A 56,540-nucleotide genomic window follows, 5' to 3' on the forward strand; every position below is an offset into this window, starting at 1 on the left:
CATCTGCGGCACCTTGAAGCGCGAGCCGTCGTCCTGCAGCCGGCCGTCGAGCGCGAAGCGCACGACCTTGCCGGGCAGGAGGCCCAGGCCCTTCGTGTCGCCTTCCGCGCTCCAGTCGAACAGCATCTGCTCGCCGACGCACACGCCGAGCAGCGGCTTCGTGCGCGACGCCTCGATCACGGCCTCCTGCAGGCCCGATTCGCCGAGGCAGCGCATGCAGTCGGGCATCGCGCCCTGGCCGGGCAGCACGACGCGGTCGGCCGCGCGAATCGCGGCCGGCGTGTCGACGATCGCCACGTCGGCGGCCGGTTCGGCCTTCTTGAGCGCCTGCGCGACCGAGCGCAGGTTGCCCATCCCATAATCCACAATCGCAATCGAAGTTTTCATCTCAGTGCAGGCAGTAGCGCCCTCAGTCCATTGACGATGAATTCCACCGCCAGCGCCGACAGCATCAAACCCATCAGCCGCGTGGCGATGTTGATGCCGGTGCGGCCGATCCAGTTCGCGATCGGCTCGGCAAGCCGCATCGCGAAGAAACACAGCAGAGCCAGAGCCGCGCCGATCGCGACGAGCCCGGCTCGCTCATACCAGTGATGCGAGTTCGCCGCATAGATGATCACCGTGCTGATCGAGCCGGGGCCCGTGAGCAGCGGGATCGCCAGCGGCACGACCGCGATGTTGTCCTTCAGCTCGGCCTCGTGGCGCTCTTCCGGCGTCGATCGCGTGTTGCCGATCTGCGCGTTCAGCATGTTGATCGCCATCAGCAGCATGATGATCCCGCCGCCCACTTCGAGCGAGCCGACCGAAATGCCGAAGAAGTCGATGATCTGCTGCCCGAGCAGCGTCGTCACCGTGATCACGCAGAACACCGACACCGACGCGATCCGGATCGTGCGGCGCCGCTCGACGTCCGTCTGCTGCGCCGTCAGGCTCAGGAAGAACGGCACCGCGCCGACCGGATTGATCAGCGCGAGCAGCGAAATGAACGATTTGAGCAGATCCATCGCAAGCCGGCGCGCCGCGCCGAAGCCGTGAGGTTGTCCTTAGCGTCCGTCCGTTCGGAAGTTCAGAGGCTGCCTTTGGTCGACGGAATCTGCCCCGCCGCGCGCTCGTCGAGCTCCACCGCCGCACGCAGCGCGCGGCCGAAGGCCTTGAACACCGTCTCGAGCTGATGGTGCGCGTTGATCCCGCGCAGGTTGTCGATGTGCAGCGTGACGCCCGCGTGGTTCACGAACCCGCGGAAGAATTCGATCGACAGGTCGACGTCGAACGTGCCGATCCGCGCGCGCGTGAACGGCACGTGGAATTCGAGGCCCGGCCGGCCCGAGAAGTCGATCACGACGCGCGACAGCGCCTCGTCGAGCGGCACGTACGAATGGCCGTAGCGGCGAATGCCCTTGCGATCGCCGATCGCCTTCGCGACGGCCTGGCCAAGCGTGATGCCGACGTCCTCGACCGTATGGTGATCGTCGATATGCGTGTCGCCATGCGCTTCGACCTCGAGATCGACCAGACCGTGTCGCGCGATCTGGTCGAGCATATGATCGAGAAACGGCACGCCGGTGGCCAGCTTCTGCCGGCCCGTACCGTCGAGATCGAGCTTCACACGGATCTGCGTTTCGCTGGTATTGCGAACGACTTCCGCCACACGCATGGCAATTCCTTGATTGAGTCTGATGTAAATGGGGATTGATCGTCGCGCGCCGCCGCGCCCTGGGCTCAACCGGGCAGCGCGAGTTTCAAGGCGGCCAGCAGGCGGGCGTTTTCGTCGGGAGAACCGACGGTCAGCCGCACGCATTCGGCCAGTAATGGATGCATTTTACTCACGTTTTTGACCAGCACCCGCTCGGTGAGCAGCGCATCGAACACGGCAGCCGCGTCCGGCACGCGCACCAGCAGGAAATTGCCGGCGCTCGGGAACACCGTCGCGCCCGGCAGCGCGGCCACCGCCTGCGCAAGGCGCGCGCGCTCCGCGCGCAATTCGGCCGCCTGCGCATCGAGCACGTCGAGGTGGTCGAGCAGGAAATCGGCGGTCGCCTGGGTCAGCACGTTGATGTTGTACGGCGGGCGCACCTTGTCGAATTCGTTCAGCCACGCGGGCGAGCCGACGAGATAGCCGAGGCGGATACCCGCGAGGCCGAGCTTCGACACCGTGCGCATCACGACGACGTTGTCGAACTCGCCGACGCGCGGCAGCCACGAACGCTCGGCGAACGGCTGGTACGCCTCGTCGATCACGATCAGGCTGTGCCGCGCGGCCGCGACGATCCGTTCGACGTCGGCGTCGTCGTACAGCGTGCCGGTCGGGTTGTTCGGATACGCGAGATAGACGATCGCCGGCCGGTGCTCGGCGATCGCCGCGAGCATCGCGTCGACGTCGAGCGTCAGGTCGGCCTTCAGCGGCACGCCGACGAATTCGAGCTGCGCGAGCTTCGCGGAGAGCTCGTACATCACGAAGCCCGGCACCGGCGCGAGCACCTTCGCACCCGGCTGCGCACACGCGACCGAGATCATGCTGATGATTTCGTCGGAACCGTTGCCGAGCAGCACGTCGCAGCCGGCCGGCACGTGCATCGCGTGGCGCAGCTTGTCGAGCAGCGCGGCCGGGCGCGGCGCCGGGTAGCGGTTCAGCGCGACCTGCGCGAGCCGCTCGCCGAGCGCCGCGGCGAGCGGCTCCGGCAGCGGATACGGGTTCTCCATCGCGTCGAGCTTCACGAAGCCGCTCGCGTCGGGAACCGGATAGCTCGTCATCGCGAGCACGTCGCGGCGGATGATGTCTTGTGGCGTCGTCATGGTCTCAAGCCGGCGTGCGTCGCGCCGGCGTCAAATTGGTCGGCAAGGCGGCGGCTGCCGCCCTGCACTCGTCTCCGGCCCCGCTCCGGGTACCGCCGATGCCGGCGCGCCTCGGCGCCCGCCCGGCCCCGCGCACCCTGCGCGGTCAGCCCTTCATCCGGAACTCGGCGCTCCTCGCGTGCGCCTGCAGCCCTTCGCCGTAGGCAAGCTCGGACGCGATCTCGCCGAGCGTCTGCGCGCCTTCCGCGCTGACCTCGATCAGGCTCGAGCGCTTGATGAAGTCGTACACGCCGAGCGGCGACGAGAAGCGCGCGGTGCGCGACGTGGGCAGCACGTGGTTCGGGCCCGCGCAGTAGTCGCCGAGGCTCTCGCTCGTGTAGCGGCCGAGGAAGATCGCGCCCGCATGGCGGATCTGCTGGCCCCATTGCTGCGGCTCCAGCGCCGAGATTTCGAGGTGTTCCGGCGCGATGTCGTTCGCGATCCGGCACGCCTCGGCCATGTCGCGCACCTTGATCAGCGCGCCGCGGCCTTCGAGCGACGCACGGATCACGTCCTGGCGCGGCATCGTCGGCAGCAGCTCGTCGATCGCCCTCTCGACGCGATCGAGGAACGCGCCGTCCGGGCACAGCAGGATCGACTGCGCGAGTTCGTCGTGCTCGGCCTGCGAGAACAGGTCCATCGCGACCCAGTTCGGATCGGTCGTGCCGTCGCACAGCACGAGGATTTCCGACGGCCCGGCGATCATGTCGATGCCGACCGTGCCGAACACGCGGCGCTTCGCCGACGCGACGTACGCGTTGCCGGGGCCGCAGATCTTGTCGACGGCCGGCACCGTCGCCGTGCCGTACGCGAGCGCGCCGACCGCCTGCGCGCCGCCGATCGTGAACACGCGATCGACGCCGCCGAGCAGCGCCGCGGCGAGCACGAGCTCGTTCTTCACGCCGTCCGGCGTCGGCACGACCATCACGATCTCGCCGACCCCCGCGACGCGCGCGGGAATCGCGTTCATCAGCACCGACGACGGATACGCGGCCTTGCCGCCCGGCACGTACAGGCCGACGCGGTCGAGCGGCATGACCTTCTGGCCGAGCACCGTGCCGTCGCTTTCCGTGTACTGCCAGCTATGCGTGCCGCACTCGATCTTCTGCTTCTCGTGGTACGCGCGCACCCGCGCCGCGGCCGCTTCCAGCGCCGCACGCGCCTTCGGCGCGAGGCCGTCGAGCGCCGTCTGCAGCGCGTCCTGCGGCAGTTCGAGCGCGGCGACGCTGTCCGCGCTCAGCCGGTCGAAGCGGTTCGTGTACTCGAGCACCGCGGCGTCGCCGCGCGACTTCACGTCGGCGAGGATCTGCGCGACCGATTGCTCGATCGCTTCGTCTTCGCTCGCCTCGAACGCGAGCACGGCGCGCAGCGCGGCGCCGAAGCCTTCGTTCGTCGAATCGAGCTTGCGGATGGTGATGGACATGGGAGTTCCGTTACGGTGATGCGCTCAACCGCCATTCTGCGACGCGCGTTCGAACGCGTCGAGAATCGGCTTGAGCGCCGCGCGCTTCAACTTCAGCGCAGCCTGGTTCACGACGAGGCGCGACGAGATCGCCATGATCTCCTCGACCTCGACCAGATTGTTCGCCTTCAGCGTGCCGCCCGAGCTGACGAGGTCGACGATCGCGTCGGCCAGCCCGACCAGCGGCGCCAGCTCCATCGAGCCGTACAGCTTGATCAGGTCGACGTGCACGCCCTTCGCGGCAAAGTGTTCGCGCGCCGTTTCGACGTATTTCGTCGCGACCCGCAGGCGCGCGCCCTGGCGCACCGCGTTCGCGTAGTCGAAACCGGCGGACACGGCCACCGACATCCGGCAGCGCGCAATGTTCAGATCGATCGGCTGGTACAGGCCCGAGCCGCCGTGCTCGACCAGCACGTCCTTGCCGGCCACGCCGAAATCGGCCGCGCCGTATTCGACATAGGTCGGCACGTCGCTCGCGCGCACGATGATCACGCGCAGGTTCGGATCGGTCGTCGGCAGGATCAGCTTGCGCGACGTTTCCGGATCCTCGGCCACCTGTATGCCGGCGGCAGCCAGCAGCGGCAGGGTTTCCTCGAAAATCCGGCCCTTCGACAGGGCGAGGGTCAGCGGCGCGGTCATGCTTGGCTCCCGGAAAGGCGGCGCACGTTCGCGCCGACGGCGGTCAGTTTGGCTTCCATGCGGTCGTAACCGCGGTCCAGGTGATAGATGCGGTCGACGAGCGTTTCGCCGTCGGCGCGCAGCCCGGCGATCACGAGGCTCGCCGACGCACGCAGGTCGGTCGCCATCACGTTCGCGCCCGACAGCTTGTCGACACCCGTCACGAGCGCCGTGTTGCCGTCGATCGTGATGTTCGCGCCGAGCCGGTTCAGCTCCTGCACGTGCATGAAGCGGTTCTCGAAAATGGTTTCGACGACCTGCGCGGTGCCCGTCGCGACCGTATTGAGGGCCATGAACTGCGCCTGCATGTCGGTCGGGAACGCCGGGTATTCCGACGTGCGGATCGTCACCGCCGACGGGCGGCGGTCCATCTTCACGCGCAGCCAGCTGTCGCCTTCCTCGATCGACACGCCGGCTTCGCGCAGCTTGTCGATCACCGCGTCGAGAATGTGCGGGCGCACGCCCGTCAGCCTCACGTCGCCGCCGGCCGCCGCGACCGCGCACAGGAACGTGCCGGCCTCGATACGGTCGGGGATCACCGAATGACGCGCGCCGTGCAGCCGCTCGACGCCCTGGATCACGAGGCGGTCGGTGCCGATGCCGTCGATTTTCGCGCCCATCGCGACCAGCAAGTGTGCGAGATCGCTCACTTCCGGCTCGCGCGCGGCGTTTTCGATCACCGTCTCGCCGTCGGCGAGCGTCGCGGCCATCAGCAGGTTTTCGGTCCCCGTCACCGTGATCATGTCGGTCACGATGCGCGCGCCCTTCAGGCGCTTCGCGCGCGCTTCGATGAAGCCGTGCTCGATGCTGATCTCGGCGCCCATCGCCTGCAAGCCCTTGATGTGCTGGTCGACCGGCCGCGCGCCGATCGCGCAGCCGCCCGGCAGCGACACCTTCGCCTCGCCGAAGCGCGCGAGCAGCGGCCCGAGCACGAGGATCGATGCGCGCATCGTCTTCACGAGCTCGTACGGCGCGACGAGGTTGTCGACGCGCGACGCGTCGAGCTGCACGCGGCAGCCGTCGGTCTCGCTCTTCACGCCCATCTGGTTCAGCACCTTCAGCGTGGTGCGCACGTCCTTCAGGTTCGGCACGTTGTCGAGCTCGACCGGCTCGGCGCTGAGCAGCCCCGCGCACAGGATCGGCAGCGCGGCGTTCTTCGCGCCCGACACGACGATCTCGCCGGACAGGCGACGACCGCCTTCGATCACGAGCTTGTCCATCCCCTGTCCCTGCGATTCCCCGTTGGCGGCCGGGTGTGCCGTGGCGACGCTCTGGACGGCGTCGCGCTCGTTGACGGTGACTTGCACTCAGTGATTTCCGGTTATGCGTTCTGCCATTCGGCGGGCGTCAGCGTCTTCATGCTGAGCGCGTGAATTTCCTGCTTCATGCGATCGCCGAGCGCCGCATAGACGAGCTGGTGCCGCTGGATCGGCCGCTTGCCTTCGAAGGCCGCCGACACGATCGTCGCGAAGAAATGCTGGCCGTCGCCTTCGACTTCCAGATGCGTGCAGGCGAGACCGCCGGCGATGTATTGCTTGACCTGTTCGGGAGTCGGCAACATGGTGTAAGGCTCCTGTCGGCGCGCGCCGCCCGGGGGCGGCCGCGGCCTGTCGATATCAATGACGCAGTTTGTAGCCGGTCGCGAGCAGCCGCATCGCAATCAGCGCGAGCAGCACGAAGAAACCGGTGACGATCGCGAGGCTCGCGAACGGGTTGATGTCGGACGCGCCGAAGAACCCGAAACGGAAGCCGTCGATCATGTAGAAAAACGGGTTGAGACGCGACACTTCGCGCCACACGGGCGGCAGCGAGTGCGTCGAATAGAACACGCCGGACAGAAACGTCAGCGGCATGATCAGGAAGTTCTGGAACGCGGCGAGCTGGTCGAACTTCTCGGCCCAGATCCCGGCGATCAGGCCGAGCGTGCCGAGGATCGCCGAGCCGAGCAGCGCAAACGCAATGATGAACAGCGGCGCCGCGAAGTGCATCGGGATAAACCAGATCGTCACGACGAACACGCCGGCGCCGACCGCGAGCCCGCGCACGACGGACGCGAGCACGTACGCGCCGAAGATGTCGCGGGACGACAGCGGCGGCAGCAGCATGAACACGAGGTTGCCGGTGATCTTCGACTGGATCAGCGACGACGAGCTGTTCGCGAACGCGTTCTGCAGCACGCTCATCATCACGAGGCCCGGCACGAGAAAGCTCACGTATTCGACGCCCGGATACACCTCGACGCGGCCCGACAGCGCGTGGCCGAAGATCGTCAGGTACAGCAGCGCCGTGACGATCGGCGCGAGCACCGTCTGGAACGACACCTTCCAGAAACGCAGCAGTTCCTTGTAGAACAGCGTTCGAAACCCGCTTCCCGGCACGCGCCGGGCCGTCCCCTCGGACGGCAGCGCACGCAGTTCGCGTGGGGAGTGTTGATTCATGCCAGCCCCTCGATCACCTCGGCCCCGTTCATCACCTGGACGAACACATCCTCGAGGTCGGCCTTGCGGACCTCGATCTCGTCGAACGTGCAGCCCGCCGCGCGGCATTGCGCGAGGATCCGTTCGACCTCGTCATAGCTCGCGAGGCGCAGCAGGTGCTCGCCCGGCGCGCGCGCGGCCGGGTCGGTTTCCAGCCCGCGCAGCTCGGCCGGCAGCGCGCCCGTCGCGAGCCGCAGGTACAGCTGCAGGCCCGCGAAGCGGCGCAGCAGCGCGTCGGTGCGATCGAGCGCGACGACTTCGCCCCGGCGCAGCATCGCGATGCGGTCGCACAGCGACTCGGCTTCCTCGAGGTAATGGGTGGTCAGCACGATCGTGTGACCCTCGCGGTTCAGGCGCGAGATGAATTTCCACAGCGTCTGGCGCAATTCGACGTCGACGCCGGCGGTCGGCTCGTCGAGCACGATCACGGGCGGCCGGTGCACGAGCGCCTGCGCGACCAGCACGCGGCGCTTCATCCCGCCCGACAGCGCGCGCATGTTCGCGTCGGCTTTCTCGGTCAGATCGAGATTGGCCATCACTTCATCGATCCAGTCGTCGTTGTGGCGCAGCCCGAAATAGCCGGACTGGATCCGCAACGTCTCGCGGACGGTGAAGAACGGGTCGAAAACGAGTTCCTGCGGGACGACGCCAAGTGCGCGGCGCGCGTTGCGGAAGTCCTGGACGACGTCGTGACCGCGCACCGAGATACTGCCTTCGTCGGCCCGGGCGAGCCCGGCGAGGATACTGATGAGCGTGGTCTTGCCTGCGCCGTTGGGGCCGAGCAGACCGAAAAACTCGCCTTCCTCGACCGACAGGCTGACGCCCTTGAGCGCCTGAAGCGACTTGTAGCGCTTCTTGACGTGACGGATTTCTATGGCTGACATGACTGTGCGCGACGCAAGGGCCGCGACGCCTATTCTGTGCTTGCTGCGAAAGAAAATGGGGGCCGGACGCCGATTGGCTGCCCCGCAAAACGCTTGATTATAGGGCAAACCGGCTGGTGGAGCCGGCGCCGGCGGCGCGCGGCCTGAAGCGTGCGCGCGCCGGCTGGCGCGGCAGGCTTCGGTCGGACAGGGTCAATGTCGCCCGGTGCCTTCGATGAGCGCGTCGACGCCGTAGGCGCGCGCGAGGCTGGCGAGCTTCGGAGGGAGATTGAGGATGTCGAGGGCTGCGCCGCGCGCTTTGGCGGCACGTTGCCATGCAAGCAGCACGGCGAGCGCGGACGAGTCGAACTGCGTCAGCGCCGCGCAATCGACGGCGGTCGCGCCGGCGCCGATGCGCGCAAGACCGTCCGCGAGCGCGGACTTCGCGCTCGCGACGGTCAGCGAGGAGGCGGCTTCGAAGCCGCTCACGACGCCTGCTTGCCCGCGGCAAGTTCCTGGTTACGCTGCGTCAGGAACTTGATCAGGCCGTCCACGCCGCTTTGCTGGATCTTCTCGTTGAACTGCTGCTGGTACGTCTGGATCAGCCACGCGCCGAGCACGTTCAGGTCATACACCTTCCAGCCGTTCGCCGTCTTGTACAGGCGGTAGTCGATCTGGACCGGCTGGCCGTTGTTCATCGCGACCGTCTTGACCACGACGTCGGTATCGGCCGAATCGGCGCGGAACGGCGGGTACTGGATCTGCTGGTCCGGCTTCAGCTGCGCGAGCGCGCCCGAATACGTGCGGATCAGCAGCAGCTTGAACTGCTCCTGAACCTGCTGCTGCTGCTCGGCCGTCGCCGTGCGCCAGTTGCGGCCCATCGCCAGTTGCGTGGTGCGGCGGAAATCGGTGTACGGCAGGATGTCCTTGTTGACGATCGTGATGATGCGGTTGGTATCGCCCTGCTTGATCGTCTGCTGCTTGACTTCGTCGAGCACCTGCTGCGTCGCCGTCTTGATCAGCGCCTGCGGGTTCGACTGGTCGACTTGCGCGTGAGCTGCGCTGCCGAACGAGAACAGCGCCGCGAAAACGGGGATCAGGAACAGTTTTTTCATCATAGTGGCCTGCATGAATGAGTCGATGCGAAGGTTGGAGCAGGTAGCTTACGCGCAAGTTCGCATACGCTACCGACTGAATCGTTTCCGGCTGTAACGAATGTAAATCCGTCAGTGCAGCCGGATGCTCGGGAACCGGAACCCGCCCGGCGACGGCGGCGCCACCTGCATGGCCGGCACGTTCGTCTCGCTGGCCGGGTTCGGCGATTCGGCCGTGCCGGAGGCCGGCGCAGCAACCGCCGCGCCCGATGCACCCGCCGGCGCCGGCGCCGGCGCCGCGCCGCCCACTGCTGCTGCGCCCGCCGTACCGGCCGCGCCGGCTGCCGCCGGTGCCGCGCCGTCTTCCGGCAGGTCGTACTTCGGCAGCGCGTCGTTGCTCGACGTCGCGGCGGCCTCGCCGCGCGCGTTGCTGATCAGCATCTGGCGGCGCTGCAGGTACGCGTTGCGCACGAACGAATACTTGTCGAGCGCCGCGGCATCGAGCACGTCGCCCGCGCCGAGCAGGTTCGAACGCGTGTTGACGAGGTTCACGCCGAACAGGCCCCAGCTCAGGCCATCCGGCTTCACGTAGGTGAGCGGGTTGCCGACGTAGTCGACGCCGAGGCCGGCCGTGTCGCGCAGCGTGCTCGGGCCGAGCAGCGGCAGCACGAGATACGGGCCCGACGGCATGCCGTAGCGACCCATCGTGATCCCGAAGTCGGCCGTGTGCTTCGGCAGCTTCGCGATCGTCGCGACGTCGAACAGGCCGCCGACGCCGAACACCGTGTTGATCACGACGCGCATGATGTCGCCGACACCGTCCGCGATCCGCAGCTGCACGATGTTGTTCGCCGCGATGTAGACGTCGCCGATGTTCGAGAAGAAGTTCGTCACGCTGTCGCGCACCGGCTGCGGCACCACGTACTGGTAGCCCTTCGCGACCGGCTTCAGCGCGTACGTGTCGACCTTGTCGTTGAACGTGTACATCGTCCGGTTGAAGCCTTCGAGCGGATCGCCCTTGGTCGGCGTCTGCACGGTCGCGCAGCCGCTCAACGCGGCGACTGCCGCTACCGCCAGCGCGGCGTGCCTGATGCGGATCGTGTGCATGGTCATTACCCTCTTGTTTTCTCTCGCGTGGTTATTGAGCCGCCGAGCCGGACGCGGCGGACACCGCCGACGCCGGTATCGCCACCGGTGCCGGAGCGGCCGGCGCGGCCGATGCGCCGGCGGCCGGCTTCGCGCCGCCCGCATCGGCGGCCTTGCTGTACAGGAACTGGCCGATCAGGTTCTCGAGCACGATCGCCGACTGCGTCATCGTGATCGTATCGCCCGACTTCAGCATTTCGGTGTCGCCGCCCGGATCGAGGCCGATATATTGCTCGCCGAGCAGGCCCGACGTCAGGATCTTCGCCGACGAATCCTTCGGGAACGGGTATTGGCCGTCGACGTCGATCGTGACGAGCGCCTGGTACGTGTTCGTGTCGAAACCGATCGACTTCACGCGGCCGACCACGACGCCGGCGCTCTTCACGGCCGCGCGCGGCTTCAGCCCGCCGATATTGTCGAATTTCATCCTCACCGAGTAGGTCGGCTGAAACGACAGCGAGCTCATGTTGCCGACCTTCAGCGCCAGGAACAGCACCGCAAGGAAGCCCACCACCACGAACAGGCCGACCCAGAAGTCGAGAGCAGTCTTTTTCATCGTCATTCCAAAATTTGGCTTGGCTGAGGCTTAGCTGAACATCAGCGCGGTCAGCAGGAAATCGAGGCCGAGTACGGCGAGCGACGCGAACACGACCGTCTTGGTGGTCGCGCGCGACACGCCTTCGGGCGTGGGCTTCGCTTCATACCCTTGAAACAGCGCAATGAAGGTCACGGCGAAGCCGAACACGATGCTCTTGATCACGCCGTTGCCGACGTCGGCCCAGACCTGGACCCCGCCTTGCATCTGCGACCAGAACGCGCCGGGATCGACGCCGATCAGCACGACGCCGACGAAGTAGCCGCCGAGCACGCCGACCGCGTTGAAGATCGCGGCCAGCAGCGGCATCGCGATGATGCCCGCCCACATGCGCGGCGCGATCACGTTCTTGATCGGGTCGACCGCCATCATCTCGAGCGCGGTGAGCTGCTCGCCGGCCTTCATCAGGCCGATCTCGGCCGTGAGCGACGTGCCCGCGCGGCCCGCGAACAGCAGCGCGGTGACGACGGGCCCAAGTTCGCGCACGAGCGACAGCGCGACCAGCAGGCCGAGCGCCTGCTCGGAACCATAGCGGTTCAGCGTGTAATACCCCTGCAGGCCGAGCACGAAGCCGACGAACAGCCCCGACACGGCGATGATCACGAACGAATAGTTGCCGAGGAAGTGGATCTGCTTCGTGACCAGCCGCGGCCGGCGCAGCAGCGGGAAGAATTCCAGCACGAGGCGCACGAACAGGCGCGTGCCGTAGCCCGCCCGCTCGAGGCCGCCGATGACGTAACGTCCGATCGCGCTGATCATGCGCGCCCTCCGCCGAGCCCGAAATCCGCTGCGAGCGGCGGGCTCGTGTAATGAAATTTGAACGGGCCGTCCGGCGCGCCGTCGATGAACTGCCGCACGCTCGGATCGGTCGACGCGCGCAGCTCGTCGGGCGTGCCCTGCGCGAGCACACCGCCATTGGCCAGAAAATATACGTAGTCGGCGATCGCGAACGATTCCGGCACGTCGTGCGTGACGAGGATCGACGTCGCGCCGAGCGCCTGATTCAGCGTGCGGATCAGGTTCGCGGTAATGCCGAGCGAGATCGGATCGAGGCCCGCGAACGGCTCGTCGTACATGATGAGCTGCGGATCGAGCGCGATCGCGCGCGCCAGCGCGATGCGGCGCGCCATCCCGCCCGACACCTCGGACGGCATCAGGTCGCGCGCGCCGCGCAGCCCGACCGCGTTGAGCTTCATCAGCACGAGGTCACGGATCAGGTCTTCGGGCAGGTCGGTATGCTCGCGCAGCGCGAACGCGACGTTCTCGAACACCGACATATCGGTGAACAGCGCGCCGAACTGGAACAGCATGCCCATCTTGCGGCGCAACGCATACAGGCCGTCGCGCGTTTGCGCGCCGACATCGGCGCCGTCGAACAGCACCTGGCCGCGGCGCGCGCGCACGAGGCCGCCGATCAGGCGCAGCACGGTAGTCTTGCCGCAACCCGAGCCGCCCATGACCGCGACGACCTGCCCGCGGCCGAAGCGCAGGTTCAGGTTGGACAGGACGAGGCGGTCGCCGTAACCGAAGTCGACGTCGCGAAGTTCCAGCAGGGTCTCGGTAGGAGTGGGGCTCACGGAGCTGACAGTCCTTTTACGCAGAACGCCGAATTATAGGGCCTGCATTGGATTGATGTCGTGACGCCGTTCCAGGCCCTGCGGTCAATGATTGTCAAATTGTCCGGCAAAACATTGCTGCAATGCAATAAGCGCAGTCCGATAGTCGGCCGCGCCCGTGACCGCACTGACCACCGCGACGCTGCCGACGCCCGTCGCCAGCACGGCCGGCAGCGCGTCGAGCCCCACCCCGCCGATCGCGACGAGCGGCGCCCGCGCGCCCGCGAAGCGCGCGTAGCGGGTAATTCGCGCGAGGCCCTGCGGCGGCGCGGCGACGGCCTTGGTGGCGGTCGCGTACACGGGGCCGAGTGCGAGGTAGCTCGGGCGCTCGTGCAGCGCCCGCAATATTTCGTAATATCCGTGGCTTGAAAGTCCGAGCCGCAGGCCCGCGCGCGCGATCGCGGCGAGATCGGCCGTTTCGAGGTCCTCCTGGCCGAGATGTACGCCGTACGCACCCTCTTCTGCGGCGATCTGCCAGTGATCGTTGATGAACACGCGCGCATCGGGATAGCGGCGCCCGGCCGCGACCGCACGCGCGACTTCCCGGCGCAGCACGTCCGGCGTCGCGTCTTTCACGCGCAATTGCACGGTTCGCGCGCCGCCGTCGAGCACGCGCTCGACCCATTCGGCGCTCGGCACGACCGGATAGAGGCCGAGCTGCGCGGGGCACGGCGCGAACGCGGGCTCCGGCGCGGGCGGCAGCCCGGCGACGCGCGGGAATTGCGCGGCATCGACCGGCCACGCGTCGGCGGCGCGTGTCTCGTCGCCGTCGCGCCACGCCAGCGCGAGCACCAGCGCGTCGACCGGCGCGAAGCCGCAATCGAGGAACGCGGCGAGCGCGGCGATCCAGTCGTCCGCGAGCGGATGCGCGGCGTCGAGCGCGTAGCGCACGCCCGCCGCATGCAGCACGGCGCCCTGCTCGTCGAATTCGATCGCCACCGCGTCCGGCGACGCAGGCCGCGACACGGCCGACGCGCGCGCCTGCGCGACACGATCGCCGGCCGACACGATCAGCACGTCGCCGTCAGCCGGCGCGTCGGGCGCCGCCACGCAGAGCCGCCACGGCGCCGCGCCGTCCGGCCAGTCGCCGAGGCGCGCGCGAATTCGCTCGGCCGCTTCGGCCAGCTCGTCGGCCGGCGGCCAGAACGCATCGGCGAAGCGCGCGCTCATGCGCCGCCCCCGTCCTGGTGCCAGAACGGCATCCCGACGACCGGCGTGCTCGCGTGCGCGGTTTCGCGCGCGTCCATCGGGCCGGCGAGATACGCGGCGCGGCCGGCCTCGACGCCCTGCGCAAACGCGCGCGCCATGATTTCCGGGTGCGTGGCCTGCGACACGGCCGTATTCAGCAGCACGCCGTCGAAGCCCCATTCCATTACCTGGCACGCGTGCGACGGCACGCCGAGCCCCGCGTCGACGATCAGCGGCACGTCCGGCAGCCGCTCGCGCAGCACCCGCAGGCCGTACGGATTCACGACGCCCTTGCCGGTGCCGATCGGCGCACCCCACGGCATCAGCGCCTCGCAGCCGACGTCGAGCAGGCGCCGGCCGATCACGAGATCCTCGGTGCAGTACGGCAGCACCTTGAAGCCGTCCTTGACCAGTTGCGCGGCGGCTTCGATCAGCCCGACCGGGTCGGGTTGCAGCGTGTAGTCGTCGCCGATCAGTTCGAGCTTGATCCAGTCGGTATCGAATACCTCGCGCGCCATGTGCGCGGTCGTCACGGCTTCGGCGACGGTCTGGCAGCCGGCCGTGTTCGGCAGCAGCGGCACGGCGTGGCGCTTGAGCAGGTCGAAGAAGCCGGCTTCGGCCGTGCCGCCCGTCATCTGGCGGCGCAGCGCGACCGTCACCATCCCGGGGCGCGACGCGGCGATCGAATCGGACAGCGATTTCAGCGACGGATAGCGCGACGTGCCGAGCAGCACGCGGCTTGCGAAGGTTGCGCCGTATAGCGTCAGCGCGTCGGCGGAGGTGTGGGACGTCATGTCGTTTTCCTGGAAGAGCGGGGCGAAGCGGCGGCGCTCAGCCGCCCGCGACGGGGTGCACGACGTCGAGCGTGTCGCCCGCCGCGAGCGCGCGCGCCGCATGCTGCGTGCGCGCGACGAAGTTGCCGTTCAGCGCCACCGCGTACGGCGGACGCGCGCCGTACGCGGCCAGCGCGTCGGCCACCGTCGCGCCGTCGGGCAACGTCAGGGTCTGTTGATTGATCTGGATATCCATGAGGCTGGGTCGGATTCGGTCGGCGGCGCGCGTCAGGCCGGCTGGCGCGCGTCGTTGCGGTGATGAAGCAGCGTCGGCCAGCGGGCGGCGTCGCGCCACGCGGCGAACGCGTCGGCATCGCCGAGCGCGCCGCCGAGCGCGGCCTGCGCGAACGCGACGGCCGCCTGCGCGACTTCCGGCGCGATCATGAAGCCGTGCCGGTACAGGCCGTTGACGGCGAGCGTCGATGCGCCGTCCCAGATCACCGCCGGGCGATGATCGGGCAGCGTCGGCCGGCACTGCGCGTTGAGTTCGAGGATGCGCGCCTCGCCGAACGCCGGATGCACGGAGAACGCCGCGCTCAGCAGTTCGAGCGCGGAGCGCACGCTGACGGGCGACATGTCCTCGCCCTCCACCTCGGTCGCGCCGATCACATAGAGGTCGTCCTGCTTCGGCGCGATGTACAGCGGATAGCGCGGATGCAGCAGCCGCACGGGCCGCGAGAGCCCGATGCCGGGCGCGTGCACGCGCGCGACTTCGCCGCGGATGCCGCGCAGCGCGGGCAGCGCGGCTTTCGCGCCGAGCCCGCGGCAATCGATCGTGAAATGCGCGGCAGGCAGGTTCGCGTCGTCGACCGACGCGTGCCAGTGCAGCGCGACGCCGCGTTCGGCGAGGCCCGCCGCGAGCGAACGCAGCGCCTGGCGATTGTCGAGCTGCCCTTCGCGCGGCAGCATCAGCCCGCGCGCGAAGCGGCCCGCGAGCGCGGGTTCGGCCGCGTCGACCTGCGCGCCGGCGAGCGTCACGAAGCCGCCGTCGAACAGCTCGGCCGGCGCGTTCGCGCGCACGCGCCGCTCGAACAGCGGCGCCTCCGCGCGGTCCGCGTGATGCCAGACGACGAGCGTGCCGTGATGCTGGAAAAAGACGGGTTCGGGCAGTTCCGCGAGCCACTGCGGCCAGCGTGCGAGCGACGCGGCGCCGAGCTCGGTGATCAGCAGTTCCGCGCTCGCCGCTTCCGCGAGCGGCGCGAGCATCGCGGCCGCGACCCACGCGGCCGACTGCTCGCCGTCCGGGCCGCCGCGCTCGTAGAGCGCGACGCGATGCCCGTCGCCCGCGAGCCGCCACGCGATCAGGCGGCCGACGAGGCCGCCGCCGAGCACCGCGAAATCGGGTCGTGCATCCCGGACGTTCATCGCGCGCCCTCCGCGCGGTCACGCGCGCCGAACGTCGACGCGCACGCGCCGCCGCCTGCGGACGCACGCGACGTCGGGACGGGAACCCTGCAAAAGACTGAAGATTGTGCGGTCATCATTCCTTCCGTAACGCGCAATGCGCGTACCCAAAAGGACGAAACCGGCAGCAAAGGCCGGCCGGGCGGGACTCGGGCGCTGACCATGTGGGATGGCAGCCAGCGCGGCCCGGCGGGATCAGAAACTTCCCTCGCCGGTATTACCCGGATCGGGTGCGAAGGGTCTTTCTCAGCCTCGCCGCGCTGCCCGGAACATCTGCCGGCCGCGCCACGAAGCACCCCTGTTTCGTCGTCGGTCATTAGACCATAAAAGCGGAAAGCGCCGCAAACTGTCCCCCTTGCGGCAAATTCGCCGGCGTGCCGCGCCGCTCTGGCACAATGCCCGCAGGCCGGCCGCGCGAGCGGCCGGTTGCCGCGTCACCGCCGGCCTTAAGTGCCGTTTAAGACGCGCGGGCCACCATCCGGACGCCCGCCGTCAGTCGGCACCCCGTCCCGGCATGCGTTATCGCGGCGCGCGTCCGGCTTCGCCCGGCCCGCGCGCCGGCTACTCATCAGGAAGCACATGACCCAATCGATCGATCCCGTCCGCTCCGCCTCCGACGCGCCGCAGGACGAGCGCCCGGTATCCGCATGGAGCCTCATCAAGCCCTACTGGGTATCGTCCGAATGGAAATTCGCGTGGGGCCTGCTGGTCACGATCATCGCGATCAACCTCTGCGTGGTCTGGATCAACGTCAAGCTAAACAAGTGGAACGCGCAGTTCTACAACGCGCTGCAGTCGAAGGATGTCCACGACTTCCCGAACCTGCTGATGCAGTTCTCCGCGCTCGCCTTCGCGTTCATCATCCTCGCCGTGTACGGCCGCTACCTGCGGCAGATGCTCGGCTTCCGCTGGCGCCAGTGGCTCACCGACCGCTTCCTCGGCCAGTGGCTCGGCGATCGCGCGTTCTACCGGATCGAGCGTGACCGTCTCGCGGACAACCCCGACCAGCGGATCACCGACGACCTCCAGTCGTTCGCGACCACGACGCTCGCGCTGTCGCTCGACCTGCTGTCGACGGTCGTCACGCTCGTGTCGTTCATCACGATCCTGTGGTCGCTCGCCGGCGCGCTGACGGTCACGCTCGGCGCGACGCCGATCGCAATTCCCGGCTACATGGTGTGGGCGGCCGCGCTGTACGCGGTGATCGGCTCGCTGATCATCCAGAAGGTCGGCCACCCGCTCGTGTCGATCAACTACCAGCAGCAGCGCGTCGAGGCCGATTTCCGCTTCGGGCTGATCCGCGTGCGCGAGAACGCCGAGCAGATCGCGTTCTACGACGGCGAGAAGACCGAGACCGGCAACGCGCAGACCCTCTTCATGCGCATCCGCGACAACTGGTGGCGCGTGATGAAGTACACGAAGCGGCTCACGTTCGTGCTGAGCTTCTACGGGCAGATCGCGATCATCTTCCCGCTCGTCGTCGCCGCGCCGCGCTACTTTGCCGGTGCGTTCTCGTTCGGCGTGCTGATGCAGATCTCGTCCGCGTTCGGCACCGTCAGCGATTCATTCTCGTGGTTCATCAACAGCTACTCGACCCTCGTCGAATGGCGCGCCACCGTCAACCGTCTGCGCGAATTCAAGCGCGTGATGGGCACGTCGCACCTGAAGGAAAGCCTGTCGCCCGCGACCGAGCACGGCGGCATCAACCTGCACTACATCGACGCCGCGAAGCTGTCCACGTCGTCGCTGAAGCTCGCGCTGCCGAACGGCAACGCGCTCGCGAACATCGGCGACGTCACGATCGAGCCCGGCTCGCGCTGGCTCGTGATCGGCAAGTCGGGTTCCGGCAAGAGCACGTTCATGCGTGCGCTCGCGGGCCTGTGGCCGTTCGGCGACGGTGCGATCGACGCGCCGGTCGGCGCGCGGATGATGTTCGTGCCGCAGACGAGCTATTTGCCGATCGGCACGCTGAAGGCCGCGCTCACCTACCCGGCCACGCCCGACAAGTTCAGCGACGAAGCGTGCCGCGACGCGCTGCGCGCATGCCGCCTCGAGGATTACGTCGAGCGCCTCGACGAAACCGCGCACTGGACGCGCGTGCTGTCGCCGGGCGAGCAGCAACGGCTGGCTGGCGCGCGCGTGCTGCTGCACAAGCCCGACTTCCTGTTCCTCGACGAAGCGACCAGCGCGCTCGACGCCGACAACGAAGCGCGCCTCTATCACCTGTTCGCCGAACGGCTGCCGAAGGCCGCGATCGTCAGCATCGCGCACCGCGAGTCGCTGGCCGCGTTCCATGTCGGCACGATCAACGTCGAGCGCGTGACCAGCGACGACAAGGTCGCCGCGTGAACGCACGCGCCGCGCACCTTGCGCGGATCGCGCTGATCACCGGCGCAGGTTCGGGGATCGGCGCGGCGCTCGCGCGGCGGCTCGCGGCGCCCGGCGTCGCGCTGGCGCTCCATGCGCGCGGCGCGGACGATGCGGCACGGGCGCGGCTCGCCGACGTCGCCCAGGCGTGCACGGCGGCCGGCGCGGAATGCATCACGCTGACCGGCGATCTCGGCGAGCCGGGTATTGCCGCCTCGCTCGTCGACACAACCGCTGCGCGCTTCGGCGGGCTCGACCAGCTCGTCGCGAACGCCGGCTTCGCCGCGCGGCAATCCTTTTCCGATCTCTCCGCAAACGCGCTCGCATCCGCCTTCGCGGCGATGCCCGGTGCGTTCTCCGCGCTCGCGGGCCGCGCACGGCCGCTGCTCGACGCGTCGGCCGCGCCGCGGATCGTCGCGGTCAGTTCGTTCGTCGCGCACCGCTACCGCGCCGATGCGCCGTTCGCGGCGACCGCCGCCGCGAAGGCCGCGCTCGAATCGCTGGTGCGTACCGCGGCCGCCGAATTCGCCGCGCACGGCATCACCGTCAATGCGGTCGCGCCGGGCTTCACGCGCAAGGACCACGGGCCGAGCGCCGGCAATGCGGCCGCGTGGGCGCTGGCCGAACAGGCGACGCCGCTCGGCCGGATCGCCGAATCCGACGACGTCGCCGCGCTGATCGCGTTCCTGCTGTCGGACGCGGCGCGGCAGATCACCGGCCAGGTCATCCACGTCGACGGCGGCCTGACGCTCTGACGCGTCTCCCTTCCCGCCCGCCTTTCCGCTCGAACCCGCATCCGCCTTTTTGGCGTGCAGGACCGCGCCCGTAAAATAACCGCGACGCGGCGGCGCGACACGAGACAAGACGAGAGGGGGCGGCAAGCATGCAGGCATTCCAGTGGTTCAACGAATTGTCGACGCGCGAGCGCCGGACGCTGTACGCCGGATTCGGCGGCTACGCGGTCGATGCGTTCGACTTCATGATCTATTCGTTCCTGATTCCGACGCTGATCGCCACCTGGGGCATGACGAAGAGCGAGGCCGGGATGATCGCGACCAGTTCGCTGATCTCGTCGGCAGTCGGCGGCTGGGTCGCCGGCATCCTCGCCGACCGCTACGGCCGCGTGCGCGTGCTGCAGTGGACGATCGCGACGTTCGCGCTGTTCACGTGCCTGTCCGGCTTCACGCATTCGTTCTGGCAGCTCCTTGCGACGCGCACGCTGCAGGGTTTCGGCTTCGGCGGCGAATGGTCGGTCGTGACGATCATGATGGCCGAGACGATCCGCTCGCCCGAGCATCGCGCGAAGGCCGTCGGCACCGTGCAGAGCAGCTGGTCGTTCGGCTGGGGCGCGGCCGCGATTCTTTACTGGGCGTTCTTCGCGCTGCTGCCCGAGCAGGTCGCGTGGCGTGCGTGCTTCTGGATCGGCATCGTGCCCGCGCTATGGATCCTGTACATCCGCCGCAACGTCAGCGACCCCGACATCTACACGGCCACGCGCCGCGCACGCGACGAAGGCCGCGTGTCGGGCCACTTCCTCGAGATCTTCTCGCCGCCGCATCTGCGCGCGACGCTGTTCGGCAGCGCGCTGTGCACCGGCATGCTCGGCGGCTACTACGCGATCACGACGTGGCTGCCCACCTATCTCAAAACCGTGCGCCACCTGTCGGTGTTCAACACGAGCGGCTATCTCGTCGTGCTGATCGTCGGCTCGTTCGTCGGCTACGTGGTCGGCGCGATCCTGTCCGACCGGCTCGGCCGCCGCGCGTCGTTCATCCTGTTCGCGATCGGCTCGTTCTCGCTCGGCATGGCGTACACGATGCTGCCGATCACCGATACCGCGATGCTGCTGCTCGGCTTTCCGCTCGGCATCGTCGTGCAGGGCATCTTCGCAGGCGTCGGCGCATATCTGTCGGAGCTGTATCCGGGCGCGATCCGCGGCTCGGGCCAGGGCTTCTGCTACAACCTCGGCCGCGGGCTGGGCTCGTTCTTCCCGATCCTCGTCGGCGCGCTGTCGCAGTCGATGTCGCTCGTGAAGGCGATCGGCCTCGTCGCGGGCGGCGGCTACCTGCTCGTGATCGTCGCGGCGCTCGTGCTGCCGGAAACGCGCGGCAAGTCGCTCGCCGACGATCCGGCCGTCGCGTCGTGAGCCACCGCTTCGTTCCGGACACCGCATGCACGTGATCGTTCTCGGCGCCGGCGTGATCGGCGTCACCACCGCCTGGCACCTGCGCGAAGCAGGCTGCGACGTCACCGTGATCGAACGCGAGGCCGATGTCGCGCAAGCAACGAGCCTCGGCAACGCGGGCGTGATCGCGCCCGGCTACGTGACGCCGTGGGCCGCGCCCGGGATGCCCGGCAAGATCCTCAAGTACCTGTTCAAGCCCGCGTCGCCGCTGATCTTCCGGCCGACGCTCGATGCCGCGCAGTGGCGCTGGATCGCGCGCTGGCTGCGCGAATGCGAGTTCGAGCGGTTCCGCGTGAACAAGCAGCGGATGCAGCGCATCGCGTATTACAGTCGTGCGTGCCTGCATGCGTTTCGCGAGCGCTATCCATTCGACTACGGCGCGAGCCGCGGCTACCTGCAACTGCTGCGCGGCGCGTTCGACGTCGAGATGGCGCAGCCCGCGCTGAAGGTGCTGCGCGATGCCGGCATCGCGTTTCGCGAACTCGACGCGGCCGGCTGCACCGCGGTCGAACCGGGCCTACGCTGGGCACGGCAGGCCCCCGTCGGCGGCATCTACCTGCCTGACGACGAAGCCGGCGACTGCGCGCGCTTCACGCGCGAGCTGCGGGCGCTGTGCGAAGCGAACGGCGTGACGTTCCGGTTCCGTACCGCGATTCGGGCGCTCGATGTCACGGGCGGCAAGGTGCGCGGCGTGCGGGTCGACTCGCTCGAAGCAGGCGCGGCCGCTCAACGCGATGCCCTGCTCGCCGCCGATGCGATCGTCGTCGCGCTCGGCGTCGACAGCGCCGGCCTGCTGCGACCGCACGGCATCGACGTGCCGCTGTATCCGGTGAAGGGCTACTCGGCCACGCTCGCGGTCGTCGACGATGAAAAGGCGCCGTGCGCCGCGCTGATGGACGAATCGCTGAAGACGGCGATCACGCGCTTCGGCCCGACGCTGCGCGTCGCGGGCACCGCGGAACTCGGCAACCGCCGCGCGGCGCTGCGGCAGCAGGCGCTCGACACGCTGATGAAGGTGCTCGACGACTGGTTCCCGCACGCGGCCGATCGCGCGTCGGCGCGTTTCTGGGTCGGCCGCCGTCCGATGACGCCCGACGGGCCGCCGCTGCTCGGCGCGAGCGGGATCGATGGCCTCTGGCTCAACGTCGGCCACGGCTCGACGGGCTGGGCGATGTCGATGGGGTCGGGAAAGGTGGTCGCGGATCTCGTCACCGGACGCGCGCCGGAGATCGATCTGGCGGGCCTGACGCTCGCGCGCTATGACGGGTAGTGCTGCCGGCGGGTAACGTCGAAGCGATGTCGAAGCGATGCGCCGTTGCGACCGGCCTGGCGCGCGGCCGTCGGCGCGTATCGTTACTGCGGCGTCCGGCCTTCCGCCGGTGCGATCGGCGCCGACACGATCGGCCGATGCGACACGCCTTCCTGCGACAGCCGGCTTTCGAACAGCGTCAGCGCTTCGACCCGCACCTCGACGGGCCGCCCCGGCGTGCCGCCGTGCGCGGGCTGGCCAACCGCATCGTGTGGCAGCCGTGCGAGCGTGACGTGCGGCCGGAACGGCCGCCGGTCGGCCGGCACGCCGAGTTCGCGCAGCAGCGCCGCCAGCCCCGCATTCAGCGCGATGCAAGCGGCATCGGCCGCGAGCTCCGCGACGATCAGCCGAGCGCGCGGCAGGCTCGGCCACCACGCAATCCGCTCGACCGGCAACGACGGCAGCGCATGCGCGGCGGCAAGCGCGGGCAGGTGCGCGGCCAGCGCGTCGCACCGGTCCCGCTCGATTGCGCCGATGAACGCGAGCGTCATGTGCAGTTGCGCGGGCAGCGTGCGCCGCGCGCCACGGGTGACCGGCAACGCGTGCAGCGCGTCGCGCGACGCCGCATCGGGCATCAGCGCGACGAACGCACGGAGCCGGTCGCCGTTCATGACTCGCTCACGGCGGCCCGCGGCGCGTTCGACGCGTCGGCCGACGCCGGACGCTGCGGCAGCGGGCCGTGCTCGCCCCACACGTCGGCCGGCAGCACGCGCGCGAGTTCGGGGATCGTGTTGCGCGTGAACACCGGATCGGCGACGCCTGCCGTGCGCTGGCGGCGATAGTCGGCCCACGCGGCGTGCGCATACTTGCCGAGCGCGAGGATCGCGATCAGGTTGATGATCGCCATCAGCCCCATGCTCGTATCGGCCATCGCCCACACGAGCGGCAGTTGCCCGACGCTGCCGAACATCACCATGCCGAGCACGGCGATGCGGAACAGCGGCAGCACGCCGCGCCGCTTCGTGATGAATTCGACGTTGCCCTCCGCATACGCGTAATTGCCGATCACCGACGAGAACGCGAGGAAGAAGATCGCGACGGCCATATAGATGCCGCCCCAGTCACCGACGTGGCTCGAGATCGCGCGCTGCGTGAGCGCCGCGCCTTCCATTCCGGTGCCGAGCGCGTACTGGCCCGACAGCAGGATCACGAACGCGGTCGCGCTGCAGATCACGATCGTGTCGACGAACACGCCGAGCATCTGGATCAGCCCCTGCGTGACGGGGTGGCGCGTGCTCGCGGTCGCGGCCGCGTTCGGCGCGCTGCCCATCCCCGCCTCGTTCGAGAACAGCCCGCGCTTCACGCCGATCGCGATCGCCTGGCTGACCGCATAGCCGGTCAGGCCGCCGGCCGCCTGCTCGAGGCCGAACGCGCTCTTCACGATCAACGCGATCACGCCGGGCACCAGCGTGATGTGCGTCGCGACCGCATAGACCGCAAGCGCGAGGTAGCCGATCGCCATCAGCGGCACGATCACCTGCGCGACCGTCGCGATGCGGCGGATCCCGCCGAAGATGATCGGCGCGGAGAGCAGCACGAGACCGAGGCCGACCGTCTCGCGGCGCCAGCCGAACGACGTATGGAATGCGTCGGCGATCGCATTGGCCTGCACCGCGTTGAACACGAAGCCGAACGCGAGGATCAGCGACAGCGAGAACAGCACGCCGAAGCCGCGCGAACGCAGGCCCGTCTGGATGTAGTACGCGGGGCCACCGCGATAGCTGCCGTCCGGGTGCGACACCTTGAAGATCTGCGCGAGCGTCGCCTCGACGAACGCGGACGACATCCCGACGAGCGCGGTCATCCACATCCAGAAGATCGCGCCCGGCCCGCCGACCGTCAGCGCGACCGCGACGCCGGCGATGTTGCCGGTACCGACGCGGCTTGCGAGCCCGGTCGCGAACGCCTGGAACGACGAAATGCTGCCCGGCTCGCCCTTGCTGCCGACCAGCTTCATGCTGAGGAACAGCGCCTTCAGCTGGATCATCCGGAACCGCAACGTGAACCACGCGCCGGCGCCGAGCAGCAGCGCGATCAGCACGTAGTTCCACAACACGCCGTTGACGGTGTCGATCAGCCCATGCACGAATGCTTCCATCCAGAGTCCTTGTAAATAGCGTCAGTCATGTGCGGCGTCCGCGAACGCGGCCCGAGGGGCGACATGATATGACAGTTTGCAAGGATTATTACAAAACGAAAGGAATTGAGATGGCGAAAAATCGAAGCCGGATGTCATCAGGTTAGACGACGCTTCGCGAAAATGCGGGATGGCGATGCGATACGCTCCCGGTCCCGGCTACCGGCTGGCGCGCGCCCCGCATGAAAATCCGGACGTCGAAATGTCTTTCGGACGCCGCTCGCCCGACACCAGACCGGACACCGTCCGGATTGCCCGAACGGGACGCGAGAGGATGCAACTTCACCGACCAGAGAAGTATCCGCACGCGCTCATGATCCCAACCGTCATTCGCTACGCCAGTCGACTCGCGCTGATTGTCGTCATGGCAACCATCGCACTCATCGTGTTGTTTCTAGCCATTGTCGTGATCGCGCGATACGAGCCCGACGACGGCTATTGCCCCGGCGCACCGCTCGGGGAACTCGAAGCACGCATTCTGTCATTCGCCGAAGCGCGCGGCATGCGTCCGGACGACATCGAATTCGTCGGCATGCCGCGTTACCACGCCGACAGGCTCGGTTGGTGGCACTTCGACCTGAAGTCCGGCGAAGCGAGCTACGTCGCCACGATCGATTGCGGGCGTCACGTCACGGGCTTCGGGAAATTTCAAATGCTGCCGCTCGAACCGGCCACGGTGCAACGAAGCCATTCGTCGGCCGGTATCGAACCACGCGCGGTCGATCCCGTCCCAGGCTACCGATGATTCCCCGGGTCGACGCGCCGGACGACCGCGCGTTCAGCGCGTCAGCGAAGCCGGCCATTCCGGCAGGAGGCGGCGACGACGCCTGTTCAAGCTCGACACCGGTTTGGAACACACGCGCTAGCAGGCGCTCGGGCGACGCCGAGAATTCAGCTGCCCGGGTTACCCCTCACGTTGTTCATCCCGCATCGAGCGCCCCATGATTGCCAGCGTCATACGCGGATCGTTCCGGCTGGTTCTCTGGCTGGTTATCGCAACGATCTGCACCTACGCACTACTATTTTTCGTCGTCGCGACTTCCCGATATGAGCGGACCGAAGGCAGTTGCCCCGACATGTCTGTCGATGCGCTACGGAAAAAAGTCCAGGCCCGTCTTCTCGAAGCGCACGGAATACCGCCGGACAGCATCCGGTTCGACGGCGCGCCGCAGTATCACGCGTGGAAGCTGGGCGTGTGGGAATTCCCGCTGCGCGTTGACGAAACCCGATATACCGCGATGATCGATTGCAACGGGCAGCTTGCAAGCTACGGGCGAACCATCGATCCGTTGGGCGCCCCAACCGGGCAAACCCGCGATCACCCGCAGCCTCAAAAATAAAAAAACCGGGCGCCCTCTCGGACGCCCGGCTTTCCATCGAAACCCGCTCGCGCGATTCAGCTCAGCGCGGCAATTCCGAATGCCCCATCAGGTACGCATCGACCGAACGCGCGCACTGGCGGCCTTCGCGGATCGCCCATACGACGAGCGACTGGCCGCGCCGCATGTCGCCTGCCGCGAACACCTTGTCGACCGACGTGTAGTACGAACGATCGCCTTCGGTCGCCGCACGCGCGTTGCCGCGCGCATCCTTCGCGACGCCGAACGCGTCGAGCACCGGCGCAGCCGGCTGCGTGAAGCCCATCGCGAGCAGCACGAGATCGGCCTTCATCTCGAACTCGGAGCCCGGCACTTCCTGCATCTTGCCGTCCTTCCACTCGACGCGCACCGCGATCAGCTTCTCGACCTTGCCGTTCTTGCCTTCGAGACGCTTCGTCGCGACCGCCCAGTCGCGCTCGCAGCCTTCCTCGTGCGACGACGACGTGCGCAGCTTGATCGGCCAGTACGGCCACACGAGCGGCTTGTGTTCCTCTTCCGGCGGCTGCGGCAGCAGCTCGAACTGCGTGACCTGCTTCGCGCCGTGACGGTTCGACGTGCCGACGCAGTCCGAACCCGTATCGCCGCCGCCGATCACGATCACGTGCTTGCCCTTCGCGAGCAGCTGGTCGACGAGCTTGTCGCCCGCGTTCACGCGGTTCTGCTGCGGCAGGAAGTCCATCGCGAAATGAACGCCGGCGAGCTCGCGGCCCGGCACCGGCAGGTCGCGCGGCGTTTCCGAACCGCCGGCGATCACGACCGCGTCGAATTCTTCCTTCAGCGTGTCCGGCGAGATGGTTTCCTTCGCGAGGCTGCCGATCGACTCGGGCAGCGGATCCTTGCCGATGAACACGCTGGTGCGGAACGTCACGCCTTCTGCTTCCATCTGGCGCATGCGGCGGTCGATCAGCCACTTCTCGAGCTTGAAGTCGGGAATCCCGTAACGCAGCAGGCCGCCGACGCGATCGTTCTTCTCGAACACCGTCACGTCGTGGCCCGCGCGCGCGAGCTGCTGCGCGGCGGCGAGGCCCGCGGGGCCCGAACCGACGACCGCGACCTTCTTGCCGGTCTTGTGCTCAGGCGGCAGCGGCTTCACCCAGCCTTCGCCCCAAGCCTTGTCGATGATCGCGTGCTCGATCGACTTGATGCCGACCGGGTCGTCGTTGATCCCGAGCGTGCACGCCGCTTCGCACGGCGCCGGGCAGATGCGGCCCGTGAACTCGGGGAAGTTGTTGGTCGAGTGCAGGACTTCGATCGCCTGCTGCCAGTCCTGGCGGTAAACGAGATCGTTGAAGTCGGGAATGATGTTGTTGACCGGGCAGCCGTTGTTGCAGAACGGGATGCCGCAATCCATGCAGCGCGCGCCCTGGACCTTCGCGTCCGCGTCGGTCAGTGCCGCGACGAATTCCTTGTAGTGCTTCACGCGCGTGAGCGGTGCTTCGTACGCCTCGTGGCGGCGTTCGAACTCCAGAAAACCGGTTGCCTTGCCCATAAGGTGCTCTTCTGTTCGGTGTATCGGGTGGGGGAGCCGCGCGCGGCCGTCAGGCGCGCGCGGCATTCGCTATGTCGTTCGTCGCTCAGGCGGCCAGCACTTCCTTCGCCGCCTTCTTCGCACCGATCTCGCCCAGCGCGCGCTTGTATTCGTGCGGGAACACCTTCACGAACTGGCGGCGCGCCGCGTCCCAGTTTTCCAGCAGCGACTTCGCGCGCGGCGAGCCCGTGAACTGGAAATGACGCTCGATGAGCCCCTTGAGCAGCGCTTCGTCCGTCGCGCCTTCGTGCCAGAGTGCGCGGTCGACCGTGCGCTCCTGCTCGGCCTGCTGCAGCACCGGATCGAGCGCGACCATCGACTTGTTGCACTTCGCCGCGAACGTGCCTTCCGGATCGTAGATGTATGCGAGGCCGCCCGACATACCGGCCGCGAAGTTGCGCCCGGTCTCGCCGAGCACGACGACCGTGCCGCCCGTCATGTATTCGCAACCGTGGTCGCCCGTGCCTTCGACGACCGCCGTCGCGCCCGAGTTGCGCACGCAGAAGCGCTCGCCCGCCACGCCGCGGAAGAAGGCCTCGCCTTCGATCGCGCCGTACATCACCGTGTTGCCGCAGATGATGTTTTCCTCGGACTTGCCGCGGAAGTCGTTGGTCGGGCGGATGATGATCCGGCCGCCCGACAGGCCCTTGCCGACGTAGTCGTTGCCGTCGCCGACGAGGTCGAGCGTCACGCCCTTCGCAAGGAACGCGCCGAAGCTCTGGCCGGCCGTGCCCTTCAGCTGGATGTGCACCGCGTCGTCGGCCAGGCCGTCGTGGCCGTGCTTCTTCGCGATCACGCCCGACAGCATCGCGCCGACCGTCCGGTTCACGTTGCGCACCGGCTGGATGAACGACACATGCTCGCCGTTCTCGATCGCGGCCTTCGCCTTCTCGATCAGCACGTGGTCGAGCGCACGCTCGAGGCCGTGATCCTGCACGTCGACGTGACGCGGCGCGACGTCCTCGCACTCTTCCGGCTGGTAGAACACGCGCGAGAAGTCGAGGCCCTTCGCCTTCCAGTGCTCGATGCCCTTGCGCGTATCGAGCAGGTCGGCGCGGCCGATCAGGTCGTCGAACTTCGCGATACCGAGCTGCGCCATGATCTCGCGCACTTCCTCGGCGACGAAGAAGAAGTAGTTCACGACGTGCTCGGGCTGGCCCTTGAACTTCGCACGCAGCACCGGATCCTGCGTCGCGACGCCGACCGGGCACGTGTTCAGGTGGCACTTGCGCATCATGATGCAGCCTTCGACGACGAGCGGCGCCGTCGCGAAGCCGAATTCGTCCGCGCCGAGCAGCGCGCCGATCACGACGTCGCGGCCCGTCTTCATCTGGCCGTCGGCCTGCACGCGGATGCGGCCGCGCAGGCGGTTCAGCACCAGCGTCTGCTGGGTTTCGGCGAGGCCGAGTTCCCACGGCGTGCCGGCATGCTTGACCGACGACAGCGGCGACGCGCCCGTGCCGCCGTCATGGCCGGCGATCACGACATGGTCGGCCTTCGCCTTCGCGACACCGGCCGCGACCGTGCCCACGCCCACTTCCGACACGAGCTTCACGGAGATGCTCGCGCTCGGGTTCACGTTCTTCAGGTCGTGGATCAGCTGCGCCAGATCCTCGATCGAGTAGATGTCGTGGTGCGGCGGCGGCGAGATCAGGCCGACGCCCGGCACCGAGTAACGCAGCTTGCCGATGTATTCCGACACTTTGTGGCCCGGCAGCTGGCCGCCTTCGCCCGGCTTCGCGCCCTGCGCCATCTTGATCTGGATCTGGTCGGCCGATGCGAGGTACTCGGCGGTGACGCCGAAGCGGCCCGACGCGACCTGCTTGATCTTCGAGCGCAGCGAATCGCCGTCCTTCAGCGGAATGTCGCTGACGATCTCGTCGCCGATCACCGACTTCATCGTCTCGCCCGCCTTGATCGGAATGCCGCGCAGTTCGTTGCGGTAACGCTTCTGGTCCTCACCGCCTTCGCCGGTGTTCGACTTGCCGCCGATCCGGTTCATCGCGACAGCGAGCGTCGCGTGCGCTTCGGTGCTGATCGAACCGAGCGACATCGCGCCCGTCGCGAAGCGCTTGACGATGTCCTTCGCCGGCTCGACGTCGTCGATCGGGATCGCCTTGGTCGGCTCGACCTTGAACTCGAACAGGCCGCGGAACGTCATGTGACGCTTGGTCTGGTCGTTGATCAGGTGCGCGTATTCCTTGTACGTCTGGTACGAGTTGCTGCGCGTCGCGTGCTGCAGCTTCGCGATCGAATCCGGCGTCCACATGTGGTCTTCGCCGCGCACGCGATACGCATACTCGCCACCCGCGTCGAGCATGTCGCGCAGGACCGGGCTGTTGCCGAACGCGTCGCGGTGCAGGCGGATCGCCTCTTCCGCGACTTCGAACAGGCCGATGCCGCCGACCTTCGACGCCGTGCCCTTGAAGTACTTCTCGACGAGGTCGCTCGACAGGCCGAGCGCTTCGAAGATCTGCGCGCCGGTGTACGACATGTACGTCGAGATGCCCATCTTCGACATCACCTTCTGCAGGCCCTTGCCGACCGCCTTCGTGAAGTTGTAGACGGCCTTCTCCGGCGACAGGTCGCCCGGCAGGCCTTCGGCCATCTTCGCGAGCGTTTCCATCGCGAGGTACGGGTGCACGGCTTCCGCGCCATAGCCCGCGAGCAGCGCGAAGTGGTGCGTCTCACGCGCGGAGCCCGTCTCGACGACGAGGCCCGTGCTCGTGCGCAGCCCTTGCTGGACGAGATGCGTGTGGATCGCCGACGTGGCGAGCAGCGCCGGAATCGCGACGTGCTCGGCGTCCGTCTTGCGGTCCGACACGATCAGCATGTTGTAGCCCGACTTCACCGCGTCGACGGCTTCCGCGCACAGCGACGCGAGGCGCGCCTCGATGCCTTCCTTGCCCCACGCCACCGGATAGCAGATGTTCAGCTCGTACGCGCTGAACTTGCCGCCCGTGTACTGGTCGATCGCGCGGATCTTCGCGATGTCCTTGAAGTCGAGCACCGGCTGCGACACTTCGAGCCGCATCGGCGGGTTGATGTTGTTCGTGTCGAGCAGGTTCGGCTTCGGGCCGACGAACGACACGAGCGACATCACCATGTTCTCGCGGATCGGGTCGATCGGCGGGTTCGTGACCTGCGCGAACAGCTGCTTGAAGTAGTGATAGAGCGTCTTGTTCTTGTTCGACATCACCGCGAGCGGCGAGTCGTTGCCCATCGAACCGACGGCTTCCTCACCCTGCTGCGCCATCGGCGCCATCAGGAACTTCAGGTCTTCCTGCGTATAGCCGAACGCCTGCTGGCGGTCGAGCAGCGCGGCGCCCTGGGTGCGGCCGGCCGCGACGTCCTCGGCCTTCGGCTCGATCTCGTCGAGCTTGATGCGCACCGCGTCGATCCAGCTCTTGTACGGCTTCGCGTTCGCGAGGTTGTCCTTCAGTTCCTTGTCGTCGATGATGCGGCCGTGTTCCATGTCGATCAGGAACATCTTGCCCGGCTGCAGACGCCACTTCTTGACGATCTTCGATTCGGGGATCGGCAGCGTGCCGGCTTCCGACGCCATGATGACGAGGTCGTCGTCCGTGACGATGTAGCGCGCCGGGCGCAGGCCGTTACGGTCGAGCGTCGCGCCGATCTGGCGGCCGTCGGTGAACGCGATCGCGGCCGGGCCGTCCCACGGCTCCATCATCGCGGCGTGGTATTCGTAGAACGCGCGGCGGTTCTCGTCCATCAGCGTGTGCTGTTCCCACGCTTCCGGGATCATCATCATCACCGCGTGCACGAGCGGGTAGCCGGCCATCACCAGCAGCTCGAGACAGTTGTCGAACGACGCGGTATCCGACTGGCCCGGGTAGATAAGCGGCCACAGCTTCGGCAGATCGTCGGCGAGCACGTGCGACGCGATCGCGCCGGTACGCGCGTTCAGCCAGTTCACGTTGCCCTTCACGGTGTTGATCTCGCCGTTGTGCGCGATCATCCGGTACGGGTGAGCCAGTTCCCACGCCGGGAACGTGTTGGTCGAGAAGCGCTGGTGCACGAGCGCGAGCGCCGACACGACGCGCGGGTCCTGCAGGTCGCGGTAGTACACGCCGACCTGGCCCGCCAGCAGCAGCCCCTTGTAGACGACCGTGCGCGCCGACATCGACGGCACGAAGTATTCCTTGCCGTGCTTGAGCTTCAGCGCCTGGATGCGGTGGCTCGCCGTCTTGCGGATCACGTACAGCTTCCGCTCGAGCGCGTCGGTCACCATGATGTCCTTGCCGCGGCCGATGAAGATCTGGCGGATCAGCGGCTCGCTCGCCTTCACCGTCGGCGAGATCGGCATCGCATGGTCGACCGGCACGTCGCGCCAGCCGAGCACGACCTGGCCTTCGGCCTTCACCGTCCGCTCGAGCTCCTGCTCGCACGCGAGACGCGATGCGTTCTCCTTCGGCAGGAAGATCATCCCGACCCCGTATTCGCCGGCCGGCGGCAGGTCCACGCCCTGCTTCGCCATTTCCTCGCGATAGAACGCGTCCGGAATCTGGATCAGGATGCCCGCGCCGTCGCCCATCAGCGGATCGGCGCCGACCGCGCCGCGGTGATCGAGGTTCTCGAGGATCTTCAGACCCTGCTGGATGATCTCGTGGCTCTTCTTGCCCTTGATGTGAGCAACGAAGCCGACGCCGCAGGCGTCGTGTTCGTTTTGCGGGTCGTACAGACCTTGTGCGGCGGGCACCGCGGCGAGCGGCTGCTGGTGGTCGTTCATGGGGACACCGTCGTAAAGGGGGCCTGGAGGCCGTTGAACCGTTTTCTTGTTGCCATCGATCCCGCTCCCGACGGGAGACGGCGCGGCCGACAGTGGTTGGGCAGACTTCGCCCGGGCCACCGGAATTCGGAATATACGCGACGAATCAAGGGAATAGCAACAAAAACCGCTTGATTGAACCCCAATTAAATGGATGCCTTGATGTGGTGCTGTTTTATTGGGTCTGTATCGTTTTGGTGCAAAAAGAAGCGGCGCCCGTAGCGCCGCTTCTGGCCCGCCTTTCCGGCCTTACTGCTGGATCGGCGGCGTGTTCTCGCGCACCTTTCTGGGGCGTCCGCGCGGCAACGGCGAGACGCGCCGGTTCGCGGTGCGCGCCGCCCACTCGCGGTAATTCTCGCCGCCGAGCACCCAACCCTTCAGCGTCGCCTGCTGCAGCTGGTCGGCCTGCCGCTCGTCGAGCGGCTGCTCGCACAGCTCCTTGTACGCGCGCTGGCGGTCGAACGGCGTGTTGCCGAGCGCCCAGTAGAGCGGATGGTCGGTGATCAGGCTGTCGACGGTGAGCCCGACGTGATGCCGGTAGCTCGACCACCGATAGGCCTCGGGCGTCGCGACGAGCTGCGAGCGCACCGGGCTCATCTCGACCACGCGGCTCGCGAGCAGGAAATAGCGCTCGCCTTCGATCACCGTCGCGCGATAGCGGCCTTCCCACAGGGTGCCGCGCCGCGAATAGCGCCGGTTGAAATGCGCGACGTAGCGACGGCCGACGGCCTGCATCGCCTTCGGCAGGCTCGCCTCGTCGCTCGGCGTCACGAGAAGTTGCACCTGGCGCGGCAGCAGCACGTAGGCATGCACCGACAGGTGATGATCGCGTGCGGCGGCCTTCAGGCAGTCGATGAAGAGTTCGTAGTCCTGGTCGTCGACGAACGCGGGTTGCTGATCCAGGCCGCGCAGTATCACGTGCTGCGGCTGGTCGGGAACGTAGAGTCGTGCTAACCGTGCCATGCTGAATGTCCGTTTGAACGCGTTAGGAAATACCCGGAGGTCCGAAAATGCGCACTGCGTAGAATGCCTGCCCCTGCGGCGCGCGTAAGCGTACGGTCGTGCGAATCCTAGGGTGAAAACTCTAACTTACGAGCTTGTTTGGTTTTAAACGCAGTCGTCATAATGAGCACGCCTTTGATCGGAGGAGACACAATGAAACGAAAACTGGCCATTACGGGGGCCGCAGCGCTCGCATTCACGTTCGCGGGCGGTACGGCACATGCACAATCCGCAGGTGATTTCTACGTCAGCACCGGCTGGCTGCACCTTTCGCCGCAGGACAGCAGCGACCCGCTGTTCGTCTACGGCGTAGGCGGCACGCCCATCAACCAATCGATTCCCAACACCGGCGCCGGCATCACCGACGCCGATACGCTGGGGCTCGCAACGGGCTACTTCGTTACCGACCATATCTCCACCGAGCTCGTGATGGGGATACCGCCGAAGTTCGACATTACCGGCAAGGGTCAGTTCGAAAAGTTCGGCGTACTCGGTCGTGCGTACCAGTGGAGCCCCGCCGTCTTGCTTCGCTACCACTTCAACGACGCCAACGCGAAGTTCCGTCCGTATGTCGGCATCGGCGCAACGTATATCTGGTTCACCGGCGCGAAGATCACGAACAGCAGCTTCGAGAACGGCGTGCTCGGCGGCCCGACCAGCGCCACGACCAGCAACCAGTGGGCGCCCGTCTTCAACGCCGGCTTCACGTACAACTTCACGAAGCACTGGTTCGCGGGCCTGTCGCTCTCGTACATCCCTGTCAGCGTGACCGCGACCTTCACGACGGCCCGCCGGACGCCGGTCGGTACGCTGACGGAAACGTCGAAGGCCCACATCTCGCTGAACCCGATCGTCACGTACCTGAACGTCGGCTACCGCTTCTAAGCGTAGTCGAATATTTGGGGAATGGTTAATCCTGCTGCAATTTGTAGCGGATTTTTCCTGGCGTAACGTCTCCACGATGCAAAACGCCCCGGCGGGAATCCCGTCGGGGCGTCGTTTTTTCGCGTCAGGCACGTTCCGGGCAAGAGTTTCACCGGACAACCGCCACCGCCGCGGCCGTGGCCGTCAGACGACGTGGATGTCGTCCAGCGCATCGGGCGCGATCAGGTCGATTCGGTCCGTGCAGACCGCATCGACGCCCCAGCGCGCGAGTTCGCGCGCCCGTTCGAGGTCGTTCACCGTGTAAACCAGGATGCGCAGCCCGGCGGCCTTGATCGCGCGCACGAGCGGTTCGTCGAGCCGACTGTGGTCTGCATGCAACGATACGCAGTCGAGCGCGTCGATCACCTGCGCATGCCAGTCGTCCGGCACGACTTCGTAGAGCATCCCGCGCGGCAGCGCCGGCACGCTCGCGCGTGCCTGTTGCAGCGCGTCGAACGAGAACGACGACAGCAGCGGCGCCACGGCGGCATCGCGCCAGTACGCGGCCGCGTCGGCCGCCACGCGCTGGCCGGTTTCGCGCTCGCGCCCCGGGCACGGCTTGATCTCGACGTTCGCGGCCAGCCCGTGCGCGAGGCAGCGCGCCGCCGCCGCCTCGAGCGTCGGCATTCGCTCGCCCGCGAAGCGCGCGTCGCGCCACGCGCCCGCGTCGAGCGCGGCCAGCGCCGCATAACGCATGCCCGCCGCCGCTCCGTGGCCGTTCGAGGTCCGGTCGACCGTGTCGTCGTGCAGCAGGAACGTCACGTCGTCGGCCGACAGCTTCGCGTCGAACTCGACCATCCGGTGACCGCGCCGCGCGCCCTCGTCGAGCGCGGCCAGCGTGTTCTCCGGCGCGAGCGTGCCGCCGCCGCGATGGGCGACGACGCGCGGATAGGGCCAGTCGGTACGGATCGTCATCATCGGTCTCCCGGCAGTCAGACAGTTTCAGCCGGCGCGCTTGCCGGTTTCGGGATCGAAGAAATGCAGCCGGTGCGCGGGCAGCGCAGCCGCCAGCGCCGTGCCGCGCGCCGGGCGGTCCGCGTGCGGCAGGCGCACCGCGACGTCGTGATTGCCCCAGCGGCCGTGCGCGAGATTGTCCGCGCCGAGCAGCTCGCACGAATCGACCGGCAGCGTCGCCTGCGCGACGCCCGGCTGCGGCGTCATGTGTTCGGGACGCACGCCGAGCACCCAGTCGCGCCCAGTGGCGATCTCGCGGCCGATGCCCGGCGCACCGGCGACCGGCAGCGCGGGGCCGCCGCCCGCGACCGTGAAGGTCGCGCCGTCTTCCGACAGCCGGCCGTGCAGCAGGTTCATCGCGGGCGAACCGATGAAGCCTGCGACGAACACCGTCGCCGGCTTCTCGTACACGTCGACCGGCGCGCCGATCTGCTCCGCGTAACCGCGGTTCATCACGATCACCCGCTGTGCGAGCGTCATCGCCTCGATCTGGTCGTGCGTCACGTACACGCTCGTCGTCGCGAGCCGCGCGTGCAGCCGCTGGATCTCGAGCCGCATCTGCACGCGCAGCTTCGCGTCGAGGTTCGACAACGGCTCGTCGAACAGGAACACCGATGGCTCGCGCACGATCGCGCGCCCCATCGCGACGCGCTGCCGCTGGCCACCCGACAGTTCGCGCGGCCGCCGCGCGAGCAGCGGCTCGAGCTCGAGGATCTTCGCGGCCGCGGCCACCCGCGAATCGATCGTCGCGCGCTCGATGCCGCGGATCTTCAGCCCGTAGCCCATGTTCTGCGCGACCGTCATGTGCGGGTACAGCGCATAGTTCTGGAACACCATCGCGATGTCGCGATCCTTCGGCTCCAGCGTGTTGACGACCCGGTCGCCGATCGCGATCTCGCCGTCCGTCACGGACTCGAGCCCCGCGATCATCCGCAGCAACGTCGACTTGCCGCAGCCCGACGGGCCGACCAGCACGATGAATTCGCCGTCGGCGATCTCCACGTCGATGCCGTGCAGCACGTGCTGCTTGCCGTCGTAGGATTTCCTGACGCCCTTCAAGCTCAGCGCAGCCATACCTGGTCCTTCTCCCGGTTACCGTCGGTCGTTCATTTCTCGGAATCGACGAGGCCGCGCACGAACCAGCGCTGCATCGCCAGCACGACGACGAGCGGCGGCATCATCGCCAGCAGCGTCGCCGCCATCACGTATTGCCATTCGGTCGCGGCGTCGCCGCTCGCGATCATCGTCTTGATGCCCACCACCGCCGTCGACAGCGACGCTTCCGTCGTGATCAGGATCGGCCACAGATACTGGTTCCAGCCGTAGATGAACGTGATCACGAACAGCGCGGCGATGCTCGTCTTCGACAGCGGCAGCACGACGTCCCAGAAGAAGCGCAGCGGCCCCGCGCCGTCGATGCGCGCCGCATCCATCAGCTCGTCGGGCAGCGTCATGAAGAACTGGCGGAACAGGAACGTCGCGGTCGCCGACGCGATCAGCGGCATCGTGAGCCCCGCATAGGTGTTCGTCAGATGCAGCGTCGACACGACCTGCACGGTCGGGAAGATCCGCACTTCCACCGGCAGCATCAGCGTGACGAAGATCAGCCAGAACGCCGTGTTGCGAAACGGGAAGCGGAAATAGACGATCGCGTACGCGGACAGGATCGACACCGCGATCTTGCCGACCGCGATCCCGAGCGCCATCGCGAAGCTGTTCACGAGCAGGCGGCCGAACGGCGCCGTCGTGCCGCCGCTGCCGTGCCCCCAGATGTACGCGATGTTCTCGAACAGGTGCGTGCTCGGCACGAGCGACAGCGGCACGGTGAACACTTCCTGCGCGTTCATCGTCGCCGCGCAGAACGCGACGTAGACAGGGAACACGATCAGCACGACGCCCGTGATCAGCACCGCATGGCAGAACAGGTCGAAGCCCTTGCGATTTTCGATCATGCGTATTGCACCCTGCGTTCGACGAAGCGGAACTGGATCACCGTGAGCCCCACGACGATGATCATCAGCACCACCGACTGCGCGCCCGAGCTGCCGATGTCGAGCCCCTGGAAGCCCTCCGCGAAGATCTTGTAGATCAGCGTCTTGGTGCTCTGCGCCGGGCCGCCGCCGGTGGCCGCGTCGATCACCGGGAAGGTGTCGAAGAACGCATAGACGAGGTTCACGACCAGCAGGAAGAAACTCGTCGGCGACAGCAGCGGCAGCACGATGTTGAAGAAGCGCCGCACCGGCCCCGCACCGTCGATCGCCGCCGCCTCGATCAGCGAGCGCGGGATCGCCTGCAGCCCCGCGTAGAAGAACAGGAAGTTGTAGCTCACCTGCTTCCATACCGACGCCAGCACGACGAGGAACATCGCCTGGCCGCCGTTCAGCGCGTGGTTCCACACGATGCCGCCCTTCGCGAGCGCATACGTGATCAGGCCGATGCTCGGGTTGAACAGGAACGCCCACAGCACCGCCGCGATCGTCGGCGCGACCGCATACGGCCAGATCAGCAGCGTGCGGTACACGCGCGCGCCGCGGATCACGCGGTCGGCGCATGCGGCGAGCAGCAGCGACACGACGAGCCCGCTCACCGTGACGAGCGAACTGAACACGAGCGTCGTGCGGAACGAATCGAGATACAGCGGATCGGCGAACAGGTGCGTGAAGTTCGCGAAGCCGACGAATTCGCTCGACGTGCCGAACGCGTCCTGCATCTGCGTGGACTGCCACAGCGCGACGCCGGCCGGCCACAGGAAGAACACGGCGGTGATCGCGAGCTGCGGCGCGATCAGCAGGTACGGCACCGGGCTCGTACCGAAACGGGAACGGGATTGCATCGCAGATATCCGGTCAGGCGAAACGAAAAGGGACGCGCGGCGCCGCCGGCGGCACGAAGCGATGCGTGCTCAGCCGCCCGACTTCTCGAAGCGGCGCAGCAGTTCGTCGCCGCGCGACGTGGCCGAGTCGAGCGCGTCCTTCGGCGACTTCTTCTCCGCCCAGACCTGTTCGAACTCCTCGTCGACGATCGTGCGGATCTGCGGCATGTTGCCCAGCCGGAGCCCCTTCGTGTACGGCAGCGGCGGCTTGTTCAGCATCTGCTTGATCGCGGTTTCGGCGCTCGGGTTCTTCGCGTAGAAGCCCTGCTGGCGCGTCAGGTCGTACGCGGCGGTCGTGACCGGCAGGTAGCCCGTATCCTGGTGCCACTTCGCGGCGACGGCAGGCGTTGCCAGGTACGCGAGGAATTTCGCGACGCCCTTGTAGGTCGCCGGATCCTTGCCGGCCAGCACCCACAGGCTCGCGCCGCCGATGATCGCGTTCTGCGGCGCGCCCTTCACGTTCGCGTCGTACGGCAGCATGCCGGTGCCGTAGCTGAACTTCGCGAACTTCTGCACGTTCGCGAGCGCGCCCGACGACGTCGTCAGGATCCCGCAATCGCCGCTGTAGAACTTCGCCGACGCTTCATCCTTGCGGCCCGCGTACGTGAACGTGCCGTCCTTCGCCATCTGCTGCAGGAACGCGATATGCGCGATCTGCTGCGGCTTGTTGAACTCGAGCACGGCGTCGCTGCCGTCGAAGCCGTTGTTGCGGCTCGCGAACGGCAGCCCGTGCCACGCGCTGTAGTTCTCGAGCTGAATCCAGCCCTGCCAGCCGGTCGTGAAGCCGCAGGCCATTCCCGACTTGCGCAGCTTCTCGGCATCGGCCTTCACGTCGGCCCACGTCTTCGGCGGCTGGTTCGGATCGAGGCCCGCCTTCTTGAACGCGTCCTTGTTGTAGTACAGCACCGGCGTCGAGCTGTTGAACGGCATCGACACGAGGTGGCCCGTCTTCGCGTCGCTGTAGTAGCTCGCGATGGTCGGCACGAACGCCTTTTCGTCGAGCGTCACGCCGGCCTGCTTGAACACGTCGTAGACCGGCACGACCGCCTTCTTCGCCTGCATCATCGTCGCGGTGCCGACTTCATAGACCTGCAGGATCGCCGGCGCGTTGCCGCTGCGATAGGCCGCGATGCCGGCCGCGAGCGCCTGGTCGTAGGTGCCCTTGAAGACCGGCACGATCTTGTAGTCGCTTTGCGACGCGTTGAACTGGTCCGCGATCGCATTGACCCGCTCGCCGAGCGCGGCCTCCATCGCATGCCAAAACTGGATTTCCGTCGCGGCGAGCGCGACGTGCTGCACCCCGAACATCAGCGCGCCGCCGAGCGCGATCGACCGAACCAGTGTCCCCGCAGGCTTCTTCTTCATCGACCTCTCCTATGAAAACGTTACCAACAGCGTGTGCAACATTCCCGTCGCCATTGAACCGGCGAAGTCTAGTGTTCGTTTGTGACAGTCAGTTGTCGTTGACGACGAACAGGCGCTGGTATTCCTTCAGCGCGAAGCGGTCGGTCATGCCGGCGATGTAGTGCGCGACGAGACGCGGCTGCTGCGCCGCGTCGTCGGACTGGTACGGCGGCGGCAGCAGGCGCGGATCGTCGATGAACGCATCGAACAACCCCGTGACCACGCGTTGTGCCTTGCTCGCCATGCGCATCACCTTGTAGTGGCGATACAGGTTCTTGAAGAGGAAGCGCTTGAGGGCCGCTGCCTGTGCGGCGACCTCGGGGCTGTGCGACACGAGCGGCGGCGCGGCGCGCACGTCGTCGAGCGACGCGGGCGCGACGCGCACGAGATTGCGCGTCGTCTCGTCGATCAGGTCGACGATCAGCGTGTTGATGATGCGGCGCACCGTCTCGTGCACGAGACGGCGGCCTTCGAGGTGCGGGAATTCGGCGAGCGCCGCTTCGTAGTGACGCTGCCACAGCTCGACTTCCGCGAGCTGCTCGATCGTGATCAGGCCGGAGCGCAGGCCGTCGTCGACGTCGTGGTTGTTGTAGGCGATCTCGTCCGCGATGTTCGCAAGCTGCGCTTCGAGCGACGGCTGGCGGCCCTGCAGGAAGCGCTCGCCGAGCGCGCCGAGCTTGCGCGCATTGTCGCGCGAGCAGTGCTTCAGAATGCCTTCGCGCGTCTCGAAGCACAGGTTCAACCCGTTGAACGCGCCGTAGTGCTCCTCGAGCTCGTCGACGACCGCAAGGCTCTGCAGGTTGTGCTCGAAGCCGCCGTGCTCGCGCATGCACGCATTCAGCGCGTCCTGCCCGGCATGGCCGAACGGCGTATGGCCGAGATCGTGCGCGAGCGAGATCGCTTCGACGAGATCCTCGTTCAGGCGCAGGTTGCGCGCGACCGAGCGCGCGATCTGCGCGACTTCGAGGCTGTGCGTGAGGCGGGTGCGGAACAGGTCGCCTTCGTGATTGACGAAGACCTGCGTCTTGTATTCGAGCCGGCGAAATGCGGTCGAATGGACGATGCGGTCGCGATCGCGCTGGAATTCGGTGCGCGCCGCCGGCGGGGTTTCCGGATGGCGGCGGCCGCGCGACTGCGATGCGTGCGCGGCATACGGAGCGAGATGGGCTTCCAGCGCCGCCAGCGTCGGCGGCTCGGCCACCGGCGCAGCGGATGCGCGGTTGGCTTCGGGCAGTGTGCTGCTGGATGTCTCGCTCACGTCTCCTCCATGTCAGGGGCGCCGGCGGATCCGGGCCACCGTTAGCGCGTCGTCTGCGCCAGTGTAGCGAATACCGCTTCGTCCGGCGCCTGCGCGATCAGCGTATCGCCGAATCGCTTCAGCAGGATGAACTTGATCGCGCCGGCCTCGGCCTTCTTGTCGACGCGCATCAGGTCCATGTAGCGCGCGTCGCCGAGCGCGGGCCCGCGGGTCGGCAGATGCGCGGCCGCGATCACCGCATCGAGGCGCTGCCGCGACGCTTCGTCGAGGAGGCCGAGCCGCACCGACAGGTCGCCCGCCATCACCATCCCGCAGCCGACCGCCTCGCCGTGCAGCCATTCGCCGTAGCCGAGCCCGGCCTCGATCGCATGGCCGAACGTGTGGCCGAAGTTCAGGATCGCGCGCAGGCCGCCTTCGCGCTCGTCGGCCGCGACGACGCTCGCCTTGATCTCGCACGAACGCTTCACTGCATGCGCGAGCGCAGCCGGCTCGCGACGGTTCAGCGCATCGACGTTCGCCTCGATCCAGTCGAAGAACTCGGCATCGGCGATCGCGCCCGTCTTGATGACTTCGGCGACGCCCGCCGCCAGTTCGCGATCGGGCAGCGTGGTCAGCGCGCCGATGTCCGCGATCACGGCCTGCGGCTGGTAGAACGCGCCGATCATGTTCTTGCCGAGCGGATGATTGATGCCCGTCTTGCCGCCGACCGACGAATCGACCTGCGACAGCAGCGTCGTCGGCACCTGGATGAACGGCACGCCGCGCATGTAGCACGCGGCGGCAAAGCCCGTCATGTCGCCGACCACGCCGCCGCCGAGCGCGACGAGCGTCGTCTTGCGATCCGCGTGATCCGTGAGCAGGCCGTCGAAGATCAGGTTCAGCGTTTCCCAGTTCTTGTACGCCTCGCCGTCCGGCAGCACGACGGTCGACACGCGCTTGCCGAGCGGCGCGAGCGCCGCGCGCAGTGCGTCGCCGTAGAGCGGATCGACCGTCGTGTTCGTGACGATCGTGACGGACGAACCCCTGACGTGGGGAGCGAACAGCTCGGTGCGGCCGATCAGGCCGGCGCCAATATGAATCGGATAGGCGCGGTCGCCCAGATCGACGTTGACAGTAATCATGCTTGTAGCGGCTTGGCGATGACGCCGGCCAGTTCGAGTTGCATCAGCACCATGTTGACGAGACCGTTGACCGACGGACGGCCGGTCTCGATGACGAAATCCGCGCATTCGCGGTACAGCGGGTCGCGCACTTCGTACAGCGCTTCGAGACGCCCCTTCGGATCTTCCGTCTGCAACAGCGGGCGGTTCTTGTCCTTGCGCGTGCGCAGCCACAGATCGTGCGGATTGGCGCGCAGGTAGACGACGATGCCGTTGGTTTTCAGGCTGTCGCGATTTTCCGGGCGCAGCACCGCGCCGCCGCCCGTCGCGAGCACGATGTTCTCGCGCTGCGCGAGATCGGCGATCACCTGCGTTTCGCGATCGCGAAACCCGGCCTCGCCCTCCAGCTCGAAGATCACCGGAATGCGCGCGCCCGTACGGGCCTCGATTTCGTGGTCGGAGTCGAAGAACGTCCTGTCGAGACGACGCGCGACCGCACGGCCCACGGTGGTCTTACCCGCTCCCATAAGGCCGACGAAAAATACGTTTGCATGTGGGTCCCGCGCTTGCAACGGCTTCCTCTGCTTCAATCTTGCTGGTGTGTGGCGCAGCTTACTGGCAAAGCGGCTGCCTTGTCGAGCCTGCGCCGGCGGCTTCCGGCCCCGTTTTCTCGGCATCCGCGTCGCCCGTGCCGGGCGCGCCGCAACGCGCATCGACGACGGTCGGCGTGATGAAGACGACCAGTTCGTTGCGCTGGTCGCGCTGCGCGCGGTGCCGGAAAAGCGCGCCCAGAAACGGTATTTTGCCCAAGAGCGGCACCCGCGTCACATCGTTCCGGTTCAGTTGTTCATAGATGCCGCCGATCGCGACCGTCCCGCCATTCTCGACCTCGACCCGCGTCTGCACATGCTTCGTATGGATGGCGGGGCCCGCCGCGGTCGGCTCGCCGACGCTGTCCTTGGTCACGTCGAGATCGAGCACCACGCGCCCGTCCGGCGTGATCTGCGGCTCGACCTCCAGCTTGAGCGTCGCACGGCGGAACTGCACGCCGCTCATGCCATTGCCCACCTTCGCCTGGTACGGCAGCTCGGAGCCCTGCTCGACGATGGCCTTGACGCGGTCGGCCGTCACCACCCGCGGACGCGAAACGATCTGGCCCCGGCCCTGCGCCTCGAGCGCACTCAGCTCGATGTCGAGGACGCGGCTGAGCGGCGCGGCGAACAGCGTGAAGCCGGCGGTCGCCGCGTCGAAGCCGCCGAGCGGCCGCGCGGCGAGATCGAGCGCGTTGCACGCGTCCGCCGTGAACGACGCGCCGTCGGCCGACGACGGCCGCCCCTGCGCGCGCAGCGCGACACGCGCGCCGAGGTTGCGCGAGAAACCCTGCTCGCCTTCGACGATGCGGGCCTCGATCCGGACCTGCCGCGACGGACGGTCGATCGCGTCGATCAGGCCCGCGATCTGCACGATACGCGGCGCGAGATCGGTCACGAACAACAGGTTCGTGCGCGGATCGGCCGCCGCGGCGCCGCGCTTCGACAGCAGGCGCTGGCCGGTCGCGCCGGCCAGCAGCCGTTGCACGTCCTGCGCACGCGGATAATGCAGCGCGAACGTACGGCTCGCGAGCGGCTCCAGATCGGCGGCCCGCGCATGCATTTCGAAGCGCTCGCGTTCGCGCGCAGCCAGCTCGGCTGCCGGCGTGACCCAGATCACGTTGCCGCGCCGGGACATCGCGAGCCCGTGCGTGTCGAGCAGCGTGTCGAACGCCTCGCGCCAGCGGACATTGTTCAGACGCAACGTCACCGTGCCGCGCACCTGCTCGCCGACGACGATATTGAGCCCCGTGAACCGCGCAATCGCATCGAACGCAGCCGCGAGCCGGGCGCCCTGCAGATTCAGCGAGATCCGCCGCGCGTCGTCCGCATCGCCGGGTTGCCGCGCCGTGGCGTCGCTCATCCGGGCCGGCGGCGCCAGCGGGATCGGCGGCCCCTCCAGCGTGGGGATCGGTGCGGCGGTTTCCGTCTGCAGTGCCGCGCGCGCCGCCTGATCGAACAGCGGCGGTCCGGTGTCCTCCGCTACCGCGCTGTCCACCCCGTCGGCCACGCGCAGCGGCAGCGGCAAACCCGGCACCGACATATCCGTCGACCCGGCGGGCCAGACCGCCGGCAGCGGCGGCAACGACGCGCTAGCGCCGGCCGCCGTCACGCCGGCCCAGAGGACAAACACCCAACAGCCGTGTTTCGTCATGGCCGGCCTCCGTCGTCCAGGACGAGCCGCTGCGATCCGTCCGCCGTCGCAAGCGTCACGGCCACGCGATCGACGCGCACCACGCGCGCAGCCCCGAGCACCTCGCCAGGCGCGACGGTCGTGAACGCGCCATCGCCGTCGTCGAACAACGCGAGACCGGTACGCGCGTCGCGAATCGTGCCGGCAAGGCGGGCTGCGCGCCCCGCCGCTTCGGCCGGGCCAGCCTCGCCGAACGGATCGGCGTCGGACGCAGCGGCGCGAACCGGCGTGTTGGCCGCCGCGGCCGTTGTCGCCGGCAGCGCCGGAAACACGTCGACGGACATGTCCACCCGCGCCGCCGACATGCCGCGCTCGATACGAAGCGCGGACGGTACCGCCAGCACCGGGAAGCGCGCCAGCCCGCCAACCATATGCAGCAACGCGCGAAAACCGCCATCCGCGGCGATGTGCACGGTGTGCCGGCCGTCCGGTGCCACGCCATCGGCGCGCTGCGGTTCGATCGACACGCGCTGCAGCCCGCTCGACGCAGCGAGATCGGCCAGTTCCAGCATCAGCGCGGCCCATTCCGGCGCATGCGGCAAGCGGTCGTCACGTGTCGACGCAGGATGTCCGTCGCGCCGTTGCCCAGCGGAAGCCAGCACGCGTTGCGCGTCGGCCGCACGCGCCTGCGCTGCGGCGAGCAACGCGCGACTGTGTGCCAGCCCGCTCCAGTCGGCCGCATTCGCCAGATGAATGCCGCCTGCCAGCACGGCCGCGAATGCCAGCACGCAACCCGCGGCATGCGCGGCCGCTGGCGACACGCGCGGCATGCGGCCCGGCCCGGCGCCTCCGAGCAGCGCCGGCCGATGCACGAGCGCCGTCATGCGCCCCCTCCCGACACCGTCCGCGACGACATCGCGTCGTGCCAGCGCAACTGCACGGAGAACCGGAACGGCATCCCGGCCGCGGAAGCCGGCCCATCCGAGGCAGGCTTCAACGTCTCTATGTCGATCCGCCAGTCGCGCTGCTCGCGCGCCATCGCGGCGAGCCACCGCGCAGCCGCCCGGTAACTCGCGGCGCGCGCATCGAGCACGGCACCGGTCGTCGTCATGCGCAGCGCGTCGAGCCGGATATGATCGGCACGCACCTGCTTCAGGGTCGCCAGCAACCCTGCCACGCGCCGGTAAGGCGCGGCCAGCGCAGCCGCTTGCGCGTCGCGCTGCGCGATGGCAGCGGCGGCATTGGCGGCGCGCGCCGCAGCAGCCACCTGTGGCTGCAACTGCCGCAGCCGTGCCTCCACGCCGGCGCGCTCGGCGTCCACCCACCCCCGCGACAACACGGCAGCGCCCGTCCACAGGCCGGCGCCGAGCACGCCGAGCAGGATCGCCACGCCGCACTGCGCGGCCCGACGACGCCGCAACGCCAGCGCCAACCGCTCGCGGTACGGCAGCAGATTGAAGTCGCCGAATACCGCCTGTACCGCCTGCTCGCCCGCAACCGCCGCGCCCCCGTTTGCCGCCACGTGACCGGCCATCATTCCCACACCCCGCGCAACGCCAGCCCGAACGCGACGGCAAACGCCGGGCCGCCCGGCATGCCGGCACGCGCGCACGGCTGGCCGTCCCAGCCCGTGCAGTCGAACGGGACCACCGCCGTGCCGAGCACATCGCCAATCTCGGCGACGGACGTATCGAAGCGGGCGATACATCGCTCGTCCCCGGCAACGAATACGCAACGCACGGCCCCGAGCACGCGCCGGCGCAACGCATCGGGAAGCGCCTCCGGCAACGTGCCGGACAGGGTGAGCACCGGCATGGTCGACCGGCCTTCGACTCGCCAGCCGCGCACGCCCGCGTCGCAGAACCAGAGCACGGCATAGGCGCCCTGCGCGTCGAGTTCGAACTGCGCGGCATAGCGCAGCGCGCGCAGCACGGCGGCCGACTCGCCGTCGATCACCGTCAGGTCGATACCGGCCTGGGCGGCCACGTCGATCCGCCGCTCGAGCAGCGCCAGCGGCGCCACCGCCACCGCGATCTCGCCGGACCGCGCGCCGCCGTAGTGCCGCCAGTCGAACGCGAGACTGTCCGGCGCCAGCCCCGAGATGCGTTCGGCCGCCTGCCGCGCGGCATCCGGGATGTCGCCGCGCCCGGCCAGATCGAGCGTCGCGGTGCGCATCTCGTCGTCGTGCAGCGCCATCACGCCGCGCGCGTCGCACCGCACATCGGACGCCGACAGCCGCGCCACGGCTGCCGCCAGCGACCGCGCGACCGCCGCCCACCGCGCGTCTTCCGGCGCGCCCGCCAACCCGACCGGTTCCCGCTCGAGCCCCTCGACGCGCACCTCCGCTTCCCTGCCGCGCCGGCTCAGCACAGCCACCCTCACTTCGTGCGCACCGACGTCGATTCCCGTCGACCGGTGCCTGCCCTGTGCAAACCGCGCCACCCATCGTCCTGCCATCCCAGCCTCCCGAAATCGTCGCGGCCCACGCCGCGTTTCCGAGACCTGATTCTGCAAAGCGACGCGTGCGGCCGACAGTCGGCCAAACGGCCAGCATCCGCTCACGGCGGCCGTGCACGGACTATGCTGACGGCATGCCGACCCGCGGCTTTCCGACGGGCGGCCCCCGCGTCAGGACCGGTCTTACCGGGCAGCTATAATCGCGGGACTGTTTTCCGGTATGCCTATGCAATCCACGACTCCTACGTCCCCGCCTCCCGCCCCGGAGCCGAAAAAGCGGCCCTGGTGGCAAAAAATCCTGCTCGGCTTCGCCGCGATGTGCGTGGCCCTCGTCGTGGCCGGCGGCCTCGTGCTCGGCTACGCGCTCGTCGTGGCGTGGCCGAACATGCCGTCGCTCGACGCGCTGACCGACTATCGGCCGAAGGTGCCGCTGCGCATCTATACGTCCGATCACGTGCTGATCGGCGAATTCGGCGAGGAGCGCCGCGACGTCGTCCATTTCAAGGACGTGCCCGACTCGCTGAAGAAGGCGATCCTCGCGATCGAGGACGCGCGCTTCTACGATCACGGCGGCGTCGACCTCACCGGCATCATCCGCGCCGGCTTCGTCGCGCTGACGAACGGCCACGCGTCGCAGGGCGCGAGCACGATCACGATGCAGGTCGCGCGCAACTTCTTCCTGTCGAGCGAGAAGACCTACACGCGCAAGATCTACGAGATGCTGCTCGCGTACCGGATCGAGCGCGCGCTGACGAAGGATCAGATCCTCGAGGTCTACATGAATCAGATCTATCTCGGCCAGCGCGCGTACGGCTTCGCGAGCGCCGCGCGGGTCTATTTCGGCAAGGACCTGAAGGACATCACGCTCGCGGAAGCCGCGATGCTCGCGGGGTTGCCGAAAGCGCCGTCCGCGTACAACCCGGTCGTGAACCCGAAGCGCGCGAAGGTGCGCCAGGAATACATCCTGCAGCGGATGCTCGAGCTGAACTTCATCACGCGCGAACAGTACGACGAAGCCGCCGCGCAGCCGCTCGTCGTCAAGGGTCCGGGCCGCGATTTCAGCGTGCACGCCGAGTACGTCGCGGAAATGGTCAGACAGATGATGTACGCGCAGTATCGCGAGGAAACCTACACGCGCGGCTTCAACGTCGTGACGACGATCGATTCCGCGGACCAGCAGGTCGCGTACACCGCGCTGCGCAAGGGCATCATGGATTACGAGCGCCGCCACGGCTATCGCGGGCCGGAAGGCTTCATCGAGCTGCCGGCCGGCGCCGACGACCGCGAACAGGCGATCGACGACGCGCTGCTCGAGCATCCCGACAACGGCGAGCTGATCGCCGCGGTCGTGACGGCCGCGAGCCCGCGCCAGATCACGGTGGCGTTCATCGACGGCAGCACGGCGACGATCGAGGGCGACAACCTGCGCTTCGCGTCGGGCGCGCTGTCAGCCAACGCGCAGCCGAACCGCCGCATCCGCCCCGGCGCGATCGTCCGCGTCGTGAAGAACGACGCCGGCAAATGGTCGATCACGCAGTTGCCGCAGGTCGAAGGCGCGTTCCTGTCGATCGTCCCGCAGGACGGGGCGATCCGCTCGCTCGTCGGCGGCTTCGACTACAACAAGAACAAGTTCAACCACGTCACGCAGGCGTGGCGGCAGCCGGGTTCGTCGTTCAAGCCGTTCATCTACTCGGCGTCGCTCGACAAGGGCCTCGGGCCGGCCACCGTGATCAACGACGGCCCGCTGTATTTCAGCGCCGCGGAAACGGGCGGCCAGCCGTGGGAGCCGAAGAACTACGGCGGCGGCTTCGAGGGCCCGATGTCGATGCGCACCGCGCTGCAGCGCTCGCGCAACCTCGTGTCGATCCGGATCCTGAACCACATCGGCACGAAATACGCGCAGCAATACATCACGCGCTTCGGCTTCGACGCCGAGCGCCATCCGGCCTACCTGCCGATGGCACTCGGCGCCGGCCAGGTCACGGCGCTGCAGATGGCCGGCGCGTACTCGGTCTTCGCGAACGGCGGCTACCGCGTCAATCCGTACCTGATCGCCGAAGTCACCGATCCGAACGGCGCGATCGTCGCGCGCGCGCAGCCGCTCGTCGCCGAGCAGAACGCGCCGCGCGCGATCGACGCGCGCAACGCCTACGTGATGAACAGCCTGCTGCAGAGCGTCGCGCAGCGCGGCACGGGCGCGCGGACCAACGTGCTGAAGCGCACCGACCTCGCGGGCAAGACCGGCACGACGAACGACTCGCACGATGCGTGGTTCGCTGGCTACCAGCACACGCTCGCCGCAATCGCGTGGATCGGCTACGACAATCCGCGCAGCCTCGGCGATCGCGAAACCGGCGGCGGCCTGTCGCTGCCGGTCTGGATCGACTACATGGGTGCGGCGCTGAAGGGCGTGCCGGAGTTCAAGCCGACGGTACCGGACGGCGTCGAATCGCTCGGCAGCGAGCTGTATTTCACCGAGTTCACGCCGGGTCACGGCTTCGTGTCGACGGTCGGCGTGCCGCAGGCGCCAGCTGCGCAGAACGTCGACGAGGCCGTGCCGCACGTCGACGAACAGGAAAAGCAGGACATCATGAACCTGTTCCAGGGCCACTGACACGCGGCCCGGCCATGAAGAAAGCGCCCCGCGGGGCGCTTTTTCTTTTGGTCCGACGTTCGGGGCCCGGTGCCCCTGCCGTCACGCGCTGAACGTGATCGGCAGGCCGGCCTGCTGGGTCGCGTATTCGGTGAGCGCGGAGAAGAACTCGGTGCCCGTGCGCGTATCGCGCCATGCGTCATCGATGAAACGGTAGTGGAATCCGCCCGCCTTCGCGGCAATCCACACTTCCTTCATCGGCGGCTGCAGGTTGACGATGATCTTCGAGCCGTTCTCGAACGTCAGCGTCAGCACGCTGCCGTTGCGCTCCAGATCGATGTCGTGATCGCCATCGTTCGCGGCGTCCACGGTGCGCTCGACGGCCGCCAGCACGGCCTCGGCACGGGCCAGGTATTCAGTATCGGACATGCTAAACTCTATCGGTTAAATTGTTCAGGGACGATCATGCGAGTCGTTTTCCGGATGAGCGCGATTGTAGCGGCTTTGGCGATTCTTGCCGGCTGCGGTCAAAGCGGCGCGCTCTATCTGCCCACCGTGCCCCCGATGCCCAAGCCGATCCAGCAGCAGAATACGCCGCCGTCGGACGTGAAACCGACCGACGAAAACGCGTCGTCCGACGAGACGCCCGACACGTCCGGCTCGCCGCTCACGCTGTCGCCCGAGCTGTCGAGCAGTGCATCGACCCTGCCCGCCCCGGCATCGGGCCCGGCGGCCACGAAGTAACGACGCGATGCCGCCCGCGCGGCGCTCGCGACAAGGCGATGACTTCCCGGTCATCGCCTTTTGTTTTTCCGGGCCCGGCCGCCCCGCCCCGTCACGCGCGCACGCGCCGCCATCCCCACGCAACCAGCCGCCAGCCGAGCAGCGCGGCGACGATCGCCGCGTAGAGCTTCGGCTGCGCGAGATTGTGCTTGCCGGCCCGCATCCACCAGAAGTGCAGCACGCCGAACAGCGCGATCGCGTAGATCGCGCTGTGCAGCGTCGCCCAGTGGCGACCGAGCCGGCGCACCATCGCGCGCGGCGACGTCGCGGCGAGCGGAATCAGCAGCACGAACGCCGCGAAGCCGACCGTGATGAACGGGCGCTTGCCGATGTCCTTCAGGATCGCGACGACGTCGAACCACTTGTCGAACCACAGGTAGGTCGTGAAATGCAGCGTCGCGTAAAAGAACGCGAACAGCCCGATCATCCGGCGAAAGCGCAGCAGCGGCGCGAAACCCGTCATGCGCCTCACCGGCGTGACGGCAAGCGTGACGCACAACAGGACGAGCGTCCACAAGCCCGTCGAGCGCGTGATGAATTCGATCGGGTTCGCACCGAGCCGGTCGGTCAGCCCGAACAGCACGAGGCGCGCGAGCGGATAGAGGCCGGCCGCGAACACCAGCACCTTGGCCGGTGCGAGCCAGCGCGGCGCGGCGGGACGGATCGCACCGGCCCGCGCCACGCGCGCGGCCGGCCCGGCGCCCGCGGCGCGTACGGGCGAGAGCGTCGAAGGAGGCATGTCGTTTCTCACGATCGCGCTCAGAAATTCTTCTTCAGGTCCATGCCCTGATACATCGATGCGACCAGATCGCCGTAGCCGTTGAACATCAGCGTCTTGCGCTTCGGCGTGAAGAAGCCGTCCTCGCCGATGCGCCGCTCGGTCGCCTGGCTCCAGCGCGGATGATCGACGTTCGGGTTCACGTTCGAATAAAAGCCGTACTCGTTCGCGGCGTACGTGTTCCAGCTCGTCTTCGGCTGCTTGTCGACGAAGCGGATCTTCACGAGCGACTTCGCGCTCTTGAAGCCGTATTTCCACGGCACGACGATCCGCACCGGCGCGCCGTTCTGGTTCGGCAGCACCTGCCCGTAGACGCCCATCGTCAGCAGCGTCAGCGGATTCATCGCCTCGTCCATGCGCAGCCCTTCCGAATACGGCCAGTCGAGCACGGGCGTCGACAGGCCCGGCATCTGCGACGGGTCGGCCAGCGTGATGAACTGCACGTATTTCGCGTTGCCGGTCGGCTGCACGCGCTTGATCAGCTCGGACAGCGGTACGCCGATCCACGGGATCACCATCGACCAGCCCTCGACGCAGCGCAGCCGGTACACGCGCTCCTCGAGCGGCGCGAGCTTCAGCAACTCGTCGAGATCGAACACCTTCGGGTGCTGCACCTCGCCTTCGACACTCACGCGCCACGGGCGTGGCCGCAGCGTGCCGGCGTTCTGCGCCGGGTCGCTCTTGTCGGTGCCGAACTCGTAGAAGTTGTTGTAGGACGTGATGTCCTTGAACGGCGTCACCTTGTCGATGGCGACGAACTTAGGGTTCGTTTTCGCCGCGAGCTTCGCTGCCCGCGGGTCGGGCGACGCATACGCGGCGAAGGCGGCGCCGCTGGCACCGAACAGGCCGCCCGCGGCCGCGACGCCGGCCGCCTGCAACACGCGCCGCCGGTTCTCGAATACCGCGGGCGGGGTGATCTCGCTCGGCGCGATATCCGCGCCGGTCAGTACGTTACGCAAAGGGCGTTTGATCCACATCGTGCAGCTCCTCCCGCATGCGCGGCGCGCACGCTTCATGAGCGTTCGACCCGGCCCGTCATGCGCCGTTCGACGCCCGGTTCGCTCGCCCGTTACAAAAGAAAACCGCCGGGCACGCGGTGCACCGGCGGTTTGATAGTCGGACGAGCGACGGAAATCTTACAGCTTGCCGTAGCTGTGCAGCCCGGACAGGAACATGTTGACGCCGAGGAACGCGAACGTCGTGACCAGCAGGCCGGTGAGCGCCCACCAGGCGGCCGCCGCGCCGCGCAGGCCCTTCATCAGCCGCATGTGCAGCCACGCCGCGTAGTTCAGCCACACGATCAGCGCCCAGGTTTCCTTCGGGTCCCAGCTCCAGTAGCCGCCCCATGCTTCGGCCGCCCACAGCGCGCCGAGGATCGTCGCGATCGTGAAGAACGCGAAGCCGACCGCGATCGACTTGTACATCACGTCGTCGAGCACGTCCAGCGTCGGCAGGCGATCGGCGAGGATCCCGCGCTCCTTCATCAGGTACGCGACCGACACCATCGCCGACAGCGCGAAGCTGCCGTAGCCGATGAAGTTCGCCGGCACGTGGATCTTCATCCACCAGCTTTGCAGTGCCGGCACGAGCGGCTGGATCTGCTGCGCATCGCGCGCGACCGAGTACCACATCAGGAAGCCGACCGCCGCGCTGATGACCAGCAGCACGAACGCACCGAGCGAACGCGTGCCGTAGTGGCCCTCGTAATACAGATAAAGCAGGGCGGTGATCAGGCTGAACAGGACGAACACTTCATAGAGGTTCGACACGGGGATATGCCCGACGTCCGCACCGATCAGGTAGGACTCGTACCAGCGCACCATCAACCCCGTGAAGCCCATCAGCACGGCGACCCACGTGAGCTTCTGGCCGATCGCGGCGCCCGTTTCCGAGCGCGCGAGCAAGCCGATCCAGTAGAAGATCGTCGCGAGCACGAACAGCGCGCTCATCCACAGGATCGCCGACTGGCTCGACAGGAAGTACTTGAGGAAGAACGCCGAATCGGCACGGGCGAGATCGCCCTGGTAGATCTGGATCGACAGCAGCGACAGCACGGCGATCGACGCCATCATCAGCCGCGCGGGCTTCCAGCGCCAGCCGAGCACGACAAGCGCCGGCACCGTGCCGATCATCACCGCCTTGTCGTAGTAATTCATGTGTTCGTTGTAGTGCACGAACGCATAGCCGGCGCCAACCACAAGCGCCAGGGCGAACAGCCAGTCGAACGGCGACAGGCGCGCGAGGAACGGACGCTCGTCGAACAGCGGCGACGATGCCGGCGCCGGAGCCGACGCCGTACGGGAAGAGGAAACTTGCGTGAGATCCATGATGTTACCGGGTGGAATTCTCGGAATCGGAACCGCCGCCGGCAGGCGGGCGGGCCGTCGAAGCCGCACCGGCGGGCGCGGCATCGCGAGGTGCGGCGCGCAAGGCGGCACCGGCCGCGTCGCGCGTCTGCACGAATTCTTTCTCGAAATCGAAGGTCTTGCGGGCCGTGGACATTGCCATCACCACATCGACGCCCGAACCGGCGTCCTTCAGCCAGAACCAGAGTCGCCGCTCGCGCACGTAGAACATCGAGAAGATGCCGGCGACCAGCAGCAGGCTGCCAAGATACACCAGATTCTTGCCGGGTGCGCGCGTCAGCTGAAATACCGAAGCTTGCACCTGCTTGAATGAGTCAAGCTGCAAATAGACCGGCGATCCATACAAGAAGCTGTCGGATAGCGCATTGATCGCGTTCTGCACGAAGCGGATCGTGTCGGTGCCCTGCTGCGCGGCCGGCTCGCCGGCACGCTCGCGGGCGATCTGCCAGACCTCCCACATCGAGCCCTCGAGCATCCGCAGCAGCAGGCTCGCGGCCTTCTCCTGCTCGCCCTTCGGCACCGAGCGGTCGATGAACGTCGCCACCGCCTGGAAGCCGCCGACCGGCTGGCCGTCCGCCCCGCGGCCGACGCTGTCGTCGCTCGCCGCAAAAAGGGTCAGCACCTTCGAGGCGCTGTCCTGCAGGCGGCCGCGCAGCGACGCGTCGCCCGGCAGCGAGCGCTGCGCGAAGCGTGCGGCGGCTTCGGTGCGCACGGCCGGATCCTCGAGCGCGGCGCGCAGGCGCATCCATTCGCCGATCGAATCCTGGCTGTCGGCCGGGATCCGCATGTAGCGGAACGGATCGTTCGGGCTCGCGCGCACGCCGGCGAGGAATACGCGCTCGCCGTTCATGTCGACGGGCAGCATGTAGTTGTTGAATTCGCGCGCCTGGCCGTCCTTGCCGCGGATCTTGTACTGCACCGACGGGCCGATGTTGTGGAGCTGCGTCGGCTTCGACGTCTTCGCGCCCGAGCCGAGCCGCTCGTCGAACGCTTCCTTCAGCGAGCTGGTCGTCGCGACGCCGCGCACGTCCGGCTTGCCTTTCGCGTCGGCCATGTTCTCGACGTTGATCGCGCGAAAATCGGAGAACTCGATCGTGTCGCCGTCGGCGCCCGGCACCTGCAGCGGCGCCGAGCTGCCGATCGTGCCCTTCACCGGGACGGTCGCCGCGTGGCTGCCCGTCATCGGGTAGGCCGTCATCTGCATCTGCGAGCCGCCGTCCTGGAAGCTCGACTGGTAGATCGACACGCCCTTGTACGTGAACGGCTTGTTGACCTCGACCCGCGCCGGGATCTTCCGGCCGGTCTCGCGATCGATCACGACGATGTCGCTCGCGAACAGCTTCGGCATGCCCGTCGTGTAGTAATCGACGATGAACTTGTCGAGCTGGATCGAAAACGGCAGATCCTGGATCAGCGAGCCGCTCGGCTGGTTCAGGATCGCGGTCGACACGAACTGGCCCTCCGGCACCCACGCATAACCGCGGAACGTCGGGTTCGACGCGGACAGGCGATGATCGGGCGAGATCTCGCTGATCGTCGCGCTCGTGTTGACCGGGCTCTTGCCGAACATCCACATCTGGAATTTGATCGGCAGGTTGCTGTCGAGCAGGCCGCCGATACAGATCACGATGATAGCCAGGTGCGCGGAGATGTAGCCCCACTTGGTCATCGCGCCGCGCTTCGCGGAGATCAGCGTCGCGCCGTCGGTTTCACGCACGACGTGCTTGTAGCCGGCCTTCGTGACGAACGTGGCGAGCGTCGCCGCGACGGTCGCGCGCGTACCGGACGCCGTGTACTCGGCCTTGTGGTGGAAGGCGCGCAGACTGCCTTCGCGGACCTTGTCCTTCCAGCTCTTCGCATCGGCAAGCATCTTCGGCGCGTTGCGGATCACGCACAGCGAGATCGACACGACGAGGAAGATCAGGATCAGCATGAACCACCACGCGCTGTACAGGTTGTACAGGCCGAGCGAGCGGAAGATGTCCGCCCAGAACGGCCCGAACTGGTTCACGTAGTTCGGATACGGATCGTCCTGGGTCAGGACCGTGCCGATGATGCTCGCAATCGACAGCACCACCAGCAGCGCGATCGCGAAGCGCATCGAGCTCAGCAGCTCGACCGCGCGTTTCGGCGCACCCTGACTCGACTTCGACTGCAACCCCGACGTGGTAACGCTCATTCAAACTCCGACTAAGGGGAAACAGCCCCCACGCTCACTATGTTCGCTTGGGGGGCGCAGCCCCCCATCGCCTGCAAGCCGCTCCATCCCGGCTCGGCCCGGCGAGTGCCGACAAAAAAGAAGGGCGAGGCAACCGCAACGGCGCGGCGCCCCACCCTTTTCTTGTTCTGACTCCGGCCGCCCTTCGGGCGCCCGGTCATTCCATTCGCGGCTGACCGCTCAACGCAGGCCCGCGATGTAATCCGCGACGGCCTTGATCTCGTTGTCCGACAGACGCGTCGCGATCTGATGCATCGCCTCGTTGTTGCTGCGCGCGCCGGCACCCTGCTGGAACGCGGTCAACTGCGCGACCGTGTAATCGGCCCATTGTCCCGACAGACGCGGGTACTGGACCGGGATCCCCTGCCCCGTCGGCCCGTGGCAGCTCGCGCAGGCGGGGACGCCCTTTTCCGCGATGCCGCCGCGATAGATCTTCTGGCCGACCGGCACCGTCGCCGCATCGCGTGCGGTACCGAGCTTCGTCGTCTGCGACCCGTAGTACGCGGCGACGTTGCGCATGTCGTCCGCGCTCAACGCGCTCGCGAATCCGACCATCACCGCGTTGTTACGCACCGGCCCCTTCGCGCCCGGCTGCGTCTTGAAGTCGTTCAACTGCTTGACCAGATATTCGGGATGCTGACCGGCGAGCTTCGGGAAACTGCCCGACGCGCTATTGCCGTCGGCGCCGTGACACGACGCACAGACCTGCCCGGCAATCGCCTTGCCGCGTTCGAGATCCGGCTTGGCCGCATCTGCCGCGTTTGCCTCCGCTACGAAACCTACGAACCCTGCTGCAACCTGAAGCACCATCAGAGACTTGCACAGTCGATTCATTCGCACACCCTGTTTCGTCTTGTGGGAATTTGAGGTTCTGCAAAAAACGACGGCGTTCAGTCTACCGCAGAAGCCACATAAAAGCGCGAGGCAGGCGCCCGGTGGCCTTCGGTAAAACCGCCGTATTGTACAATATCGTGTTGAAAGCTCCGGCGCCTATCGGGGCTACCCCGCCTCCACCAAGCGGCTCGCGCCGCCCGTCCTTCCGGTTCCCATGGCCTTTCTGCTCCATCAAGCCCGCTTCTACACGACCGTCAACCATCTGCGCGACCTGCCGCCGACGGTCCAGCCGGAAATCGCGTTCGCGGGCCGCTCGAATGCCGGCAAGTCGACGGCGATCAACGTGCTGTGCAACCAGAAGCGGCTGGCCTTCGCGTCGAAGACGCCCGGCCGCACGCAGCATATCAACTACTTCTCCGTCGGCCCGGCCGACGAGCCCGTCGCGAACCTCGTCGACCTGCCCGGCTACGGCTATGCGGAAGTGCCCGGCGCCGCGAAGGCGCACTGGGAAATGCTGCTGTCGTCGTATCTCGCGACGCGCTCGCAGCTCTGCGGCCTGATCCTGATGATGGATTCGCGCCGTCCGCTGACCGATCTCGATCGACGCATGATCGAGTGGTTCGCGCCGACCGGCAAGCCGATCCACACGCTGCTGACCAAGTGCGACAAATTGACGCGCCAGGAAAGCATCAACGCGTTGCGCAACACGCAGAAGGGACTCGACGCGTATCGCGACCAGGGCGTACAGGGCAAGCTGACGGTCCAGCTGTTCTCGGCGCTGAAGCGCACGGGGCTCGACGAGGCCCATGAACTGATCGAGAGCTGGCTGCGGCCGTCCGTCGCCGACGAAAAAAGCGAGCCTGTAGCACAATGAGCGGGCAACGCGCGGCTG

At 67.6% G+C, this 56,540-nt stretch carries 53 protein-coding genes and 1 riboswitch (1 of these 54 running past the window's edge); of the genes, 10 read left to right on the forward strand and 43 right to left on the reverse strand.

All coding sequences use genetic code 11. The features are described 5' to 3' along the window. The 20 genes from hisH to HWX03_RS30410 all read right to left on the reverse strand — a co-directional run. Window positions 1-387 carry the 5' portion of an imidazole glycerol phosphate synthase subunit HisH gene (gene hisH, locus HWX03_RS30315; protein WP_089430509.1) on the reverse strand. It extends 255 nt beyond the left edge of the window, so the window shows 387 of its 642 coding nt (coding positions 1-387); it begins with the start codon at window positions 385-387; the stop codon falls past the left edge of the window. Beyond that, window positions 384-1,004 (reverse strand): MarC family protein, encoded by a 621-nt coding sequence (locus tag HWX03_RS30320; RefSeq protein ID WP_174431359.1) that lies wholly within the window; start codon window positions 1,002-1,004, stop codon window positions 384-386. The genes hisH and HWX03_RS30320 overlap by 4 nt, the downstream gene beginning before the upstream one ends. Before the next feature lie 62 nt (window positions 1,005-1,066). Then, window positions 1,067-1,654, reverse strand: coding sequence for an imidazoleglycerol-phosphate dehydratase HisB (gene hisB / locus HWX03_RS30325; RefSeq protein WP_011546606.1), 588 nt, complete (start codon window positions 1,652-1,654; stop codon window positions 1,067-1,069). Window positions 1,655-1,719: 65 nt separating this feature from the next. Next, a complete protein-coding gene (gene hisC / locus HWX03_RS30330) occupies window positions 1,720-2,793 on the reverse strand; it encodes a histidinol-phosphate transaminase (RefSeq protein ID WP_175873803.1) in 1,074 nt (357 codons plus the stop codon). 145 nt (window positions 2,794-2,938) lie between these two features. After that, window positions 2,939-4,255: a histidinol dehydrogenase gene (gene hisD / locus HWX03_RS30335; RefSeq protein WP_175823967.1), complete on the reverse strand. Its 1,317-nt coding sequence runs from the start codon at window positions 4,253-4,255 to the stop codon at window positions 2,939-2,941. Window positions 4,256-4,279: 24 nt separating this feature from the next. Then, entirely contained in the window at window positions 4,280-4,933 is a 654-nt protein-coding gene (hisG, locus tag HWX03_RS30340; protein ID WP_048251409.1) for an ATP phosphoribosyltransferase, read from the reverse strand. Beyond that, the gene (gene murA, locus HWX03_RS30345; protein WP_174387950.1) at window positions 4,930-6,279 is read right to left on the reverse strand and encodes a UDP-N-acetylglucosamine 1-carboxyvinyltransferase; all 1,350 of its coding nucleotides are present in this window, start codon (window positions 6,277-6,279) and stop codon (window positions 4,930-4,932) included. Before murA ends, hisG begins: the two co-directional genes overlap by 4 nt. A 14-nt stretch (window positions 6,280-6,293) precedes the next feature. Continuing rightward, window positions 6,294-6,533 (reverse strand): BolA family protein, encoded by a 240-nt coding sequence (locus HWX03_RS30350; RefSeq protein ID WP_006477131.1) that lies wholly within the window; start codon window positions 6,531-6,533, stop codon window positions 6,294-6,296. 55 nt (window positions 6,534-6,588) lie between these two features. Continuing rightward, window positions 6,589-7,410: an ABC transporter permease gene (locus HWX03_RS30355; RefSeq protein WP_244132821.1), complete on the reverse strand. Its 822-nt coding sequence runs from the start codon at window positions 7,408-7,410 to the stop codon at window positions 6,589-6,591. Then, entirely contained in the window at window positions 7,407-8,333 is a 927-nt protein-coding gene (locus HWX03_RS30360; protein ID WP_175873804.1) for an ABC transporter ATP-binding protein, read from the reverse strand. The genes HWX03_RS30355 and HWX03_RS30360 overlap by 4 nt, the downstream gene beginning before the upstream one ends. A gap of 192 nt (window positions 8,334-8,525) precedes the next feature. Then, the gene (locus HWX03_RS30365; protein ID WP_174387948.1) at window positions 8,526-8,801 is read right to left on the reverse strand and encodes an STAS domain-containing protein; all 276 of its coding nucleotides are present in this window, start codon (window positions 8,799-8,801) and stop codon (window positions 8,526-8,528) included. Beyond that, the gene (locus HWX03_RS30370) at window positions 8,798-9,427 is read right to left on the reverse strand and encodes an ABC transporter substrate-binding protein (RefSeq protein ID WP_175873805.1); all 630 of its coding nucleotides are present in this window, start codon (window positions 9,425-9,427) and stop codon (window positions 8,798-8,800) included. Before HWX03_RS30370 ends, HWX03_RS30365 begins: the two co-directional genes overlap by 4 nt. 111 nt (window positions 9,428-9,538) lie before the next feature. Continuing rightward, window positions 9,539-10,513 (reverse strand): VacJ family lipoprotein, encoded by a 975-nt coding sequence (locus tag HWX03_RS30375; RefSeq protein WP_175873833.1) that lies wholly within the window; start codon window positions 10,511-10,513, stop codon window positions 9,539-9,541. A 31-nt stretch (window positions 10,514-10,544) separates the two neighbouring features. Further along, entirely contained in the window at window positions 10,545-11,108 is a 564-nt protein-coding gene (gene mlaD / locus HWX03_RS30380) for an outer membrane lipid asymmetry maintenance protein MlaD (protein ID WP_174431364.1), read from the reverse strand. 30 nt (window positions 11,109-11,138) lie between these two features. After that, window positions 11,139-11,906, reverse strand: coding sequence for a lipid asymmetry maintenance ABC transporter permease subunit MlaE (gene mlaE, locus HWX03_RS30385; protein ID WP_050013133.1), 768 nt, complete (start codon window positions 11,904-11,906; stop codon window positions 11,139-11,141). Then, entirely contained in the window at window positions 11,903-12,724 is an 822-nt protein-coding gene (locus HWX03_RS30390; protein ID WP_006477138.1) for an ABC transporter ATP-binding protein, read from the reverse strand. Before HWX03_RS30390 ends, mlaE begins: the two co-directional genes overlap by 4 nt. Before the next feature lie 84 nt (window positions 12,725-12,808). Then, on the reverse strand, window positions 12,809-13,933 hold the full coding sequence (gene thiE, locus HWX03_RS30395; protein WP_175873806.1) for a thiamine phosphate synthase: 1,125 nt from the start codon (window positions 13,931-13,933) through the stop codon (window positions 12,809-12,811). Then, window positions 13,930-14,745 (reverse strand): thiazole synthase, encoded by an 816-nt coding sequence (locus tag HWX03_RS30400; RefSeq protein WP_175873807.1) that lies wholly within the window; start codon window positions 14,743-14,745, stop codon window positions 13,930-13,932. The genes thiE and HWX03_RS30400 overlap by 4 nt, the downstream gene beginning before the upstream one ends. Before the next feature lie 37 nt (window positions 14,746-14,782). Further along, the gene (gene thiS / locus HWX03_RS30405; protein WP_174387944.1) at window positions 14,783-14,980 is read right to left on the reverse strand and encodes a sulfur carrier protein ThiS; all 198 of its coding nucleotides are present in this window, start codon (window positions 14,978-14,980) and stop codon (window positions 14,783-14,785) included. A 32-nt stretch (window positions 14,981-15,012) separates the two neighbouring features. Beyond that, window positions 15,013-16,149, reverse strand: a complete 1,137-nt coding sequence (locus tag HWX03_RS30410) for an FAD-dependent oxidoreductase (RefSeq protein WP_175873808.1) — start codon at window positions 16,147-16,149, stop codon at window positions 15,013-15,015. 225 nt (window positions 16,150-16,374) lie between these two features. Beyond that, window positions 16,375-16,498, reverse strand: a riboswitch (TPP riboswitch). A 269-nt stretch (window positions 16,499-16,767) separates the two neighbouring features. Here HWX03_RS30410 and HWX03_RS30415 point away from each other — a divergent pair. The 4 genes from HWX03_RS30415 (at window position 16,768) to HWX03_RS30430 (ending at window position 22,010) form a co-directional block, all read left to right on the forward strand. Next, window positions 16,768-18,537, forward strand: a complete 1,770-nt coding sequence (locus HWX03_RS30415) for an ABC transporter ATP-binding protein/permease (RefSeq protein ID WP_175873809.1) — start codon at window positions 16,768-16,770, stop codon at window positions 18,535-18,537. Beyond that, a complete protein-coding gene (locus HWX03_RS30420; RefSeq protein WP_175873810.1) occupies window positions 18,534-19,310 on the forward strand; it encodes an SDR family oxidoreductase in 777 nt (258 codons plus the stop codon). The genes HWX03_RS30415 and HWX03_RS30420 overlap by 4 nt, the downstream gene beginning before the upstream one ends. A 128-nt stretch (window positions 19,311-19,438) precedes the next feature. After that, window positions 19,439-20,701: an MFS transporter gene (locus tag HWX03_RS30425; RefSeq protein ID WP_174431370.1), complete on the forward strand. Its 1,263-nt coding sequence runs from the start codon at window positions 19,439-19,441 to the stop codon at window positions 20,699-20,701. Between the two features lie 25 nt (window positions 20,702-20,726). After that, window positions 20,727-22,010, forward strand: a complete 1,284-nt coding sequence (locus tag HWX03_RS30430; protein ID WP_175873811.1) for a D-amino acid dehydrogenase — start codon at window positions 20,727-20,729, stop codon at window positions 22,008-22,010. An 83-nt stretch (window positions 22,011-22,093) separates the two neighbouring features. Here the strand turns inward: HWX03_RS30430 and thpR are convergent, their stop codons facing one another. Further along, window positions 22,094-22,660, reverse strand: a complete 567-nt coding sequence (gene thpR / locus HWX03_RS30435) for an RNA 2',3'-cyclic phosphodiesterase (protein WP_175873812.1) — start codon at window positions 22,658-22,660, stop codon at window positions 22,094-22,096. Further along, window positions 22,657-24,147, reverse strand: coding sequence for an alanine/glycine:cation symporter family protein (locus HWX03_RS30440; RefSeq protein ID WP_175873813.1), 1,491 nt, complete (start codon window positions 24,145-24,147; stop codon window positions 22,657-22,659). The genes thpR and HWX03_RS30440 overlap by 4 nt, the downstream gene beginning before the upstream one ends. 169 nt (window positions 24,148-24,316) lie before the next feature. On the opposite strand from HWX03_RS30440, the gene HWX03_RS30445 reads away from it, so the two are divergent. Continuing rightward, window positions 24,317-24,931 (forward strand): hypothetical protein, encoded by a 615-nt coding sequence (locus tag HWX03_RS30445; protein ID WP_175873814.1) that lies wholly within the window; start codon window positions 24,317-24,319, stop codon window positions 24,929-24,931. 196 nt (window positions 24,932-25,127) lie between these two features. Then, window positions 25,128-25,526, forward strand: coding sequence for a hypothetical protein (locus tag HWX03_RS30450; protein ID WP_175873815.1), 399 nt, complete (start codon window positions 25,128-25,130; stop codon window positions 25,524-25,526). Window positions 25,527-25,587: 61 nt separating this feature from the next. On the opposite strand, the gene HWX03_RS30455 is transcribed toward HWX03_RS30450, so the two are convergent. The 3 genes from HWX03_RS30455 to HWX03_RS30465 form a co-directional block, all read right to left on the reverse strand. Continuing rightward, on the reverse strand, window positions 25,588-27,054 hold the full coding sequence (locus HWX03_RS30455; protein WP_174387936.1) for a glutamate synthase subunit beta: 1,467 nt from the start codon (window positions 27,052-27,054) through the stop codon (window positions 25,588-25,590). Window positions 27,055-27,139: 85 nt separating this feature from the next. Beyond that, complete coding sequence (locus HWX03_RS30460) at window positions 27,140-31,843, reverse strand: glutamate synthase-related protein (RefSeq protein ID WP_175873816.1); 4,704 nt, start codon at window positions 31,841-31,843, stop codon at window positions 27,140-27,142. Between the two features lie 288 nt (window positions 31,844-32,131). Beyond that, window positions 32,132-32,845, reverse strand: a complete 714-nt coding sequence (locus HWX03_RS30465) for a transposase (RefSeq protein ID WP_027783329.1) — start codon at window positions 32,843-32,845, stop codon at window positions 32,132-32,134. A 192-nt stretch (window positions 32,846-33,037) separates the two neighbouring features. Here HWX03_RS30465 and HWX03_RS30470 point away from each other — a divergent pair, with 192 nt between their 5' ends. Further along, window positions 33,038-33,769 (forward strand): OmpW family outer membrane protein, encoded by a 732-nt coding sequence (locus HWX03_RS30470; RefSeq protein ID WP_175873817.1) that lies wholly within the window; start codon window positions 33,038-33,040, stop codon window positions 33,767-33,769. 183 nt (window positions 33,770-33,952) lie between these two features. Here HWX03_RS30470 and ugpQ read toward each other — a convergent pair whose 3' ends face one another. The 12 genes from ugpQ to HWX03_RS30530 form a co-directional block, all read right to left on the reverse strand. Beyond that, a complete protein-coding gene (gene ugpQ / locus HWX03_RS30475) occupies window positions 33,953-34,723 on the reverse strand; it encodes a glycerophosphodiester phosphodiesterase (protein ID WP_175823951.1) in 771 nt (256 codons plus the stop codon). A gap of 27 nt (window positions 34,724-34,750) precedes the next feature. Then, window positions 34,751-35,836 carry a sn-glycerol-3-phosphate import ATP-binding protein UgpC gene (locus HWX03_RS30480; RefSeq protein WP_175873818.1) on the reverse strand — a complete coding sequence of 362 codons (1,086 nt, stop codon included), beginning with the start codon at window positions 35,834-35,836 and terminating at the stop codon, window positions 34,751-34,753. 32 nt (window positions 35,837-35,868) lie between these two features. Continuing rightward, the gene (gene ugpE, locus HWX03_RS30485; RefSeq protein ID WP_174431380.1) at window positions 35,869-36,714 is read right to left on the reverse strand and encodes a sn-glycerol-3-phosphate ABC transporter permease UgpE; all 846 of its coding nucleotides are present in this window, start codon (window positions 36,712-36,714) and stop codon (window positions 35,869-35,871) included. Then, window positions 36,711-37,595 carry a sn-glycerol-3-phosphate ABC transporter permease UgpA gene (ugpA, locus tag HWX03_RS30490; protein ID WP_027783324.1) on the reverse strand — a complete coding sequence of 295 codons (885 nt, stop codon included), beginning with the start codon at window positions 37,593-37,595 and terminating at the stop codon, window positions 36,711-36,713. Before ugpA ends, ugpE begins: the two co-directional genes overlap by 4 nt. 69 nt (window positions 37,596-37,664) lie before the next feature. Beyond that, window positions 37,665-38,999, reverse strand: coding sequence for a sn-glycerol-3-phosphate ABC transporter substrate-binding protein UgpB (gene ugpB, locus HWX03_RS30495; protein ID WP_175873819.1), 1,335 nt, complete (start codon window positions 38,997-38,999; stop codon window positions 37,665-37,667). Between the two features lie 88 nt (window positions 39,000-39,087). Beyond that, window positions 39,088-40,272, reverse strand: coding sequence for a deoxyguanosinetriphosphate triphosphohydrolase (locus HWX03_RS30500; protein ID WP_244132823.1), 1,185 nt, complete (start codon window positions 40,270-40,272; stop codon window positions 39,088-39,090). Window positions 40,273-40,337: 65 nt separating this feature from the next. Next, complete coding sequence (gene aroB / locus HWX03_RS30505) at window positions 40,338-41,417, reverse strand: 3-dehydroquinate synthase (protein ID WP_175873821.1); 1,080 nt, start codon at window positions 41,415-41,417, stop codon at window positions 40,338-40,340. Next, window positions 41,414-41,968, reverse strand: coding sequence for a shikimate kinase (locus HWX03_RS30510; RefSeq protein WP_027783320.1), 555 nt, complete (start codon window positions 41,966-41,968; stop codon window positions 41,414-41,416). Before HWX03_RS30510 ends, aroB begins: the two co-directional genes overlap by 4 nt. A 40-nt stretch (window positions 41,969-42,008) precedes the next feature. After that, window positions 42,009-43,640, reverse strand: a complete 1,632-nt coding sequence (gene pilQ / locus HWX03_RS30515; protein ID WP_175873822.1) for a type IV pilus secretin PilQ — start codon at window positions 43,638-43,640, stop codon at window positions 42,009-42,011. Continuing rightward, on the reverse strand, window positions 43,637-44,503 hold the full coding sequence (locus HWX03_RS30520; protein WP_175873823.1) for a pilus assembly protein: 867 nt from the start codon (window positions 44,501-44,503) through the stop codon (window positions 43,637-43,639). Before HWX03_RS30520 ends, pilQ begins: the two co-directional genes overlap by 4 nt. Further along, entirely contained in the window at window positions 44,500-45,153 is a 654-nt protein-coding gene (locus HWX03_RS30525) for a fimbrial protein (RefSeq protein ID WP_175873835.1), read from the reverse strand. The genes HWX03_RS30520 and HWX03_RS30525 overlap by 4 nt, the downstream gene beginning before the upstream one ends. After that, window positions 45,153-46,076, reverse strand: a complete 924-nt coding sequence (locus HWX03_RS30530) for a competence protein ComA (protein ID WP_175873834.1) — start codon at window positions 46,074-46,076, stop codon at window positions 45,153-45,155. Before HWX03_RS30530 ends, HWX03_RS30525 begins: the two co-directional genes overlap by 1 nt. A 220-nt stretch (window positions 46,077-46,296) precedes the next feature. On the opposite strand from HWX03_RS30530, the gene HWX03_RS30535 reads away from it, so the two are divergent. Next, window positions 46,297-48,690, forward strand: a complete 2,394-nt coding sequence (locus HWX03_RS30535) for a penicillin-binding protein 1A (RefSeq protein WP_175873824.1) — start codon at window positions 46,297-46,299, stop codon at window positions 48,688-48,690. An 81-nt stretch (window positions 48,691-48,771) separates the two neighbouring features. Here the strand turns inward: HWX03_RS30535 and cyaY are convergent, their stop codons facing one another. After that, a complete protein-coding gene (cyaY, locus tag HWX03_RS30540; protein WP_175823941.1) occupies window positions 48,772-49,098 on the reverse strand; it encodes an iron donor protein CyaY in 327 nt (108 codons plus the stop codon). Between the two features lie 36 nt (window positions 49,099-49,134). Here cyaY and HWX03_RS30545 point away from each other — a divergent pair, with 36 nt between their 5' ends. Next, window positions 49,135-49,413 (forward strand): lipoprotein, encoded by a 279-nt coding sequence (locus HWX03_RS30545; RefSeq protein WP_174431387.1) that lies wholly within the window; start codon window positions 49,135-49,137, stop codon window positions 49,411-49,413. 91 nt (window positions 49,414-49,504) lie between these two features. Here HWX03_RS30545 and msrQ read toward each other — a convergent pair whose 3' ends face one another. From msrQ to HWX03_RS30570, 5 genes are all read right to left on the reverse strand, one after another. Beyond that, window positions 49,505-50,191 carry a protein-methionine-sulfoxide reductase heme-binding subunit MsrQ gene (gene msrQ / locus HWX03_RS30550; RefSeq protein WP_175873825.1) on the reverse strand — a complete coding sequence of 229 codons (687 nt, stop codon included), beginning with the start codon at window positions 50,189-50,191 and terminating at the stop codon, window positions 49,505-49,507. Between the two features lie 20 nt (window positions 50,192-50,211). Further along, entirely contained in the window at window positions 50,212-51,207 is a 996-nt protein-coding gene (gene msrP / locus HWX03_RS30555) for a protein-methionine-sulfoxide reductase catalytic subunit MsrP (RefSeq protein ID WP_175873826.1), read from the reverse strand. Window positions 51,208-51,366: 159 nt separating this feature from the next. Beyond that, window positions 51,367-52,557, reverse strand: coding sequence for a c-type cytochrome biogenesis protein CcsB (gene ccsB, locus HWX03_RS30560; protein WP_175823938.1), 1,191 nt, complete (start codon window positions 52,555-52,557; stop codon window positions 51,367-51,369). A gap of 4 nt (window positions 52,558-52,561) precedes the next feature. Further along, window positions 52,562-54,775 carry a cytochrome c biogenesis protein ResB gene (locus HWX03_RS30565; RefSeq protein WP_175873827.1) on the reverse strand — a complete coding sequence of 738 codons (2,214 nt, stop codon included), beginning with the start codon at window positions 54,773-54,775 and terminating at the stop codon, window positions 52,562-52,564. A gap of 219 nt (window positions 54,776-54,994) precedes the next feature. Beyond that, window positions 54,995-55,648: a c-type cytochrome gene (locus HWX03_RS30570; RefSeq protein ID WP_175873828.1), complete on the reverse strand. Its 654-nt coding sequence runs from the start codon at window positions 55,646-55,648 to the stop codon at window positions 54,995-54,997. Window positions 55,649-55,862: 214 nt separating this feature from the next. Here HWX03_RS30570 and yihA point away from each other — a divergent pair, with 214 nt between their 5' ends. Continuing rightward, window positions 55,863-56,522 (forward strand): ribosome biogenesis GTP-binding protein YihA/YsxC, encoded by a 660-nt coding sequence (gene yihA, locus HWX03_RS30575; RefSeq protein ID WP_175823935.1) that lies wholly within the window; start codon window positions 55,863-55,865, stop codon window positions 56,520-56,522. The last annotated feature ends 18 nt before the right edge of the window (window positions 56,523-56,540 follow it).

Source organism: Burkholderia sp. BCC0397 (assembly GCF_902832865.1).
In the GTDB taxonomy this organism is placed as follows: Bacteria; Pseudomonadota; Gammaproteobacteria; order Burkholderiales; family Burkholderiaceae; genus Burkholderia.

What these genes read in the sequence shown, in the direction of transcription:
- HWX03_RS30320 (WP_174431359.1), bottom strand. Translation starts at nt 1,004, where the DNA reads ATGGATCTGCTCAAATCGTTCATTTCGCTGCTCGCGCTGATCAATCCG.
- hisB (WP_011546606.1), bottom strand. Translation starts at nt 1,654, where the DNA reads ATGCGTGTGGCGGAAGTCGTTCGCAATACCAGCGAAACGCAGATCCGT.
- hisC (WP_175873803.1), bottom strand. Translation starts at nt 2,793, where the DNA reads ATGACGACGCCACAAGACATCATCCGCCGCGACGTGCTCGCGATGACG.
- hisD (WP_175823967.1), bottom strand. Translation starts at nt 4,255, where the DNA reads ATGTCCATCACCATCCGCAAGCTCGATTCGACGAACGAAGGCTTCGGC.
- hisG (WP_048251409.1), bottom strand. Translation starts at nt 4,933, where the DNA reads ATGACCGCGCCGCTGACCCTCGCCCTGTCGAAGGGCCGGATTTTCGAG.
- HWX03_RS30350 (WP_006477131.1), bottom strand. Translation starts at nt 6,533, where the DNA reads ATGTTGCCGACTCCCGAACAGGTCAAGCAATACATCGCCGGCGGTCTC.
- HWX03_RS30355 (WP_244132821.1), bottom strand. Translation starts at nt 7,410, where the DNA reads ATGAATCAACACTCCCCACGCGAACTGCGTGCGCTGCCGTCCGAGGGG.
- HWX03_RS30360 (WP_175873804.1), bottom strand. Translation starts at nt 8,333, where the DNA reads ATGTCAGCCATAGAAATCCGTCACGTCAAGAAGCGCTACAAGTCGCTT.
- HWX03_RS30370 (WP_175873805.1), bottom strand. Translation starts at nt 9,427, where the DNA reads ATGAAAAAACTGTTCCTGATCCCCGTTTTCGCGGCGCTGTTCTCGTTC.
- HWX03_RS30375 (WP_175873833.1), bottom strand. Translation starts at nt 10,513, where the DNA reads ATGCACACGATCCGCATCAGGCACGCCGCGCTGGCGGTAGCGGCAGTC.
- mlaD (WP_174431364.1), bottom strand. Translation starts at nt 11,108, where the DNA reads ATGAAAAAGACTGCTCTCGACTTCTGGGTCGGCCTGTTCGTGGTGGTG.
- mlaE (WP_050013133.1), bottom strand. Translation starts at nt 11,906, where the DNA reads ATGATCAGCGCGATCGGACGTTACGTCATCGGCGGCCTCGAGCGGGCG.
- thiE (WP_175873806.1), bottom strand. Translation starts at nt 13,933, where the DNA reads ATGAGCGCGCGCTTCGCCGATGCGTTCTGGCCGCCGGCCGACGAGCTG.
- HWX03_RS30400 (WP_175873807.1), bottom strand. Translation starts at nt 14,745, where the DNA reads ATGACGTCCCACACCTCCGCCGACGCGCTGACGCTATACGGCGCAACC.
- thiS (WP_174387944.1), bottom strand. Translation starts at nt 14,980, where the DNA reads ATGGATATCCAGATCAATCAACAGACCCTGACGTTGCCCGACGGCGCG.
- HWX03_RS30410 (WP_175873808.1), bottom strand. Translation starts at nt 16,149, where the DNA reads ATGAACGTCCGGGATGCACGACCCGATTTCGCGGTGCTCGGCGGCGGC.
- HWX03_RS30415 (WP_175873809.1), top strand. Translation starts at nt 16,768, where the DNA reads ATGACCCAATCGATCGATCCCGTCCGCTCCGCCTCCGACGCGCCGCAG.
- HWX03_RS30425 (WP_174431370.1), top strand. Translation starts at nt 19,439, where the DNA reads ATGCAGGCATTCCAGTGGTTCAACGAATTGTCGACGCGCGAGCGCCGG.
- HWX03_RS30430 (WP_175873811.1), top strand. Translation starts at nt 20,727, where the DNA reads ATGCACGTGATCGTTCTCGGCGCCGGCGTGATCGGCGTCACCACCGCC.
- thpR (WP_175873812.1), bottom strand. Translation starts at nt 22,660, where the DNA reads ATGAACGGCGACCGGCTCCGTGCGTTCGTCGCGCTGATGCCCGATGCG.
- HWX03_RS30440 (WP_175873813.1), bottom strand. Translation starts at nt 24,147, where the DNA reads ATGGAAGCATTCGTGCATGGGCTGATCGACACCGTCAACGGCGTGTTG.
- HWX03_RS30445 (WP_175873814.1), top strand. Translation starts at nt 24,317, where the DNA reads ATGGCGATGCGATACGCTCCCGGTCCCGGCTACCGGCTGGCGCGCGCC.
- HWX03_RS30450 (WP_175873815.1), top strand. Translation starts at nt 25,128, where the DNA reads ATGATTGCCAGCGTCATACGCGGATCGTTCCGGCTGGTTCTCTGGCTG.
- HWX03_RS30455 (WP_174387936.1), bottom strand. Translation starts at nt 27,054, where the DNA reads ATGGGCAAGGCAACCGGTTTTCTGGAGTTCGAACGCCGCCACGAGGCG.
- HWX03_RS30460 (WP_175873816.1), bottom strand. Translation starts at nt 31,843, where the DNA reads ATGAACGACCACCAGCAGCCGCTCGCCGCGGTGCCCGCCGCACAAGGT.
- HWX03_RS30465 (WP_027783329.1), bottom strand. Translation starts at nt 32,845, where the DNA reads ATGGCACGGTTAGCACGACTCTACGTTCCCGACCAGCCGCAGCACGTG.
- HWX03_RS30470 (WP_175873817.1), top strand. Translation starts at nt 33,038, where the DNA reads ATGAAACGAAAACTGGCCATTACGGGGGCCGCAGCGCTCGCATTCACG.
- ugpQ (WP_175823951.1), bottom strand. Translation starts at nt 34,723, where the DNA reads ATGACGATCCGTACCGACTGGCCCTATCCGCGCGTCGTCGCCCATCGC.
- HWX03_RS30480 (WP_175873818.1), bottom strand. Translation starts at nt 35,836, where the DNA reads ATGGCTGCGCTGAGCTTGAAGGGCGTCAGGAAATCCTACGACGGCAAG.
- ugpE (WP_174431380.1), bottom strand. Translation starts at nt 36,714, where the DNA reads ATGATCGAAAATCGCAAGGGCTTCGACCTGTTCTGCCATGCGGTGCTG.
- ugpA (WP_027783324.1), bottom strand. Translation starts at nt 37,595, where the DNA reads ATGCAATCCCGTTCCCGTTTCGGTACGAGCCCGGTGCCGTACCTGCTG.
- ugpB (WP_175873819.1), bottom strand. Translation starts at nt 38,999, where the DNA reads ATGAAGAAGAAGCCTGCGGGGACACTGGTTCGGTCGATCGCGCTCGGC.
- aroB (WP_175873821.1), bottom strand. Translation starts at nt 41,417, where the DNA reads ATGATTACTGTCAACGTCGATCTGGGCGACCGCGCCTATCCGATTCAT.
- pilQ (WP_175873822.1), bottom strand. Translation starts at nt 43,640, where the DNA reads ATGACGAAACACGGCTGTTGGGTGTTTGTCCTCTGGGCCGGCGTGACG.
- HWX03_RS30520 (WP_175873823.1), bottom strand. Translation starts at nt 44,503, where the DNA reads ATGACGGCGCTCGTGCATCGGCCGGCGCTGCTCGGAGGCGCCGGGCCG.
- HWX03_RS30525 (WP_175873835.1), bottom strand. Translation starts at nt 45,153, where the DNA reads ATGGCCGGTCACGTGGCGGCAAACGGGGGCGCGGCGGTTGCGGGCGAG.
- HWX03_RS30530 (WP_175873834.1), bottom strand. Translation starts at nt 46,076, where the DNA reads ATGGCAGGACGATGGGTGGCGCGGTTTGCACAGGGCAGGCACCGGTCG.
- HWX03_RS30535 (WP_175873824.1), top strand. Translation starts at nt 46,297, where the DNA reads ATGCCTATGCAATCCACGACTCCTACGTCCCCGCCTCCCGCCCCGGAG.
- cyaY (WP_175823941.1), bottom strand. Translation starts at nt 49,098, where the DNA reads ATGTCCGATACTGAATACCTGGCCCGTGCCGAGGCCGTGCTGGCGGCC.
- HWX03_RS30545 (WP_174431387.1), top strand. Translation starts at nt 49,135, where the DNA reads ATGCGAGTCGTTTTCCGGATGAGCGCGATTGTAGCGGCTTTGGCGATT.
- msrQ (WP_175873825.1), bottom strand. Translation starts at nt 50,191, where the DNA reads ATGCCTCCTTCGACGCTCTCGCCCGTACGCGCCGCGGGCGCCGGGCCG.
- msrP (WP_175873826.1), bottom strand. Translation starts at nt 51,207, where the DNA reads ATGTGGATCAAACGCCCTTTGCGTAACGTACTGACCGGCGCGGATATC.
- ccsB (WP_175823938.1), bottom strand. Translation starts at nt 52,557, where the DNA reads ATGGATCTCACGCAAGTTTCCTCTTCCCGTACGGCGTCGGCTCCGGCG.
- HWX03_RS30565 (WP_175873827.1), bottom strand. Translation starts at nt 54,775, where the DNA reads ATGAGCGTTACCACGTCGGGGTTGCAGTCGAAGTCGAGTCAGGGTGCG.
- HWX03_RS30570 (WP_175873828.1), bottom strand. Translation starts at nt 55,648, where the DNA reads ATGAATCGACTGTGCAAGTCTCTGATGGTGCTTCAGGTTGCAGCAGGG.
- yihA (WP_175823935.1), top strand. Translation starts at nt 55,863, where the DNA reads ATGGCCTTTCTGCTCCATCAAGCCCGCTTCTACACGACCGTCAACCAT.